General features: G+C 48.4%; 46 protein-coding genes and 1 tRNA gene (2 of these 47 cut by a window edge). 40 read left to right on the top strand and 7 right to left on the bottom strand.

The window, feature by feature from the left end; translation table 11 throughout:
* Positions 1-1,321 carry the 3' portion of an aminotransferase class III-fold pyridoxal phosphate-dependent enzyme gene (locus ELR70_RS22755; RefSeq protein ID WP_054014840.1) on the top strand. Its footprint begins 23 nt before the window's first position, so the window shows 1,321 of its 1,344 coding nt (coding positions 24-1,344); the start codon falls outside the window, past its left edge; it ends in the stop codon at positions 1,319-1,321.
* 94 nt (positions 1,322-1,415) lie between these two features.
* Here ELR70_RS22755 and ELR70_RS22750 read toward each other — a convergent pair whose 3' ends face one another.
* Entirely contained in the window at positions 1,416-2,126 is a 711-nt protein-coding gene (locus tag ELR70_RS22750; protein WP_054014839.1) for a hypothetical protein, read from the bottom strand.
* 273 nt (positions 2,127-2,399) lie between these two features.
* Here ELR70_RS22750 and ELR70_RS22745 point away from each other — a divergent pair, with 273 nt between their 5' ends.
* The 9 genes from ELR70_RS22745 (at position 2,400) to ELR70_RS22705 (ending at position 11,831) form a co-directional block, all read left to right on the top strand.
* Positions 2,400-3,164, top strand: coding sequence for an AfsA-related hotdog domain-containing protein (locus ELR70_RS22745; protein WP_054014838.1), 765 nt, complete (start codon positions 2,400-2,402; stop codon positions 3,162-3,164).
* A complete protein-coding gene (locus ELR70_RS22740; protein WP_054014837.1) occupies positions 3,151-3,876 on the top strand; it encodes an HAD-IB family hydrolase in 726 nt (241 codons plus the stop codon). Before ELR70_RS22745 ends, ELR70_RS22740 begins: the two co-directional genes overlap by 14 nt.
* A 136-nt stretch (positions 3,877-4,012) precedes the next feature.
* The gene (locus tag ELR70_RS22735) at positions 4,013-5,011 is read left to right on the top strand and encodes an aldo/keto reductase (protein ID WP_054014836.1); all 999 of its coding nucleotides are present in this window, start codon (positions 4,013-4,015) and stop codon (positions 5,009-5,011) included.
* 53 nt (positions 5,012-5,064) lie between these two features.
* Positions 5,065-6,528: an FAD-dependent monooxygenase gene (locus tag ELR70_RS22730; RefSeq protein WP_054014835.1), complete on the top strand. Its 1,464-nt coding sequence runs from the start codon at positions 5,065-5,067 to the stop codon at positions 6,526-6,528.
* A gap of 2 nt (positions 6,529-6,530) precedes the next feature.
* Positions 6,531-7,781, top strand: a complete 1,251-nt coding sequence (locus ELR70_RS22725) for a condensation domain-containing protein (protein WP_054014834.1) — start codon at positions 6,531-6,533, stop codon at positions 7,779-7,781.
* Entirely contained in the window at positions 7,768-8,109 is a 342-nt protein-coding gene (locus tag ELR70_RS22720) for an alpha/beta fold hydrolase (RefSeq protein ID WP_128064728.1), read from the top strand. The genes ELR70_RS22725 and ELR70_RS22720 overlap by 14 nt, the downstream gene beginning before the upstream one ends.
* A complete protein-coding gene (locus ELR70_RS22715) occupies positions 8,073-9,575 on the top strand; it encodes an alcohol dehydrogenase catalytic domain-containing protein (RefSeq protein ID WP_128064727.1) in 1,503 nt (500 codons plus the stop codon). The genes ELR70_RS22720 and ELR70_RS22715 overlap by 37 nt, the downstream gene beginning before the upstream one ends.
* Positions 9,576-9,621: 46 nt before the next feature.
* Complete coding sequence (locus ELR70_RS22710; protein WP_128064726.1) at positions 9,622-10,461, top strand: EamA family transporter; 840 nt, start codon at positions 9,622-9,624, stop codon at positions 10,459-10,461.
* Positions 10,462-10,526: 65 nt separating this feature from the next.
* Positions 10,527-11,831, top strand: coding sequence for a hypothetical protein (locus tag ELR70_RS22705; protein ID WP_054014831.1), 1,305 nt, complete (start codon positions 10,527-10,529; stop codon positions 11,829-11,831).
* A gap of 330 nt (positions 11,832-12,161) precedes the next feature.
* Here ELR70_RS22705 and ELR70_RS22700 read toward each other — a convergent pair whose 3' ends face one another.
* On the bottom strand, positions 12,162-12,896 hold the full coding sequence (locus tag ELR70_RS22700; RefSeq protein WP_054014830.1) for a LuxR family transcriptional regulator: 735 nt from the start codon (positions 12,894-12,896) through the stop codon (positions 12,162-12,164).
* A gap of 150 nt (positions 12,897-13,046) precedes the next feature.
* Positions 13,047-13,694, bottom strand: coding sequence for an acyl-homoserine-lactone synthase (locus ELR70_RS22695; protein WP_054014829.1), 648 nt, complete (start codon positions 13,692-13,694; stop codon positions 13,047-13,049).
* Positions 13,695-13,959: 265 nt separating this feature from the next.
* Here ELR70_RS22695 and ELR70_RS22690 point away from each other — a divergent pair, with 265 nt between their 5' ends.
* From ELR70_RS22690 to ELR70_RS22670, 5 genes are all read left to right on the top strand, one after another.
* Positions 13,960-14,646, top strand: a complete 687-nt coding sequence (locus ELR70_RS22690) for a thermostable hemolysin (RefSeq protein WP_054014828.1) — start codon at positions 13,960-13,962, stop codon at positions 14,644-14,646.
* A 125-nt stretch (positions 14,647-14,771) separates the two neighbouring features.
* The gene (locus ELR70_RS22685; protein WP_054014827.1) at positions 14,772-15,707 is read left to right on the top strand and encodes an NADP-dependent oxidoreductase; all 936 of its coding nucleotides are present in this window, start codon (positions 14,772-14,774) and stop codon (positions 15,705-15,707) included.
* Positions 15,708-15,810: 103 nt separating this feature from the next.
* Complete coding sequence (locus ELR70_RS22680; RefSeq protein ID WP_054014826.1) at positions 15,811-16,776, top strand: hypothetical protein; 966 nt, start codon at positions 15,811-15,813, stop codon at positions 16,774-16,776.
* A 13-nt stretch (positions 16,777-16,789) separates the two neighbouring features.
* Positions 16,790-18,184: an amidase gene (locus ELR70_RS22675; protein ID WP_054014825.1), complete on the top strand. Its 1,395-nt coding sequence runs from the start codon at positions 16,790-16,792 to the stop codon at positions 18,182-18,184.
* Positions 18,185-18,198: 14 nt separating this feature from the next.
* Entirely contained in the window at positions 18,199-19,101 is a 903-nt protein-coding gene (locus ELR70_RS22670) for a DMT family transporter (protein ID WP_054014824.1), read from the top strand.
* A 60-nt stretch (positions 19,102-19,161) separates the two neighbouring features.
* Here the strand turns inward: ELR70_RS22670 and ELR70_RS22665 are convergent, their stop codons facing one another.
* Positions 19,162-20,082: a manganese-dependent inorganic pyrophosphatase gene (locus ELR70_RS22665; protein ID WP_054014823.1), complete on the bottom strand. Its 921-nt coding sequence runs from the start codon at positions 20,080-20,082 to the stop codon at positions 19,162-19,164.
* Between the two features lie 383 nt (positions 20,083-20,465).
* Between ELR70_RS22665 and ELR70_RS22660 the strand changes: the two genes are divergently transcribed.
* Complete coding sequence (locus ELR70_RS22660) at positions 20,466-21,659, top strand: cation:proton antiporter (RefSeq protein WP_054014822.1); 1,194 nt, start codon at positions 20,466-20,468, stop codon at positions 21,657-21,659.
* A gap of 98 nt (positions 21,660-21,757) precedes the next feature.
* Complete coding sequence (locus tag ELR70_RS22655) at positions 21,758-23,473, top strand: alkaline phosphatase (protein WP_054014821.1); 1,716 nt, start codon at positions 21,758-21,760, stop codon at positions 23,471-23,473.
* Positions 23,474-23,627: 154 nt separating this feature from the next.
* Here ELR70_RS22655 and ELR70_RS22650 read toward each other — a convergent pair whose 3' ends face one another.
* Positions 23,628-26,621 (bottom strand): EAL domain-containing protein, encoded by a 2,994-nt coding sequence (locus tag ELR70_RS22650; RefSeq protein ID WP_082353155.1) that lies wholly within the window; start codon positions 26,619-26,621, stop codon positions 23,628-23,630.
* Between the two features lie 444 nt (positions 26,622-27,065).
* On the opposite strand from ELR70_RS22650, the gene mraZ reads away from it, so the two are divergent.
* The 16 genes from mraZ (at position 27,066) to lpxC (ending at position 44,754) form a co-directional block, all read left to right on the top strand.
* Complete coding sequence (gene mraZ / locus ELR70_RS22645; protein WP_046004813.1) at positions 27,066-27,524, top strand: division/cell wall cluster transcriptional repressor MraZ; 459 nt, start codon at positions 27,066-27,068, stop codon at positions 27,522-27,524.
* A 21-nt stretch (positions 27,525-27,545) separates the two neighbouring features.
* Entirely contained in the window at positions 27,546-28,481 is a 936-nt protein-coding gene (gene rsmH / locus ELR70_RS22640) for a 16S rRNA (cytosine(1402)-N(4))-methyltransferase RsmH (RefSeq protein WP_054014819.1), read from the top strand.
* Positions 28,481-28,801, top strand: a complete 321-nt coding sequence (ftsL, locus tag ELR70_RS22635; protein ID WP_054014818.1) for a cell division protein FtsL — start codon at positions 28,481-28,483, stop codon at positions 28,799-28,801. Before rsmH ends, ftsL begins: the two co-directional genes overlap by 1 nt.
* Positions 28,798-30,612, top strand: a complete 1,815-nt coding sequence (locus ELR70_RS22630) for a penicillin-binding transpeptidase domain-containing protein (protein ID WP_054014817.1) — start codon at positions 28,798-28,800, stop codon at positions 30,610-30,612. Before ftsL ends, ELR70_RS22630 begins: the two co-directional genes overlap by 4 nt.
* The gene (locus tag ELR70_RS22625; RefSeq protein WP_128064725.1) at positions 30,602-32,080 is read left to right on the top strand and encodes a UDP-N-acetylmuramoyl-L-alanyl-D-glutamate--2,6-diaminopimelate ligase; all 1,479 of its coding nucleotides are present in this window, start codon (positions 30,602-30,604) and stop codon (positions 32,078-32,080) included. Before ELR70_RS22630 ends, ELR70_RS22625 begins: the two co-directional genes overlap by 11 nt.
* A complete protein-coding gene (gene murF / locus ELR70_RS22620; protein WP_054014816.1) occupies positions 32,077-33,480 on the top strand; it encodes a UDP-N-acetylmuramoyl-tripeptide--D-alanyl-D-alanine ligase in 1,404 nt (467 codons plus the stop codon). The genes ELR70_RS22625 and murF overlap by 4 nt, the downstream gene beginning before the upstream one ends.
* Positions 33,474-34,556, top strand: coding sequence for a phospho-N-acetylmuramoyl-pentapeptide-transferase (gene mraY / locus ELR70_RS22615; RefSeq protein ID WP_054014815.1), 1,083 nt, complete (start codon positions 33,474-33,476; stop codon positions 34,554-34,556). The genes murF and mraY overlap by 7 nt, the downstream gene beginning before the upstream one ends.
* 22 nt (positions 34,557-34,578) lie before the next feature.
* Positions 34,579-35,904: a UDP-N-acetylmuramoyl-L-alanine--D-glutamate ligase gene (gene murD, locus ELR70_RS22610; protein ID WP_054014814.1), complete on the top strand. Its 1,326-nt coding sequence runs from the start codon at positions 34,579-34,581 to the stop codon at positions 35,902-35,904.
* Complete coding sequence (gene ftsW, locus ELR70_RS22605) at positions 35,898-37,073, top strand: cell division protein FtsW (RefSeq protein WP_054014813.1); 1,176 nt, start codon at positions 35,898-35,900, stop codon at positions 37,071-37,073. The genes murD and ftsW overlap by 7 nt, the downstream gene beginning before the upstream one ends.
* Complete coding sequence (gene murG, locus ELR70_RS22600) at positions 37,070-38,134, top strand: undecaprenyldiphospho-muramoylpentapeptide beta-N-acetylglucosaminyltransferase (protein WP_054014812.1); 1,065 nt, start codon at positions 37,070-37,072, stop codon at positions 38,132-38,134. The genes ftsW and murG overlap by 4 nt, the downstream gene beginning before the upstream one ends.
* Positions 38,113-39,582, top strand: coding sequence for a UDP-N-acetylmuramate--L-alanine ligase (murC, locus tag ELR70_RS22595; RefSeq protein WP_054014811.1), 1,470 nt, complete (start codon positions 38,113-38,115; stop codon positions 39,580-39,582). Before murG ends, murC begins: the two co-directional genes overlap by 22 nt.
* Positions 39,579-40,487 carry a D-alanine--D-alanine ligase gene (locus ELR70_RS22590; protein ID WP_054014810.1) on the top strand — a complete coding sequence of 303 codons (909 nt, stop codon included), beginning with the start codon at positions 39,579-39,581 and terminating at the stop codon, positions 40,485-40,487. The genes murC and ELR70_RS22590 overlap by 4 nt, the downstream gene beginning before the upstream one ends.
* A 1-nt stretch (position 40,488) precedes the next feature.
* Complete coding sequence (locus tag ELR70_RS22585) at positions 40,489-41,268, top strand: cell division protein FtsQ/DivIB (RefSeq protein ID WP_054014809.1); 780 nt, start codon at positions 40,489-40,491, stop codon at positions 41,266-41,268.
* A complete protein-coding gene (gene ftsA / locus ELR70_RS22580) occupies positions 41,265-42,500 on the top strand; it encodes a cell division protein FtsA (RefSeq protein WP_049863436.1) in 1,236 nt (411 codons plus the stop codon). Before ELR70_RS22585 ends, ftsA begins: the two co-directional genes overlap by 4 nt.
* Positions 42,501-42,520: 20 nt before the next feature.
* Positions 42,521-43,735: a cell division protein FtsZ gene (ftsZ, locus tag ELR70_RS22575; RefSeq protein WP_054014808.1), complete on the top strand. Its 1,215-nt coding sequence runs from the start codon at positions 42,521-42,523 to the stop codon at positions 43,733-43,735.
* A gap of 95 nt (positions 43,736-43,830) precedes the next feature.
* Positions 43,831-44,754, top strand: coding sequence for a UDP-3-O-acyl-N-acetylglucosamine deacetylase (gene lpxC / locus ELR70_RS22570; protein ID WP_054014807.1), 924 nt, complete (start codon positions 43,831-43,833; stop codon positions 44,752-44,754).
* A gap of 35 nt (positions 44,755-44,789) precedes the next feature.
* On the opposite strand, the gene ELR70_RS22565 is transcribed toward lpxC, so the two are convergent.
* Positions 44,790-45,275, bottom strand: coding sequence for a DUF721 domain-containing protein (locus ELR70_RS22565; protein ID WP_054014806.1), 486 nt, complete (start codon positions 45,273-45,275; stop codon positions 44,790-44,792).
* A gap of 418 nt (positions 45,276-45,693) precedes the next feature.
* Between ELR70_RS22565 and secA the strand changes: the two genes are divergently transcribed.
* The 5 genes from secA (at position 45,694) to ELR70_RS22540 (ending at position 55,316) form a co-directional block, all read left to right on the top strand.
* Positions 45,694-48,402, top strand: coding sequence for a preprotein translocase subunit SecA (gene secA, locus ELR70_RS22560; protein WP_054014804.1), 2,709 nt, complete (start codon positions 45,694-45,696; stop codon positions 48,400-48,402).
* 74 nt (positions 48,403-48,476) lie between these two features.
* A complete protein-coding gene (gene mutT / locus ELR70_RS22555) occupies positions 48,477-48,884 on the top strand; it encodes an 8-oxo-dGTP diphosphatase MutT (protein ID WP_054014987.1) in 408 nt (135 codons plus the stop codon).
* A gap of 40 nt (positions 48,885-48,924) precedes the next feature.
* Positions 48,925-50,994 (top strand): M13 family metallopeptidase, encoded by a 2,070-nt coding sequence (locus tag ELR70_RS22550; protein WP_054014803.1) that lies wholly within the window; start codon positions 48,925-48,927, stop codon positions 50,992-50,994.
* Positions 50,995-51,169: 175 nt separating this feature from the next.
* Positions 51,170-53,755 (top strand): family 20 glycosylhydrolase, encoded by a 2,586-nt coding sequence (locus ELR70_RS22545; protein WP_054014802.1) that lies wholly within the window; start codon positions 51,170-51,172, stop codon positions 53,753-53,755.
* A 259-nt stretch (positions 53,756-54,014) separates the two neighbouring features.
* The gene (locus ELR70_RS22540) at positions 54,015-55,316 is read left to right on the top strand and encodes a sugar MFS transporter (protein WP_054014801.1); all 1,302 of its coding nucleotides are present in this window, start codon (positions 54,015-54,017) and stop codon (positions 55,314-55,316) included.
* Positions 55,317-55,785: 469 nt separating this feature from the next.
* Here the strand turns inward: ELR70_RS22540 and ELR70_RS22535 are convergent.
* Positions 55,786-55,861, bottom strand: a tRNA-His gene (locus ELR70_RS22535).
* 185 nt (positions 55,862-56,046) lie between these two features.
* Between ELR70_RS22535 and ELR70_RS22530 the strand changes: the two genes are divergently transcribed.
* Positions 56,047-56,862, top strand: coding sequence for a mechanosensitive ion channel domain-containing protein (locus ELR70_RS22530; RefSeq protein WP_054014800.1), 816 nt, complete (start codon positions 56,047-56,049; stop codon positions 56,860-56,862).
* A gap of 22 nt (positions 56,863-56,884) precedes the next feature.
* A protein-coding gene (locus tag ELR70_RS22525) for a DUF481 domain-containing protein (RefSeq protein WP_054014799.1) crosses the window boundary here: on the top strand, positions 56,885-57,671 show its 5' portion. The gene runs 14 nt beyond the window's last position; the window shows 787 of its 801 coding nt (coding positions 1-787); its start codon is at positions 56,885-56,887; its stop codon lies off the right edge, out of view.

Genomic DNA, 57,671 nt, shown 5'->3' with positions numbered 1-57,671 from the left:
GACTTTAGATCAACACTGGAACCCGACAGCTGCAAGCCTGTACCGAGTGAGCCGTCGTACTATGGAACAAACCGCACACAATACAGTGATCCGCGATCATCTTGGTAATGAGTTCCTCGACTTTGCCTGTAGCTACGGTGTATTCATCGTCGGTCACACCCAGCCTGAAATCCAGGCTGCGGTGACGGCGCAACTGGAGCAAGTATCAATTGGTGCTGTTGGGGTTGAAGACCTGCAAACACAACGTTTGTCAGAGCGTCTGGCAGAGATGCTGCCGGGCGACCTGAATCGTAGCTATTATTGTAATTCAGGTGCTGAGGCCAGTGAATTGTCTATGCGTGCGGTGATCACGGCTCACCCGAGCAGCGACCGGATCGTGGTAGCCCGTAACAGTTACCATGGTAAAACTCTGGGGGCGCTGAATATTCTTGGTCAGCGTGGTCATCGATTGCCATTTGGTAAGCTGGCAGATAACGTCGTGTATGTGGATTTTGGTGACATTGCACAAATGCGTGAAGCCATTGCACAAGAGGCCGCAGCCGTTTTCATCGAGCCTATACTTGGCGGGCCTTACCTGCAGGTGCCTCAGCTGGGTTATCTGAAACAAGTGGAAAGCCTGTGTCGGGAGTATGGTACTTACCTGGTTGCGGATGAGATCCAGACTGCGTTTGGCCGTTGCGGCAAAATGTTTGGGATTGACTATGATCAGGTGGAGCCGGATATCGTGATCCTGTCTAAAGGTCTGACCGGTGGACATGCGGCGATTGCTGTTGCGGTTTTCTCCGAGCGCCTGGACAAGCGACTGCGCAATGACATCCAAGTGGATGAGGCTTTCTTCGCGACTGCCGGGGGTCACCCTTATAGCAGCAGCGCCGCTCTGGCAGCGCTGGATTTTATCGAGCAGAAGCAATTGGTGGCGCGTGCGCAAAAGCAAGGTGAGTATCTGCTTAGCGAAATGCGCCGGGTGGCGGCTAAATATCCAGAGCTGGTATTAGATGTGCCCGGAGTTGGCCTGATGACCGGGTTAAAGTGTGCCAGTCCGGCAGTTGAAACGGCGATTACTATGATGATGGGACGTCACAACATTCATCTGGGTCACTCCATGAATGAAAAGGCAACGCATCCGGTACTGCGATTTTATCCGCCACTGACAGTGTCTCATGATGAGATCACGCGTTGTATCACAGCGTTGGAAGGGGTGCTTGCGACCTTAGGTAAGCGTCCAAAACTATTCCTGAAGCTGATGAATGCGCTGATCAAACGTCAGTTCACTATGCCCAGAAAGTGGTTATATAAAATTACCGGTGTCAAAGCGGCGTAACCAAAAAATAAAAAGACTGGCGCGAGGCCAGTCTTTTGGGCTTGGGACCACATTGGAGATGGAAGTTCACCCGCGATGACGCGGACGCACCCAATTAGTTGATCGGATAGTTAGGGAATGGATTTTGGTAACTGATATCCGGGCGTTGCTCAGTGAAAATGGAACGCACTTTTAGTAAATCAATCTTCCACTCACCCGGCTTAGTGGCAATCACGCCTAAGGTGTTATTGCTGACGAACAGCTGCGGCCCTAGCAGAGGTTCAAACGGCAACTCAACATCCGTGGACTGTACAATTTCCTGATGAACCAGCACATTAAAGTTTAACTCCATTCTGCCAGTACCCGGGCGGTTACCCTCTTCATAATGGCTAATATAGAAAGAAGTGGGCGAAAAAGACGCATTTTGTCTCAGCTGTGCCAGACCTTCTGTTGCGATCTGTATGGTGGAATCAATCCCGGTGGACAGACTGCCATTGAGATCCAGCTCAATCGCCGGGCTGACAATGTCATTAAAGCAGGCTTTGACTTCATCAACCCGGACATAATCCTCCTTAAAGTTAGAGGCTTCCGGAATGCACAGGAAAAAACGTCGTACTATCTGGCTGCCCTCAAAATATGCATGTTGTTTATTAAGGCTGCGTAAAAAGGTTTTATTTCTGAGAATGCGCTTAATGTTAAATGGCGGCGCATCTTGTTCTTGCTGGTAAGCCATCTCATGGTCCTGCCAGTCATCATCCTGCGCCATTGCGTTGGTTGTACCAAAAGTCAGTGCGGTGGTTGCTACCAGAGTCAGAAATTTATTCATTGTCTTTGTTCCTTAGTGTGGAAGTTGAGTTCGTTATTGTTGGTTGTCAACGTGGTGTTGACTTGCTTACCAGTCTGACCCGGAACTTTATTTCAGACTATTTCAGGGTATTTCTTTGCTTATCGCTCCATTTCACGGTGTACCTGAAACAGCGTGTTGGGTTGTGAAATATATTTCATGGCGATTGTTGATTTTAATGGGAGACACCAAAGCGGCAGACAGCAACAACAATATTGCCGCGGGCTTAATAAACCAACATCAACGGAGATAATCATGAAAACAGTTAAGCAAACCCAAGTACTGGTCGGGAATAAGTTCACTAACTTTGCACAAAACCCGGGCGTTACCACTTATGAACAAGCACGCACTATGCTGGAAACAAATGATGAGCAACTCTCGACCACCCAGTTTGTATTAGGTCAGGGAATTTGTGCGGATGCTTACCAGGCGCTACTTAATTTGGCAGAGGAAAAAGGCATGGCAGCAGCGTTTGCAACTCCTTCCTTTAATAAGCTGAATAAACAGGAAACCCATAAGCATCAAAAACGCAACGGTATGTTAGGGGAACCGCAACAAATTGAAGACAATTTATACCGTCTGCCTATTTATATCGACGATGCCTGCGATGAAATGGGTGACCATGTCACCGGGCACCATATTCAGGGCATGGTGCTGACAGAGTCTGCACGTCAGGCGTTTTTGGCTATTACCGAACGCTATTTCCTGGCCGATGCTGAAAAAAGTTACTTCGTGATTAACTCGCTGGATAGTGAGTATCTGAGCTTTGCGTTTCCACTGCCTCTGGAGCTGGAATATCGCATTTTGAGCTTCACCGACAAAGGACGCGGCACTTTGTGCTTCGATGTAGAGATGACCTTATCGCAGAACGGCCAGGATTGTGCCCGTGTGAAGACCAAGTTCAGTACCTACCCGGAGAAATTCCTGTCTCGCAAAGAAGGCAGCATGGCCAAGCAGGCGGTGGAGCACCTGCAAACGGCATTGGCAGAGCAAGGAGCGGTCTGTGATGTGGCAGCCTAACGTCATCGCGCAGAGACCCTGCGCGTTCTTTGACGTCGATAACACGCTTATCGACCTGAAAAGTATGTTTTCATTCGCCGATTTTTTACAGGACAACGCGCTTTTGGTTCCGGCTGAACGTTTCGGAGCCTGGCGCGAGCGCTTGGAGCGCTTATTTGCAGCACAGCGTCCACGCAGTGAAATCAATCGCTTTTACTACACCTTATTTGAGGGGGTTGCAGTCAGTGCGTTTGCTGAGGCAGCACAACTGTGGTTTACCACGTTACCCAAGCCTGATGCCTACATTAAGCCGGCTCCGCTGGCTGCACTGAAGGCATTACAGCAAGCCGGGTATAACACCATTTTGGTCTCCGGATCCGGGTATCACCTGCTGGCACCTTTTGCGGCATTGTGGCAGGTCAGTGATGTGTTGTGTGCGCCTCAACAGCAAAAAGATGGACGCTATACAGGCGAGCTGGATGACCTGCCGAGCATAGGTCAGGGGAAGGCACATTTTATCGCGCAGTTTTTATGTCAGCACCAGATCTCTGCCGATGCTTGCCTGGCTTTTGGTGATGACCTCAGTGACTTCCCTATGTTAGGTGCTGTTAATAAAGGGTTTTTGGTGGATCCGCTGGCGCCAACTCTGATTGCAAATCAGGACGTCGGGTATGAAGTATTCACCACGATTTCTGATCAGAACTGTACGTTCAGGCAGTACGTCTGCCACTAATTTTAATCAACAATAAACGCAACTGGATAACCACAGCAGGATAACCAGAAAGAAGCACCGTACAGCGGGAGGCGCTTTCTGGCATCCAGGTAATGTAATTGAACACAATTTAACTTAACTAAAATGGAAGAGAATTATGTCTAAACGACTAGCAAACAAACTGGTATCTCCAATTGGCTTAGGCTGTATGGGAATGAGTGAGTTCTACGGTGAGCGTAATGATGCGCAATCTCTGGAAACGCTGCACGCTGCGCTGGATATGGGTTATAACCATTTCGATACTGCGGATATGTATGGTCAGGGTCACAACGAATCGTTGCTGGGCCAGTTTGTCAGTGACATTGGTAGTAAGCGTGATGATATCGTCTTTGCCTCAAAATTTGGTATTCGCCGCGATCCAAACGACAAATACAACCTGATCATTGATAACAGCAAAGAATATGTCAAAGCAGCGTGCGAGGCGTCTCTGAAGCGTATGAACCTCGAAGCGCTGGACATTTATTATATGCACCGCCGTGACCCGAATGTGCCTATCGAAGAGCCTATGGAAGCACTGGCTGAGCTGGTTAAAGAGGGCAAGATTAAGGCCATTGGTCTGTCTGAAGTCTCTGCCGATACACTGCGTCGTGCAAACCAGGTACACCAGGTTGAAGCACTGCAGAGTGAGTATTCACTGTGGAGCCGTGATATTGAAACTGAGATCCTGCCTGCCTGTATTGACTTGGGTGTGCAGTTTATCGCTTACAGCCCGCTGGGGCGTGGTTTCTTAACCGGGCAGATCAGTAAAGAACAAATCGAGCAGGCGGATGTGGCTTCAGATTTCCGCGCCAAACTCCCTCGCTTCCAGAAAGAAAATATCGACACTAACCTGGCGCTGGTTAATAAAGTGGAAGAGATCAGTCGCGAGCTGGGTTGCTCAACAGGCCAGGTTGCACTGGCGTGGCTACTGAGCCGTCATGAAAACGTCCATGTTATCCCAGGCACCAAACGCGTGAAATATCTGCGCGACAATTTCGCGGCACAGAACGTCACCCTGTCTGACTCGATCATTACGTCTCTGGATGAGTTGTTCTCTCGCGACAATGTTGCGGGTGAGCGCTACCCGGAAGCGATTCTGGCAGGCACTAACCTGTAATTCTAAGTTCCGGCACCCAGGTTTGGGTGCCCCTCAACAAAAGAGTATGTGTAATGGTTAAGCAAGTCTTAATTGTAGGGGCCGGACCAACAGGCATGGTGCTGGCGCTACAACTCAAACGTTTAGGCGTTGATGCAACCGTGATTGATTCACGTGTGGCTGCCGGGTCCGGTTCTAAAGCGCTGAGTGTGAACCCGGCTTCGTTAGATATTCTGGATGATTTGGGCGTGACGGAGCAGTTGCTTGCACGTGGCAAACAAAACCAGAGTGTAAACTTAATTTATGAAGGTCAGCGTTTGTTTAAGCTGGACTTTAAACAACTGAACAGTCGCTTTGCGTACTTTTTGATGCTGCCACAACCAGATACCGAAGCAGCATTGCAGGCGCGTATGGCCGAAATGGGCTGTGAGGTGGAACGTGGCACGGCGCTGGTCGATTTGCAGCAGCAGGGTGCTCAGGTACAGGTGACGCTGTCCCGAGATGGCCAAGTATATAAAGATACCTATGATTATGTGGTTGGCTGTGATGGCGCGCGCAGTCGTACCCGGGAGTTACTCAAATTACCCTTCAGTGGGTACGATTATGATATGCATTTTGTTCTGGCGGATGTGAAGGTGCGCTGGAACCGTGACACCAGTCAGAGCTATTACATGGTCAGCGAAGATGGGTTCTTTATTTTGCTGCCACTGACCGAGGGCTATCACCGAATTGTTATTAAGGTTTCCGGGGCGTTTGACCCTAAGCAGACCATCGACTTTGACCTGATCCAGGCCTATTTACGGCGCCTTGATCCTGATCTGGAGATTTTCGAACCCAGCTGGATTTCCTCAGCCCCCTTTTATAATCGTGAAACCAGCCAGTTCAGACGTGGCAATGTGTTTATCTGCGGCGACGCCTGTCACTTGTTCAGCCCGATCGGTGGTTTTGGTATGAATACAGGCATTGGAGATGCGTATAATCTGGCCTGGAAGTTGGCTCAGGTAGCTAAAGGCGAAGCGCCAGACGTGCTGTTAGATAGCTATGACACAGAGCGCCGCCAGAACGCCAAATCGTTACTGCGCCTGACTGATAAAAATACCTCGCTGATCGCGCGTCTTGACCGGCACTCGGCAGATGACGAAGCGCTATTTACGCCCAAACAGAAAAATCGTCCCTTTATTCGCCAATTTGTTCAGGCGGCGGCTGGTTATCAGCTTGATTATGCTGCAACTGAGTCAGTCAAAGGTGTAGGCCGTATTTATTTACCCCTTGATCTGCAAGGTTATCGGCACCAGGGCACTGGATACACCTTGTTTGCCAGTGATGCTGCATGCGCGGAGCGTTTGGCTCAACAAGTGGCGTATTCAGGTGAACAGGCTCGGATCCAGGTATGTCAACGAGACACAGTGGCACATCAATTTGATCCTGAGGCCGAGTGTGTACTGGTCCGGCCCGATAAGATCATTGCCTTCAGTGGCAATGAAATACAGTGCAGCCGTTTTTTAAATGACACACTGTTACTGGCTGAGAGTGCCTGATCATGAATGAAATAAGAGCACTTGGCACTTTAGAGCGAAAAATGGCAACTCTGCACGATGTGCAGGGGAATGCTCAGACAACGTCTTTACTGACACTTGGACAACAGCTCGACGAGACAAGGCTGGCTAAAGCGATGACACGCTGGTTACAGCTTAATCCGGCACTGATGTTGACACTGAATAATCAGCAGGATGCTTTTACAGAGGCGCCTGCAGTTGGGCAGCTGCACGAGCTAGATTTGGCGGAAGTTGCACATGACAAGGCTCTGGAGTCGTTGATCCAGGCGGTGTTGAACACGCCATTACAGCCGCAGCGGCAATTGTGCTCTGTTCTGCTTATCCAGCAGCAGGATACGGCGATAAGCCACATTGCCCTGACTTGTCACCATGCATTGGTAGATGGTCACAGTCTGGCCTACCTGCTTGACCAGTTGCTGCATTGTTATCACAACCTGACACATAGCGAGCGCAGTGAACTTGCACCGGCGATTGAATCTCAGCTGGAGCGGGCGCGAGGTACTGCTGCGACCCTGCCATCCCACATGGGGTGGCCCGTTGTCACCCAGGCAAAACCGGCCCAGCGACACACCCGGTTTTGCCGACAAACCATTGAACAAGACGCTTTGGTTGCACTGAAAGCCATTGCCAAACACAGTGACAGTGCGCTCAATACGGTCCTGACATACATTTTGACTCAGGCCATTAAACAGGTGCACAGCACAGGCAAGTTACGCCTGTTAATGGCTATCTCACTCAGGCAGCGTACCTCAGTAAAAAGCGCCTCTTCTGCACTTGGGTGTTTGATTGCCGTCAGTGCTTTGGATATGCCTGGCAGCACGAACTGGCCAACTTTTGCTCGTCAATTTGATCAGCAGTTAGCACAAACGATTGATGCTGAGCTTGGCTATGTGCCGCCAATGGATGAGCAATCTTTGCTCCGGTTACGCCAGAGTGCGGACAACCCGTCACGCTTTGGCTGTGATTTTGCCATGACCAACCATGGTGTGGTGCAGTTTGATACCGCCCGACACGGCGTGGTTGTTCGGGAGTATGCCAATTTTGCCAATCGCAATGCCGGAAACGTTGGGATTGCATGTCACCTGGCAACCTCAGGGCACAGGTTGAACTGTGTCTTCACTTACTGTGAGCCTCTGATGTCAACGGCGATGGCACAGCAAATTAATGCGCTGTTTAGTCGTCAGGTGAGCGCGTTTATCGAACAATATCAGGAGATTTATCATGAAGCGAGCTAGACTCACCACCTCCCAGGGCACCATCAGTTATCTGGAGTCGACCGGACGTGGCCCCACTTTGATATTTTTGCATGGGAACTCTTCGCAAGCGGCGGCGTTTGACGCCCAGATGAACTACTTCGGTGCGCATTTTCATTGTCTGGCTGTGGATTTTCTTGGCCATGGTGAGTCGTCTGCTGCACATCAGAGTGATGCTTACAGCTTTGCCGGATGTGTGACTCAATTACGTGATTTCATCGGTGCATTGCAGCTGGATGAATGTGTCATCATTGGCCACAGCCTGGGGGACACGTGGCACTGGATGCTTTGCCTCACTTACCTCAGGTGAAAGGCGTCGTACTGGTAGGCGCACCACCATTTTCAGCCGATACTGCTGCGCAAGCGTTTAAAGAAGAGCCATCTCAGGGGCGTATTTTTCGCTCTGAATTGAGCGATGAGGATGTTGAGCAGGTGTGTGGTCTGTTCGTCAATAAAGAGCAAGTTTCTTTGGCACAGTGGCTGAAAGTGTCGCACAGTGTTGAACTGACTCAGCCCGGTGTGCGCGAAGGGATCCTGGCAGGTCTGCAGAGCGGGCCAATATGCGATGAAGTTGCGTTGTTACAGCAAGCTCAGATCCCGTCACTGGCCATCACAGGTGAGGCAGATCCTTTCATTCACTGCGAGTATGTCACGGACCTGGAGCAGCAAATTGCACAGTTTCAGGCCCACACTTTTACGGGTTGTCATCATTGTCCCCATGTTGAGGATGCCCAGCAGTTTAACCGTGCACTGAGCGCTTTTTTGGAGCGAAGCCTGAATGATAAGGTCATGCGAATAAGCCGGTTAAACAGCGAGGATCAGACCTTGCATCAGCAGGTTGTAGCACGTCCTGTGGTGGCTGCCGGACAAGTGCTGGTGAAGGTGACCGGATGTGGTTTCTCGGAGCTGGACCAGCGCATTTTAGCGGGTGAATATCCCCAGCTGTTGTCGCAAAGTGCTCTGGTACCGCTGAGTCAGTTTATCGGCGAAGTGGTTCATGTGGCAGATAGTCAGAGTTCGCTAAAAATTGGCGAGCGAGTGTTTGGGTGTTTGCTGGCAGAAAGCCAGCGGCTGGGCGCGCTGGCGGACTTTGTGCTGGTGAGTGAACAGCATGTGATTAAAGCACCTGAGAAACTTGATGATAAGTTGCTGGGTAACCTTATTTACCCGTACAGCAAAGCCTGGCTGATACGGCAAAAACTCAAACATGTTCAGCAGGGACGGGTTTTGCTGGTGGGCCGCGATCGGTTGTCGACCACCCTGGTTGCAGATGCCTTGCTAGAAGCTGGCTATCAGGTGAGCTTGTTAGTAGATAATAAACTGCAAAAGCAGACGCTTATCCAGAGCCAGGTTGCTGGGATTGAGACTGTCACCACAGTGCAGCTGGAAGAAGATGCCTTACAGGGAGCCTTTACCACTGTGATAGAACTGGAGCCTGTGATTGATCCGCAGCTGCTGTTGCCACTGTGCTGCCATGATGGGGATTTCTTCACCTTCCATTATCACCGGGAGTTCCCGACCAGGGCACTTTATGGGCGAGGTTTGAGTTTACACAGTCTGGTACCAATTAACCTGCTGATGGAGCAGCTGCCGCGTTGTTCAGTACAGGAGCTGCTGGCGGACTGTCGTCGTGATATTACTCGGGTGGCCGCCATACTCAGTAATGAGGGCACGCTTCAGGTCGGGCCTCTGCGAGTGGGAAATGGTGACAGGCTGAGTGTGGCCAGTGGCCAGGATTTTGTACTATTTCAGCAAGTGAGTGCGCAGCCATGTTGAGGCGCACTAAAACCGCGCAGGCAAGTAATTTACTTGCCTACCTGTTGTGGGCGTCAGCAGCGATTTTTTTCATCAGCTGACACACATTGCCCTGTTTGATTTACTGAGCCTGAGAATTGTCCTGGCGACCGTGATGTGTCTGGTGTTAGTAACGCTGATGGGGCAGCAAAGCGCGTTGCTTGCGTTGCTGCGTGGCCGGTTTAAGTTAATCGCTCTCAGTGCCATGCTTATTGCCAGCAACTGGCTGCTGGTGATCAGCAGCATTAGCAGTGAGCAGCTCAACAGTGCCAGTCTGGGATACTACCTGGCACCGGTCCTGACTTTACTATTACTTAAGCTGGTTAATCGTGAAGGGCTTCAGCTCAAAGAATATGTGTGTCTGACCTTGTGCCTGTGTGGCGTGATGTTGTACATCAAGATGCAAGCTTATGCTGCGCTACCCTGGCAGGGGCTGGTTATCGCCTTAACGTTTGCACTGTATGTGGTGCTCAGACGCTACTTGCGCGAACCTGCGGTAGTGGTTCTGGCGGCGGAGCATGTGTGTGCTGCATTACCCGCTCTATTGTATTTGGCGTGGTCTCATTATACTGCGTCGGGTAGCGGTTTATCCCATCAGTTGCAGCAGGGCGACATAGTGAAACTGTGCATTCTGGGTGTGGTAACCACATTGCCTTTGTTACTTTATAACTTTTCTGTGAAACACCTCAGCAGCGCATTTGTGTCTCTGTCTCAGTACCTTAATCCGACACTGATGTTGTTGATTGCGGTGCTCCTGTTTAAAGAAGTCGTGATGGCAGGTCAGTGGCTGGGACTGGCATTTATCTGGGGTGGTATTGCGGTGTACTTTGTGTTGGCTCAGCGTGCGCAGGCACAGCACGCCGTCTAGTCAGCAGTTAACGATGTGGTTCTGTTTACCGTCGAGATTATGAGGGATTAAAAGGAGAGCAACAAATGGGAACCGTTCGAAAACACGTGGAAAATTGGAACAGACAGCTGTATCCCGCCACATTTCAGGGCTTTGTTGAGCGTGTGGAGCAGCCGGTTGCGGCTGAGCTGCTGGCTCTGAGTAAACAGGCAAATTTTGCGGACATCGTCTGGTCTGGGGCTGATGCCTGTATGGACGATGTCTGGAGCACGATGACAGTGGCACAGCTGCAACAGATGTTAGAGGAAGGCGGTGCTGACTTGCCTCGGTTATGTTATGTGCGTGTTGAGCCTGAATTACTGGCAAGCAAAGCGCGAGTCGCTGATCTGATCGATACACTGGAGTCGGCACTGACACATAAAGTGTTTCGCTTCAGGCTGGTATTGCAAGAGGCATATCGTATTGGCAGCCAGGAGCTCAAAAAGGCATTGCGAGTCTGCGACCTGATTGGCTGCGATCGGATCGCATTTGAAGATTGCCTGGGTGGGTTTCGCCCTGCCGGGGTTGAGAATTTTATGCTGTGGCTCGCACCCAAGGCGTTGGCCTATGAGCTGAGTACGGAATTTATCTTTTATTCTTCAAATATTGACGCTCATGATAATGCTCTGCGTGCAATAGAGCACGGTTGCAACTACTTGCAGGTGAGTGCTCACTTTTTTAATCGAGAGCGATGCGCTCTGGCAGTAGGCTCTGTGCTGGAAAGCTATGGTGACTATCAGCGATTTTTTGACCTAGCGTTGCTCGAAAAATATATCTGTCTACGCTTATTTGGTGGTGATGAAGCATTTGTCGAGCAAGAAGCGCTGCAAGTAACACCAGCTCCCATAGCTGGAACTGCGAAAGTGCAAGTGACGCCGACAATAAGAAACGATGCTCCTGTCTCACTGCGCTTTGAGGTCAGTGACAACGACTGGCATGTGCGTTTGCTGCTCAAGCGCGACTCGCAGAGCGTGGATCTGGGCGAGCGGGTACATCACTATATCTTGCTGTTATTGGTGCGTGAATATCATGAGCAAGCGATGAAAGCCTGGGAAGCGGGTGAAAAAGTCGATCCTTTGCTAACGGGGTGGGTTGAGCGTGAGCTATTGCATCGTATGATTGGCGACAATGAAACTCAGTTTAATGTCAAACTGTGCCGTGCTAAAAAGCAGTTAAATGATGCTGCAAAAGCTCTGGGTCTGGATGTCTTTGAGCCCTGTGCCTACAGGCAGGGCGCATTGCGTATTAATTTTAGCCATGTTGAAGTCCTCAAAGGGAATAGTTGTGAAATCGCTATTGAAAATTGGCAAATAGCGGAACCTGAACCTGATGAACAGGCAATGGCAGCTTAATAGCACGACTACAGGGTATTGTATTTCTGTATCTGTGTGAATAAATACAACAATACCACTCATAGGTTATTTCGTGAATCAAGTGTAAATAATGCACCATGATGGTTCATGATTAATTTCAATATTTGGTATATGATATTTTTATCGTCTTTGTTGTAACTGCTGAATGTCGAATTGTTGTTGTGAATGGTATTTTTCTATTATCTTCAATAAAAGCTAGTATTATTCTAACTATCATCTTGAAATAATATATCCACTTAAATAGGTTTGTTTATTTTGTGGATATATTATTTGTAACAGAATATGTTTTTTACTTTTTAAGGTACTGCCTTAGATAATCCCGAAACTCATACCTTTAGCTATCGCCTGAGAACGGTTCACCACGTTCAACTTAGTGAATATATTAGACAAATGAAACTTGACTGTACGCTCGGATATACTGAGGATGATAGCAATATCACCATTGTTCTTACCCTCTTTGGCCCATTGCAAGACTTCAAGTTCACGCTTGGATAGTTGCGGCATGCCAATTTTTCGTCGTGTGTTTTCACCATCGCGTGAAAACAGTTCGTGAAAGTGCGGCGCGATGTAAGACAAGATATGCGCGTCTGCTTTATTGGTTATGGCCTCGGTCGAAATAGACAGTAAGGTAGAGCCACTGTGGTTGTTGACAACAATAGATAAGCCGTGACTCCCCACATATTTCTGAGATAAAAACTGAAAATCACTGGAGTATTGCTCTTTCGCTGGAGAGAACTGAAACGCACTTTGCCAGTCAACCACCTGGTTGCTTTGAGAAAGCGCATTAAGAACAGGATCTTGTTGATAGAACTTACGTTGAAAGTAGATATCCTGCCACTCATTGCTCAAGTTGTAGGAAAATAGTTGAGAGGGACTTGTAAGTTGGAATTGATTTTGTACATCAATGGCCAAAATCGCGGATTTGATGGGAATGAGTTTGTCTAGTTTATTAAATAAGTTATTTACTGAAGTACTGTCATTTTCCGATTTTACACAGCTATCGACAAAATCCAGTGTTTGGATCAATTTATCCTTATCAATCATATTAAGCACACCATAGTTACGTTTTAATGAGAATTTTTATTCTATGGTGAGTGCATGGTTAGTCAAGTGTTAATTTGTGAAGTTTTTGTCCCGGGTACAGCTTGGTTACTGGAACGGATGGTAACCAAGCTCCGGCTTTTTAAATATATTTTATGCAGCTTGCAGATAAGATATATTTTCTGCAGGTTCTGGTGCGGTATTTGTCAGATAAAATTGGTTACAGGCAGAAATAAACTGGCGTACATCAATTTTGGCTGCAACGGTTCTCACTCCATCTGGCATAGTCACCGTTTTTCCCAGTATTTCACATGGCAGGCCTTTACGCTTTAGTAGTGACAAAATCTGTCTTGAAACAACGATATACCAGTATTGAATATTATTTTGCTGTGCATGTGCCAGTAATCCTTTTATCAGCAGGTCACACACTGTAAAGGTGTCTTTTACCTTGGCATCTCTGGAAATGATGTCTACAGCAAGACGTGTTACTTCTGCACTGTTTTTCTCAAACTGATAGTTTTTATCTTCAATCAGAAAGCTAAATGTATCATTCAGCAGCCAGGGCGAATGCTCAGGAGTGATACGCATGTAACCTTTCACAGTATCTTCCTGATAGGCCATGACATGAGTGCTGGCAAAGTCGTACTTATCGATTTCCATTTTACTTTGTTCTGTTTTTACCCAGCGCAGTTCTTCAGAGAAAACACTGTGTCTGAGTTTAAAGCAGTCGATAAGTTTGTTTGATGCACGTGTTACCAGTACCTGCCAGTTGTTTTCGATGATTGAGATTGCCTTAGTCATGGTTCAGTTCCTTTTTAATTAAGCCGTTTCGCATTACTACGTTTTTTGTTAAGCCGTGTTGCTTCAATACGACCCATTATAGGGAGCGCTGAAAATCGCATAACCGATCCAATGGGCAGCTGTACTGTTGGACAGTGAAAGGCTCTGAAATATACAAGCGTTAATTGTAATTGTATGAAATGAAACGAAATATTGCGTTGTGTCTGTAATGGGGATAGGGCAGTACAGTGGACAGGTAATCAAAAACTAGCACAAAGGAAATATCATGACTGCAATTGAAAACTGTACAAAAACACTGTCCACGATTAATACCATAAACCCTGACTCATCCTGTTTTTCTATTCTTAAACAGCTGGTCGCGAGTCACTATGAACTGGTTCACGAGGCCATTATTGAGCCTAAGGTTGACGAGTTCGTCTCACTGAAAAAGAGCGCCAATGGCTGTGAAGAGTATTTGGCGGCCTATGGGATTACCTATGCAGCAAACAAAGCCTTATTCTCGGAGCAATATATAGAAGGAGATAACATTGAAACCCATGTGCTCGATACATTAGGCATAGAGCTGTCTCGTCAGGAAATTTGTGAGATTGGTGCATTCTCGTCTTTTAAGGGACGAGGTGGTGCGCTCAAACTACTGGAGTCCTTACCTTATATTATGTGGTCAAAAGGTCAGAAATATACCTTAGTGACTGTTACCCCCATCGTTGAAAAAATGATTGGCCGGCTGGGGTTTTATTTTCATGAAGTAGCGCGGGCCAGCGTCGAGATGTTACCACCACAGCAGCAATCGACCTGGGGGCGCTACTATGAACATAATCCCAAAGTATTGTTAGTTGACCTGGCTGCCAGTTTGCAAAGTACCTTGCCTTTATTATTTGGCAAATACCAGGTCGCTGAGTTGAGATTGAATGAGCATGGTAAAGTGCTGAATCATTTGGAAGTGGCTGCCTGAAAGGTGCAGCCTGAACGCCACCAAGTGGCCTATCTGAGCAAACCTGACTGCCTGGACAGGTGCGCAAAAACAGCGTCGTATTAGCATATGACTGGTTGATTCATTACATTTAATCAGGAGCAAATATGACGAACATCACGACTATGAAGGCCCTCAGAATTCACGAATACGGTGGGCAGAGTAAACTGCTTGAAGAGCAGGTCGCACTGCCCAACGTTGCTGAGGACGACGTACTGATAGAAGTGGCATATACCAGTGTTAATCCGGTTGACTGGAAAGTCCGCGAAGGCTGGTTGGCAGAAGAAGAGCTTCATCAGTTGCCTTTGATTCTGGGTTGGGACGTTGCCGGGACTATTGCTAAAGTCGGCGAGAACGTGACGGATTTTCAGGTTGGCGAGCCGGTGTATGCATTCGGCGATCTGACCAAAGACGGTGCTTATGCACAGTTTATCAGTGTGAATGCTGCTTTGCTTGCAAAAAAACCACAGAAGTTGGATTTTGCACAAGCAGCATCTGTCCCGCTTACCTCTTTGACCGCCTGGCAGGCGATCAATCAATTGGCTGATATCGATTCTGAGACATCGATCCTTATTCATGGTGCCAGCGGCGGTGTTGGCAGCTTCGCTGTGCAGTTTGCAAAGCGTCTGGGTGCCACCGTTACGGCGGTTGCATCAGCAAAGAATCATGATTACTTGCGTACCTTAGGCGCAGATCAAGTGGTTGACTACAATACACCGGACTATCTGCAAGATCTGGGTCAGTTTGATGTGGTCTTTGATATTGTCGACAACGATGTTGCGGGTATTTACGACACAGTAAAAGCAACTGGCAAATATATTTCAACACTTAAAACACACGAGTTACCAGCCCGATATGACTTCGCACACGAGCGCGTATTGGTAATGCCAAACGGCGGTCAGCTTAGTGAAATTGGGGCATTAATTGATAACGGGGAAATCAAGCTTCCGGAAATTGTTGAAATGCCTTTTACAAGCATTGGCGAAGCCCATGCCTTATCAGAAACCGAGCATGTGCGCGGCAAGATTGTCATTAGCATCTAATTTTTCAGTTCAATATTGCGGCTCACGCTCGTCCTGGCAAGCGCCAGTAGATTTTGGAGCCGCAGATACGCTGTTAGCCCAATAGGATAAAAGGAACAAAACCATGAACAAACTGATCATCGGACTGCTGTGTGCCACCGGATTGTATGTTGCACCTCAAACACAAGCCCAGCAGAGTGAACACGATAAACAAATTATTGCCAAACGCACCGTAAAAGGTCATTTAACCACGGGGGTAAATAACTACTGTGGACGTAAATTATTCGAATTCCCGGCGGCTTACGATAGCCTCAACGACTTGTCTTTTCAGTTTGTTGGCGAATACGATCCAACGCCGGGTGCGCTGGACGCCAAACCATTGAGTGCCGAGAACTGCGAGTCAGATACCATTCTTGCTTCAACGACGGATCCTATCAATGTAGCCTGGTTACAGAGTTTTCTTGATATGCCAGACGCCGATCCCAGACTTAAAAATCGCCCCATTATGGATAAGCCAACCTATGTCGACCTGATCGGTAATCATGGCTACATCGAGCGTCGTTTACCAGAGCACTCGAACCCTGTGCCATTTTTTGACGGGCCGAAAGAAGAGATCACCTTAGGCTCATGGTCTAAAGCGCGTGGTCGTTACAAGTTCCAGTGTTATAACGATAATTCGGCAAAAACTGTAGCCAGGTTCAAACACTTGTTCCCCAACTCAATGTACTCGATGCTGGCGGTCTGGGATCGGGCAGGCGAGTTAGTGGTACAGCCTTTCGGTGGGCTGCCGAATGTATTTATCACCGACAAGCGTGGTAATGCGCGTTATGAAAAAGAAATTAACGGCTGTCCGCTACTGCCTACTGAGGATGGTAGCTCACTGCTGTATCTGATCATCAGTTATCACCCGAATGCGTCTATCACAGGTGCCTCTTCCTTCATTACCGCAGCACCTGCAACGGTTATTGACAAAGATGGCAGTGTGTTCGAAAGCACGCAACCACCCGGCATTGTGATCCACGACCAAATCATGTTCCCTATTAATGGTCTGGAGAAGATCCAGTATGACCAGCCACTAATTGCCAAGTAAGCCGGAGGTCTGAGTGGATATTGCAACTTTATCATTGCGCACTCAGGCTGACTTGATAGCGTCTGGTGCGCTATCAAGTGAAGCGCTGGTGCGTCATTATCTGGATATGATTTCAAAACATAATGGCGAAGTGAATGCCATTGTTCAGGTGGCCCGGGTTGAAGACCTGATTGCACAGGCGCAAGCCGCGGACGAAAAGGTACGTAGTGGCGCACCATTGGGCCGCCTGCATGGTGTGCCCATGACAGTCAAAGACATGTGTAAGGTCGCCGGTTTCCCCTGCACCATGGGGACGGAGGGGCTGACAGGGTTTGTGGCCGAAGAAGATGCCACTATAGTTGCGCGGGTCAAAGCGCAAGGAGCCATTATTCTGGGCATTACCAATGTGCCTGAATTACTGATGGCGTTCGAGACCGATAACCTGGTCTATGGCCGAACCAATCATCCACTTGACTCGCAACTATCACCCGGTGGCAGCAGTGGGGGTGAAGCGGCTGCTATTGCATCGGGATGTTCGCCAGCCGGACTCGGTTCAGATTCTATGGGCAGTGTTCGTGTACCAGCCAGCATGGTGGGCATTGCCGGGCTAAAAGTCACACAAGGTCGTTTACCACAAACCGGACGGGTGCCCATGGAAGGGGCCAGTCTGCACGTAAGATCAGCATCTTATGGCCCTATGGGTCGCTATATTGATGACGTGGCTTTACTGTTGGAGATCATTGCCGGGCCAGATGGCATTGATCCGAACACCATGCCTGTGCCCGTACAGGATTACCAGCGCTGTGATATCTCGACGCTGGATGTGGCCTGGTATGAAAACAATGGCTGGTGCGAAGTTCAGCCGGAGATCGCGCAGGCATTGCGACGTGCCGTCGATACACTGGCTCCGTTTGTGGGCTCAGTGACCAATGAGGCGCCGGCATGTCTGAATAAAGTTAAGTCGCTGGCTCTGGAGATGATTGCGTTTGGCGCTGATGGCGGGCAAAGCTGGTATCAGGGGGCGAAATTATTGGGTAGCAAAGCATTGTCTCCCTTGTTTGAGGCCTTTTTGGAGTCTGCATCGTCTTGTCAGCTGACGGTCACTGAATTACGCGGCCGGCTGCGTGAGTGGGATCAATACAATTTTGCCATGCAGGCCTTTAGCCAGCGTTATCCAATCACTTTGTGCCCGGTCAGTGCCACAACGGCGCAAGCCCACGGACACTCAGTAAACCAGATTGACAATTACACCTTTACCATGGCTTACAGCTTAAGTGGCCAACCTGTTGCAACTGTTTGTATTGGAAAAGATAATAACGGTTTGCCAATTGGAGTACAGGTGGTTGGGCAGTTGTGGTGTGAGCATCAGGTGCTGGCGGTTGCATCGGTACTGGAGCGTGCCTTTTCTCAATCAGGTGCAGCCAATTAAAAAAGGAGTGTTTAATGAAATATATAGTTATGTTGGTGGCGTGTGGTTTTCTGTGGGGGTCTCAGTATATTTTTAACGCCATTGCCCTTGAGAGCATGCCTGCTTTGTGGATCGCAGCATTGCGCTCTACCATTGGCGCACTGGTGCTGATTGTTGCTTGTTACTTTCTGGGCTTGAAGCGTGAGCCAGGTCACTGGCGATTACTGTTTGTGATTGGATTGCTGGAAGCCACCTTACCCTTTTTGCTGGTTGCCTGGGGTCAGCAAACGACGGCGGCGTCTCACGCTGCTGTCATCACAGGCATGAACCCGTTACTGACGATTTTGCTGGCGCCTTTGTTACTCAAGGACAGCGATTTTAGCGTCAAAGGCATCCTGTGCGGATTAATAGGCTTTGCCGGTTTGCTTTATCTGTTTTTACCTCAGCTTCAGGCGCAATCAGCATCCCAGTTTGTCGGTGCCGCGGCCATCTTTATTGCAGCACTGAGTTTTGCGCTGAGCTTAATTCTGGTGAAAAAGCTTGAGCATTTGCATCCGGTTGTAGTTGCCCGTGACGTTATCGCGCTCTCCGCATTGCAATTGCTACCGTTAGCGATGTTGTTTGCGGATCTTAATGTCACACAGATAAGTGTTGATGCGATGCTTGCCAGCGGTTATCTCGGCGTGTTCTGTGGTGGTGTGGTCTATATTCTGTTTATGCAATTGATCATGAGTAAAGGACCTGCATTTGCTTCGTTCAGCAATTACCTGGTACCAACAGTTGGGGTATTACTGTCTTATCTGGTGACGGATCAGGCATTTGACTCTCGGATCCTGGTGAGTCTGGTGATTATCATGTTTGCGATTTTTGTTTATCAGTATCAGGGCAAACGCGGCAGTGCGTCACAAGAGGCGCCGTCAGTGGTACATAACAGCTAAACCACAAAAAAGCCCTGATATTATCAGGGCTTAATTTAGGGTTACCGACAGTAATGCGGATTATGCAAACGCATCCTGTAGTGGCGGAACGACCTGCTTTTTACGGCTCAGTACGCCATCCAGCCATACCCGGCTATTTTCAGGGGTGACCTGGTAGGCTTTTTCTACAATGCTTTCGTCATCAGATGCGATCAGCATTTGTGAGCCTTCTTTCATGATATCGGTCAGCAGCAGTAATACTGAGTGACGGCCGCCTTCTTCTTTCAGCTTAGCAATGTCAGCTTCCAGGTCGGCTTTGATGTCATCAAATACAGACAGGTCAATCACTTCCAGCTGGCCAATACCAACCAGGTTGCCATTCATGTTGAAGTCTTTAAAGTCACGCATAACCAGATCGCGTGCTGGTGTACCTTCAACCGCTGATTTTACTTTGAACATGTCCATGCCCAGTGCTTTAAAGTCTTCTACGCCTGCAATTTCAGCCAGCGCTTCAACACATTTAATGTCTGCTGTCGTACAAGTCGGTGACTTAAAGATCACAGTATCGCTTAGGATTGCACACATCATCAGACCTGCGATCCCTTGTGGGATTTCAACGCCGTAGAAGTCATACATCATTTTGATGATGGTGTTACTACAGCCAACCGGACGGATCCAGCATTCAAGCGGCGTTGAGGTAGTCAGGTCGCCCAGTTTATGGTGATCTACTACACCTACAACGGTTGCTTCATCGATGTCATCCGGTGCTTGAGTCTTTTCGGTATGGTCAACGATATAGACTTCTTCACCCGCATAGCTTAGTTTTAACTCCGGCGCTTCAAAGCCAAAGCGGTCCAGAATAAACTGAGTCTCAGGAGAGATATCGCCCAAACGTGTTGGGATTGCTTCTTCACCGATCTGGTTCTTCAGGTAAGCCAGTGCAATTGCACCACAAATTGAATCTGAGTCAGGGATCTTATGTCCCACTACATACATTGCCATTGACGGTTCTCCAAAAAAATTTGTCGCCATTCTAGCAAAAATTAACCACAAGAAAACAGCATAAGCGGGGCTAATCGCAGCTTTTTCATGTCGTGTCATCTTATGAAACGCATCATGACAATGGCGTTTGGATAAGAAAAGGAGCAGGCAATGTTGAAGAGCATTTTCTTTTCGATGAGTTTGGTTTGCCTGTTTTGAGTGCAACTAAACGGGATGGTAAGTTAGCTGAACTGTGGTACCGCCGCGCTAAATGAGCGTAAGCTGCTTTGTGTGTTTACTCATTTCGGGTGAACACACATGACCCAGATAATTGATTATCCTAAGTTTCATCGCTACATTACTGAATACATATGTTGGTTCTGGTAGTGCCAAGGAGGCGTTAAATGGAAAAAGCTTATCTGGTGCTGGCCTGGCTGGGGCTGGCTATTTTCTTGTATTCCATTGCTATTCGCCAGCTGAAGCGGGCGGAGTTTACCGGGCCGATGTGGTTTGTGCTGTTTGGCTGTGCGTTGGGATGGTACTTCCAGGGATCACTGTCTCTGCGTCTGGAGAACTTGCGTGAGTTTTTGCCGCTGGTGGAGCTGATCCTGGCCATTTTTCTTTTCTCTGACGCAGCAAAAACACGGCTCAGAGTATTGTTGCACTCTTATCAACTTCCCCTGTTATTACTGCTGGCATTGCCTCTGACTATGGGTCTGGCCGCGCTTGGGGCACATTGGATACTCTCATTGCCCTGGTTACCGGGACTGATTTTGGCCATCATGTTGACACCGACTGATGCTGCGCTGTGTCAGAGCTTTATTCAGGATAAACAAGTACCAGCGAACCTTCGTGAGGCCATCAATGTCGAAAGTGGTCTGAATGATGGCTTGTGTGTACCTGTTTTTCTGTTTTTATTAAGCAGCGGCCTTCATACTCAAAAGCCTTCAGGAGACTCACTTTTGATGCTGTTTTTGCAGGAGGTTGGGATTGCACTTGCTGTTGCATTAGTGTTAACTGTTGTCGCCATATGGCTGATAAAATTGACCTACCACCATCACTTTTTTGCCGCTAAAAGCAGCCCGTTTTTATTTATCGGCATTGCTATTGCCATCTTTTCGCTTACTCAGCTATTGGGGGGGAGCGGCTTTATTGCGGTGTTTATCAGCGGCTTGTTGTTTGACTATGGATTTCGTGATGCCTTTAAAGACAAATTAATAGAGGAAAGTGAACAAATAGCAGAGTTAGCCGCCTATGTCCTGTGGGTCATTTTTGGGATCAGCGCCAGTGTGTTGTTGTTTACTGCTTTTGAATGGCAGGTATGGCTTTATGCTTTGCTGGCTGTCGTCGTGTTTCGTTTTATTCCTGTCATGCTGCTGTTAATGCCGACTCGTTTGGACTGGCGAGCACAGGTGACGCTGGCCTGGTTTGGGCCCAAGGGGCTTGCCTCTGTAGTGCTGAGTCTGATGCTGTTGGGTTCCAGCCTAACGTATAGTTTATTATTGACGAAAATTACCGCTGCGACGGTACTGCTAAGTATTTTTATCTTTGGTGTAAGTGGCCATCTTGCAGGCTCTTTTTTGATGAAAAAACAATAGTGCATTTACACAAAGTGTCACCCATCTGAAATAAAAAAGTCATCAAGTGTCCCTAAACTGTGCCGCGGCTCAGATGATTACGTTTTAGGAACACTACAATGAATAAAAAGCTATTAGCAGTGGCGGTATCTGCCGTCTTATTGACCGCATGTAACGATGACGACACCAGAACGGTTGAAGTCGTAAAGGAAGTCGAAGTTGCAAAAGAAGTCGAAGTTGAAAAAGAAGTAGTAAAAAAAGTTGAAGTCGTAAAAGAGGTGGAAGTGCCTCCGACTCCCGTGACTCAGGTTAAGAATGTAATCCTGATGATTGGCGACGGTATGGGTGCCCAGCAGGTTGGTTTACTGGAAGAGTATGCTCGCCGTGCACCTAACTCAACATATAATACTAAAAACAACCAAACTGCGCTGTCTAAGCTAGCTGCTGGTGGTCATTTGGGTCTGTCTCTGAACGCACCTCATGGTGCAAATGGCAGCCTGGTTGTAGACTCGGCGTGTTCAGCAACTCAGCTGGCGACTGGTAAAGCATCGGGCTCAGAGATGATTGGCCTGGATGACCAGGGCTACATCATTGAAACGATTCTTGAAAAAGCGAAAAAAGCCGGTAAAGCGACAGGTCTGGTTTCTGATACTCGCCTAACACATGCAACGCCAGCGGCCTTTGCAGCGCACCAACCACATCGTTCCTTAGAACCTGAAATCGCCGTTGAAATGGTTGAAAGTGGCATGGTTGATGTCATGCTCTCTGGTGGTGCACGCGTATTTATCCCATCTGATATTAAAGAAGATGCTGCTGACCAACAGGTACTTGCAGGTCTGGGTATGCCTGCCAGTGTCTATAAAAAATCTAAGCGCAGTGATGACCGTAATGTTGTTGTTGAAGCAAAAGAAAAGCATGGCTATGCATTGGCGTTTGATAAGGCGCAGTTAGCAAAAACGGATACTGACAAACTGCTTGGTTTGTTTGCCAACTCGGGTATGGCAGATGGCATTGCTTACAGAGACTGTAAAGCAGATGACAGCTGTACGCAGCCGTCTCTAAAAGAGATGACGGTTAAGGCACTGGATATCCTGTCTAAAGATGAAGACGGTTTCTTCCTGATGATCGAAGGCGGTCAGATTGACTGGGCAGGCCATGCGAATGATGCCGGCTGGATGTTGAACGAACTGCTGAAGTTTGATGAAGCTGTTGAAGCCGTTCATGAGTGGGCTAAAGCGCGTACAGATACGTTGGTATTGGTCACCGCTGACCATGAAACCGGCAGCTTTGGTTTTAGTTACTCAAGCCACAACAAGCCAGAAGGCGTATTGTTACCAGGTGATGGTATGAATGGCGCCGAGTATAAGCCTAAGTTTAACTTTGGTGGGCTGGGCATTTTGGATACCTTATATGGACAAGTGGGCACCTTCTACGACGTGCTGGGTGAAGTGAATGGTGATTACAACTACACCGATGCGACAGATCAGCAATGGAAAGAGGCTATTGAGAAATACACGCCATACACAGTGACATTAGAAGAAGCTGCAAAAGTGAATGCCTCAGACGCTCTGAATAGCAGCAACTACCCATTGCCTAAATTTGAAGATTTCTCCGATTTCTATGTATATGACACAGAAGACTTTACTGCAAAAATCGGTCGTGTAGTGGCGAAGCAACAAAACGTAGTTTGGGGCACAGGTACGCACACTGCGGCTCCAGTACCTGTCTATGCCTTTGGTCCGGCGGGCGTGACTGAGCAGTTCTCTACGCTGCAACACCATGTCGACATCGGTACTAAGATGATCAAAGCGCTGGGTTTACAAGACGCAGAGTAAGTACTAACTTTTAAGGATAATCCATAATAACAAACATGTAAGATCTGGAGATCTTGTTAGGCCACTGCAGTGCAGTGGCCTTTTTTGTTTTACCGAAAACAAGGCCCTCTCGGATGCGCTTTAAAATGGGTTACAGTAGCGCAACTTATTTCAGCTACTGTGATTTATCTAACAACAAAGCCTCCAAATCTGCCTGGCTCATAGGCTTGGCGTAAAAGTATCCCTGGCCATAGTCACAGCCTGCTTGCTTGAGTAGTTCATGTTGCGTGGCGGTTTCTATGCCTTCGGCAATGACCTTAAGACCTAGCTGATGCGCCATCATGATCATGGTTTCACACAGCACCAGGTCGTCTTCGTTGTGTTCTATGCCGTCAACAAAGCGTTTGTCTATTTTGATAAAGTCGGTGTCCATTTGCTTAAGATACGCCAGCGATGAATAGCCGGTGCCAAAGTCATCCAGCGCGACCGAAAAGCCTTGCTGGATAAGCTGACCAAGCCGTGCCTGACTGCGGCCTTCTCCTTGCATCATCAGGCCTTCAGTGATTTCAATGACCACGTCTTCGGGTTGCAAATTGGCGTTGTGGAGCTGTTCTTGCCACTTCAGCAGGCTGGTGTGCTTGGCGTTGAACTGCACCGGCGATACGTTCAGACTGATCTGGAACGCACCATGACGTTGTTGCAGGCGGCTGAGTGTTTGCAGAGTTTGTTGGAAGGCAAACTCTCCCAGTTGATGGATCAGCTGAGTTTCTTCCGCGAGTGGGATAAAGTGGCCGGGGCTGATCATGCCTTTATCGGGATGCTGCCAGCGGATCAGGGCTTCGGCTTTATGGATCTGTTGATCTTGCATGGTTACAATGGGCTGGTAGTACATCACAAACTGTTCGTCAGATAGCGCCTGGCGCATATCTCTGAGCATCAACAGGCGCTGCTCGCTCTGCTGACGTAAAGTCGAGTCGAAACACGCGTATCCGTTACGGCCCTGATCTTTGGCTCTATACATGGCCTGATCGGCTGCTTTTAGCAATGACTCACTACTGTCACCATCACGGGGGCTCAGTGCAATGCCAATGCTGGCACCCACATGGCAGGACTCTCCATCCAAAACAAAGTCCTGTTTAAATACTTGCTGAACCCGCTCTGCCAGGGCGATGGCTTTTGCCTCACTATTGCAGTGCTCACAAATGATGACAAATTCATCACCGCCGATCCGCGAAAGAGTGACGCCGGTTTGCTCAAGTGATTGCAATGCTCTGGCTACCAGGGTGAGTAGTTGATCGCCGTAGTAGTGCCCCAGGGTGTCGTTGATATCCTTAAAATGGTCAATGTCCATTAACAGTATGGCTAGTTGCTTTCCTGGCTCAGCCAGCAGATTATTGAGGTGCTTTTTAAGACTGGTCCGGTTGGGCAGATCGGTTAATGAGTCATAGTGACTTTGTCGCCAAAGTTGCTCATCTTTGAGTTTATTGTCGGTTATATCGGTGAAAATCGCGACTCTGCGATAGGCTTCCTGTTGTTCATCATAGACGGTATCTATAGTCAGCCATTCAGTATACAGTTCTCCATTTTTTCTCTGGTTAATAATTTCGCCCTGCCAGCGTCCGGTATCACTTAATGCGTGCCACATTTGGCGGTAAAAGGCACGATCGTGTTTGCCTGAATTCAGGATTGCGGTGGTTTTGCCTATTGCCTCGTGTGCAGAGAACCCTGTTACCTCAGTAAAGGCGCGATTCACATCGAGGATATAACCATGGGCATCCGTGATCACCATGCCTTCACTTGAGTTGTTATAAACCAGTGCTGCCAGATTCAGTGCTTCTTCCTGTTGCTTGCGATGGCTGATATCTCGGATAACAATGACGGCCTCTTCAGCATGGCTCATGCCCTGAACTCTGACTTCATAGCCCTGCTGGTTTTCGCCCTGTGTGTATTCAAGTAACAGGTGGGACTGCTCTTTGAGTAGTGTCAGTGCAACACGGATCCGTTTATGAATATGATGGGGAAATAGCTCACTCAGTGTATTGCCCTGCTGCACTAGTACGCCATGCTTGGCAAGCACCTGGCCCTGAGCATCAACGCGTAAGTAACTATCGGGTAGTGCCGACAGCAAGGTTTGTAGTTCAGTATGTTTATGCGTTAATTGCTGCTCGGTTTGCAGGCGTACGTTGGCCATGTTTTCAAAATGCTCGCCCAGTACGGCCAGCTCCTGAGGCATAGTATGGCTGGTGAGATCCAGTGTGCGCCCCTGCGCGAGCGCGGCAATGGCCTGTCGGAACTGTGTCAGTGGTTGTAACAGAGTTTTGTGCAGGCGGTAGCGGGCCAGCCAGATAAGCAGGCACAACAAGATAAAAAAGCTACTTAAAACCAAGGCGAAGTGGCGCTGTGTTTGTTGCCAGGCATCTTCAAAGGGGAAAGCGAAATAAATAGCCAGCTCACCTCGTGCTGCAAGCAAAGGCAGACGAATGTAAACATGGTGATGACCGTTAGCATCATTGAGCAGCACCGCCTGTTCATTCAGGTCTTCGGGCCAGTCTTCGCTAACGGCTCTGCCTAAAGGCGCGTTGCTGTAAGGGTATTCTGCGACAATCGCGCGGGTATGATCGGCCACCATCACACGTGTACCCTGCGGCAGCGTCAGCCTGGATAGCGAGCGGCTCCAGTGCGACAGGCGTTTGACGGCAATGATCACCATGGCAAGCTGTCCGTCCTGATAGACGGGGTGAGCAAAATTGAGTGTTGCACTGTTAATACTTCTGTCATGCTGGTACTCACCAATGCTGAATGTGCCTTCATCGATCGCTTGCTGAAAGTAGGGGCGATCGGCAATCGAAATCGGACCTGATATTCGAGATAGCGAGCAGGTGACATTACCATCCGGCGTAGCCAGGCCAAAATTAGCAAAGCTGGGTGACAGATGCTGTGCACTCGATAGCAGCTGTGGACATACGCCTGGCTGGTGTTGCAACTCTCTTGGCTGATAGGCTAATTGCTGCAGCAATCGTTGTGTTGAGGCAATTTCAGCATGTTGCAGTGTGGCAACTTGGTTGGCATACATTAACGCTTGTTGTTCCTGCATCTGTAGCATATTGCTTCGCTGTGCAAATAGCAGAGCCAGGATCAATAAAAACCCAGGCAGACTGAGCACTAGCATCAATCGGTAAAATCGCTGTTTTATTGATATTTCTTTAATAATACAAACTCGCCTGGTTATGAGGTGGCGGCATGATACAAGCGCAGCGCGCTTTAACCAACCCGTTTAACCTAAATACTAGTCGAGAGTTATTAAATTTTCGGCCTTTTGGTAACACCATCTGGCGTAAAAATCTCATGAATGAAATATTCTACAGTAGTCAAATTAGGTACGTTTTTTGGTCAAAAGATCTCGAATTATTAGTCTGCCCACATTTTCCCACCGATTTCATGGAGTTCCGTAAAACCCGCGATTTTTCTGGCCTGTAGGCCAGTCAAGGTGAGTGATCCAACTTGACAAAAAGGCTTGTCAAGCCCTAGACTGTCATCCTGTGGGAAAATGTGGGTTAGAGTGGATCAAATTGGATCAAAGATTCGTTTATCGTAGCAGGCCAAGCGGGTAAGTATGTTCCGCGGCGCAAGCTCATTGAGCCTCGATGACAAAGGGCGCTTTTCGATACCAACTCGGTATCGCCAGCCACTGCTGTCTGAAGAACAGGGCGCTGTGATTTGCACTATTGCGATCAACGAACCATGCCTGTGGCTGTATCCACTTTCTGAGTGGCGCGAAATTGAATCCAGATTACAACGGCTATCCAACACCAACCCCAGAGTCCGACGCTGGCAGCGCATGCTTTTAGGGCATGCGGAAGAATACCAGCTGGACAAAAATGGTCGCATTTTACTGGCGCCCACGCTTCGTGCTCATGCTGGCCTTGGCAAAAAGCTAATGCTGGTCGGACTGCTCAATAAGTTTGAGATTTGGGACGAAGCGCGCTGGTATGAACAAATGCAGGCCGATACTGAGATTGAGCGCAGTGGTGACGTGGAAGCGTGCCCTGAGCTTGACGACTTTTCTTTATAACTGGGGTGAAAACCAAATTTTATGGCGACAGAATGGCAACATATTTCAGTGCTGATGGCTGAAACGCTGGATGCATTGAATATCCAACCTGATGGCACTTATATCGATGGCACATTCGGCCGCGGTGGTCACTCGGGTGAAATACTCAAGCGACTGAGCGCACAAGGCAAATTGCAGGCCATTGATCAGGACCCGCATGCGATTGCCGCAGCGCAGAAATTTGCTGATGATCCGCGTTTTAGTATTGCCCACAATCGCTTCTCTCACATTGAGAGCGTTGCCCGTGATGCCGGTCTGCTGGGGCAGGTTGATGGCATTTTGCTGGATATCGGCGTTTCTTCACCGCAGCTTGATGATGCCGAGCGTGGCTTTAGCTTTATGAAAGATGGTCCGCTGGATATGCGCATGAACCCCACAGCAGGGCGCAGCGCCGCACAGTGGTTAGCGGAAGCCGAGCTGGAAGACATGGTGTTTGTGATCAAAAAATATGGCGAGGAAAAATTTGCCCGTCGTATTGCCACCAAAATCATAGAAACCCGAGCCCACACTGAGATCACGTCAACCAAGCAACTGGCGGATCTGATTGATGAAGCTGTGCCGGTAAAAGACAAGCATAAGCACCCTGCTACCCGCACCTTTCAGGCGATTCGTATTTATATAAACAGTGAGCTGGAAGAGATCCAGACAGCATTGCAGGCTGCATTGACGGTATTAAAACCGGGTGGGCGCCTGGTGGTGATCTCGTTTCATTCGCTGGAAGATCGCATCGTTAAGCAATTTATTAAAAAACAAAGTAAAGGTGAGGCTGTGCCACGCGGTTTACCCCTCACTGATGCACAGCTTAAACAAAATCTGACGTTGAAGGCTGTAGGCAAAGCCATCAAGCCGAGTCAGGCAGAAATTGATGCAAATCCACGAGCGCGTAGCTCAGTGCTGAGAATTGCTGAGAAACTGTAATGAAAAAGCATCAGCGTCAGCCCAAATTATTTTTAGAAATGTGCCAGTTGTTACTGGCCAACAAGCTGACGTTTTTGTTGCTGGCATTGACCTTAGGATCGGCACTTGCGGTGGTGCAGGTGACCCACCTAACCCGCCAGCAACTGATTGAACAGGATAAATTATTACAAAAACGAGATGAACTGGATCTGGAATGGCGCTACTTGTTAGTTGAAGAGGAGTTTTACTCGCAACATGCACGAATTGAAGAAGTGGCCAGAACCCAGTTGCAGATGAAGCGACCAACCAGTAAAGAAGAACAGGTGATCGTACTACCATGAGCCCGGCGAAAAAGACCACAGTCAATTTAATCAGCTGGCGTTTTGCGTTGGTTAGCGTGATGCTGGTGTTGGTATTTGCCGCACTGATCGCGCGTGCCGCCTATTTGCAGGTGATTGAGCCTGATAAAGCACGTTCTGAAAATGCCAAGCGCACCGTACGGGTTGAGACTGTGCGGGTACAACGTGGGATGATCTTCGATCGCAATGGCAAGGAACTGGCGGTCAGTGTGCCTGTGGTCAGTGTTTATGCAGATCCTAAGGCGCTGGATAAGGCATTATCGAAAAAGGTGCTGAGAAAAGCCCGCCGTAATGGTGAAGATACTCAGGCACTAGCCGACAACGCAGCAGAGTTGAGTGCTCGTAAACACGCTTTTTATCGGGACGAAGTGCGTTGGCGGGAACTGGCAGATGTACTGCAAATCAAACAAGAAAAGATAGATAAACGCCTGCGCGACAATCCTAAGCGTCGCTTTGTGTATTTAAAGCGTCAGGTCACGCCTGCGGTGGCCAACTATATTCGTCAGATGCGCCTTCCCGGGATCCACTTACTCGACGAGTCGAAACGTTATTACCCCAATGGGGAAGTCACAGCCCATGTATTGGGCGTCACTAATATTGATGGCATTGGCATCGAAGGCATTGAAAAGCTTTACGATAAGGCTATGACTGGTACTGAAGGCCGTCGCACTATACGTAAGGATGCACAGGGGCGCGAGGTTCAGGTTTTGGCCGAAGAGGAACGCGTAGAGCCAGAAGATGTACACCTGAGTATTGACTTACGGATCCAGGCTATTGCTTATCAGGCCCTGAAGTCGGCAGTACTGACTTATCAGGCAACGTCTGGCTCGGCGATGGTAGTCGATGTACACACCGGCGAAATTTTGGCCATGGTTAATAGTCCAAGCTTCAACCCCAATGATATGAGTGATGCGGCGCCGTATAAACGCCGCAACCGCGCCATAACCGATCTGTTTGAGCCGGGTTCAACGCTTAAGCCACTGGCTGTATTGGCCGGGTTAGACCATGGCGTGATCCAGGCGGATGACACCATAGATACCTATCCGGGCTGGATGCGTCTTAATGGCGGTCTGGTCAAAGACGAGCGTAATCATGGGGAAATGACACTGCGCGAAATCCTTAAGATTTCCAGCAATATGGGGGTGGCTAAAATCAGCCAGATGCTGCCTAAAGAATATTTTGTTGGCCTGTATCAGCAGGTTGGGTTTGGCGAAGATACGGGTACTATGATGATTGGTGAAAGTTCGGGCCTGTTTTACCCTAACCGTCGCTGGTCTGACTTCGAAATTGCGACTTTGTCTTATGGCTATGCAGTCTCAGTCAGTACTGCACAGGTCGCCAGACTGTACGCCACCTTTGGTGCCGGCGGGATTTCCCGACCACTGACCATAATGAAGCAGGATGGACCTGTACCCGGGGAGCGCCTGTTCCGTGAAGAAGATGCACTGGCTGTGGTCGAGATGATGGAGTCGGTGTTTGAAAAAGGCGGGACGGCCTCGAATGTCATAGTCGATGGATATCGGGCTGCTGCTAAAACCGGTACTTCGGAAAAGGCTATTGCTGGCGGGTATGGCGACGAATATGTCGGTTATTTTGCTGGTGTTGCGCCTGTCAGTAATCCCCGTCTTGCGGTGGTTGTGATGATCAATGAACCCGGCGGTGATGTGTATTATGGGGGTCATACGGCGGGGCCGGTATTTGCCGAAATCGTTTCCAATGCATTGAGAATTTTAAATGTGGCACCGGACAAAGACCGTGTCGCTTATCTGTCGAGGCCTGATAATGATACATGACTTGAGCCTTGCACTGGCTAATATTGGGGTGTCATCCCCTGCTATATCAGTTAACAATTTACGCCTGGACAGCCGAGATGTGTGTCCGGGCGATTGCTTTATTGCACTTAGGGGTCATCAGCAAGATGGTGGCCGATATGTCGGTGCAGCGCTAAAGCGTGGCGCAGCTGTGGTATTGGCCGATACAAGCTGTGCCCTCGACGTAGAAGATGAACGAGTATTACGGATTAATGCACTGGCAGACAAAGTAGCTCTGCTAGCGGCGACATTTTATGGTGAGCCCAGTCGTATCCTGAAGCTCGTAGGTGTTACTGGGACTAATGGTAAGTCAACCACGACAGCAATGATTGCACACCTGGCTAGTGCGTGTGGCTTACCTGGTGCGGTGATTGGCACGCTGGGTTATGGTGCTCCAGATGCGCTGACGCCATTGAACAATACCACTCCGTCTCATGTTGATTTGCAACGCATTTTGAACGAGCTGCGTCACAGCTACCAACTGGCTGCCATGGAAGTATCGTCTCATGGGTTGGTACAAGGGCGGGTTGCACAGTGTCAGTTTGATGTGGCGGTATTTACCAATCTGAGCCGCGACCATCTTGATTATCATGGCACAATGGAAAGCTATGCCGAGGCTAAGCTACAGCTATTTACTGACTGCCAGCCAAACTACGGGGTAGTGAATATTGACGATCCCTGGGCACAAGATTGGCTAAGCGCAGGTAAAATTGCTCATCCAATAGGCTTTGGTCGCAAGCCTGCTGATGTCACGCTGAGCGAGACTGTGCAGCAGTTTGTTTATTTTAGTGATGCACGGTTTGACAGTCAGGGCATACATGTCAGATTGCACACCAGCTGGGGCGATGCCGAGGTTAGCACGCCTTTGTTCGGAGAGTTTAACCTGTACAACCTGAGTGCAGCGTTTGCTGTATTGTTGGTTCAGGGTATACCACTGACTCAGCTGGTTAAAGGGGCTGCGCAATTACAACCCGTAACCGGCCGAATGCAGGCAATTGAAGTGGTCGGGCAGCCAACTTGTGTGGTCGACTATGCCCATACACCCGATGCGCTGGCGCTGGCGCTTCAGGCGCTGCAGCAGCATGTACCAGGCAAAGTAACTTGTGTATTTGGCTGTGGTGGTGAGCGCGACAAAGGCAAGCGTGCGTTAATGGCGCAGGCGGCTGAACAATATGCAGATACCGTGGTGATCACCAGTGACAATCCGCGTGGTGAGGATCCATTAGCAATAATTGAAGACATTAAGGCTGGGCTCAGTAAGCCCGAGTATGCTCTTTGTCAGCCTGATAGGGCGAGTGCCATACGTGACGCAATTCGGAGCGCCGATCAACACAGTGTGATTCTGATCGCCGGTAAAGGGCATGAGGACTATCAGATTATAGGTAACCAACGTCTGGCTTTTAGTGATATTGGCTGGGCTCAGAAAATATTATCAGGGGAAAGTGCATGATCAAGATGGATCTCTCTTGGCTTGCGGATGTACTGAAGGCCCCTTTTGACGGGCAAAACCGCAGTGTTTTAAATATAAATACAGATACACGCACAATTAGCGAAAACGAAGTGTTTCTGGCATTAAAAGGGCCGAATTTTGACGGCCACAAATTTGTTGCCCAGGCGCAGCAAAAAGGCGCGATTGCCGCCATTGTTGACCATCCGGTAGACGTTGATATTGTGCAGTTTGTGGTGAAAGATACACGGCAGGCATTGGGGCAACTCGGTCAGGCTGTGATTCGGCAGGTCGCGCCAAAAACATTAGCCATTACAGGGAGTGTCGGCAAGACCACTGTGAAAGAAATGTCTGCGGCCATTTTGTCGCAGTTGGGCAAAGTGTTAGCCACCGCTGGTAACTTCAATAACGACATTGGTGTACCGCTGACGTTATTACGCCTCAGCGAAGACGACGAGTTCGCCGTGATAGAGCTGGGCGCAAATCATATCGGTGAAATTGCTTATACCAGTGCTCTGGTAAATCCAGATGTTGCGGTCGTTTGTAATGTGGCACCAGCACACATTGAGGGTTTTGGCTCGATTGAAGGGGTTGGGCAGGCCAAAGGGGAAATATTCTCCGGTCTGAAAGAAAACGGCGTTGCTGTGTTGAACTGTGACTGTCGCTTTGCACCGATGTGGGAGCAAAGCCTGACAACACAACGTACCAGCCGATTCTCCATGACACAACAACTTGATCTGTGGGTAGAAGATATCACTCTGGATACACTGGGCCGTGCCACTTTTACACTGTGTCAGGGTACACAACGCGTCACCATCACACTCCCTTTACCTGGTGAGCACAACGTTATGAATGCCCTGATAGCAGCCTCTTGTACCGTGCAGCTGGGTGCGACGTTGGAAGATGTCAAACTGGCGCTGGAAGCCATGGCAGAGGTAAAGGGGCGTGTTAATCTGATCGAGGTATCAGATACGCTGCGGGTCATTGATGATAGCTATAACGCGAATGTTCGTTCAGTCAAAGCGGCTATTGATTTGTTAGCCAGCATGCCGGGTTATCGTGTATTTGCGTTAGGTGATATGGGCGAGCTGGGAGAAGAGGCGCGTCGGTATCACGAAGAAGTGGGTGAATATGCCAAAGAAAAAGGCATTGATGCGCTGTTTTCATTAGGTGTGCTGAGCCGTTATGCCAGCGATGTATTTGAAACTGCCAATCGGCATTTCTCACAAAGAGAGCATATGCTGCAGGCAATTGTACAATTACTGGCACAACGCGATGAGGTTTGTACCGTGGTCGTAAAAGGGTCACGCAGTGCCCGTATGGAGCTACTGGTTGCAGATCTGGTTGCAGTCGAGCAAGCATCCAATAATAGCTCTGACAGTGAAGAGGGGCGCCCATGTTAGCCTGGTTAGCGGAATATCTTACGCAATATTACAGTGGCTTTAACGTTTTCTCCTATTTGACGCTGCGTGCGATCCTGGGGATCCTGACCGCGTTAATGATCTCTTTATATTTCGGGCCAAAGCTTATCCGCGCGTTACAGCGGATGCAGATTGGCCAGACAGTTCGGGATGATGGTCCTGAGTCACACTTATCTAAGTCAGGCACCCCAACCATGGGTGGGTTGTTGATCTTGGGCGCTATTTTTGCCAGCACCTTACTCTGGGGTGATCTTGGCAATAAGTATGTCTGGATTACTTTGTTTGTGATTGGATCGCTGGGCGTTGTCGGTTTTGTCGATGACTACCGTAAAGTAATACGCAAAGACAGCAAAGGCTTGATAGCCAGATGGAAATATTTTTGGCAGTCAGTGATTGCTATTTCGGTCGCGGCCTTTATTTACTTCACTTCTTCTGATCCGTCGGAAACTGTGCTCGTCGTGCCATTTTTCAAAGACGTATTGCCTCAACTGGGCTTGTTTTATCTGGTGATGAGCTATTTTGTGCTGGTAGGCACGTCGAATGCCGTGAACCTGACGGATGGACTGGATGGCCTGGCCATAGTACCGACCATTTTAGTGGCGTCGGCACTGGCAATTATCGCTTACGTAACAGGAAATGCCGTATTTGCAAATTACCTCCATATTCCTCATATAGCCTCTGCGAGTGAGTTAGTGGTGGTTTGCACGGCAATTGTTGGCGCCGGCCTTGGCTTTTTGTGGTTTAACACTTATCCGGCTCAAGTTTTCATGGGTGATGTTGGTTCGCTTGCGCTCGGTGGGGCGCTCGGGATCATTGCCATTTTAGTGCGTCAGGAGCTGGTATTGCTAATTATGGGTGGGGTATTTGTCATGGAAGCTTTATCTGTGATCTTACAGGTTGGCTCGTATAAGCTGCGTGGTCAGCGGATTTTCCGTATGGCACCCATTCATCATCACTATGAGTTAAAAGGTTGGCCGGAGCCCAGGGTAATTGTGCGATTCTGGATTATTTCCATCATATTAGTGCTGGCGGGACTGGCAACTTTAAAGATCCGCTAAAGCCGTACACTAAGGTCATGATATGGGTTATTTAGACACCTTAAAAAATAAACATATTACTGTGCTCGGACTGGGTGTTACTGGTCTGGGCATAGTTCGTTTTTTAGTACGCCATGGGATTACCCCTAAGGTAGTTGACTCACGACCTGTGCCTCCCGGGGCCGACTGGATGAATCATAATTTGCCAGAGTGCGAAGCTGTGTTTGGCCCCCTAGCAGAGGCGGCACTGAGTGCCACTGATCTGGTCGTGATAAGCCCGGGTGTACCTTTATATGAGACCTGTGTTGCTCAGGCCATCGCTGCCGGCGTTGAAGTTATTGGTGACGTGGAGTTATTTGCACGTCTGAATGAAAAGCCAGTGGTTGCTGTGACAGGCTCGAACGGTAAATCAACTGTTGTAAGCCTGGCTGCTGAGGTATGTCAGCAAGCAGGTCTTAAGGTTGGTTTAGGAGGGAACATTGGTACCTCTGTGTTGGATCTTCTGGAGCAAGACTTTGATGTATTTGTGCTGGAGCTGTCGAGTTTTCAGCTCGAAACCACCCACAGTTTGCATTGTATGAGTGCGATGATCCTTAACATCACTGAAGATCACATGGACAGATATCCGGATTTTGCCGCCTACTGCGAAGCAAAATTACGCATTTATCAGCAAGTCGACTGTCTTGTATACAACGCCGAAGATGCACGCACCTATCTGCCCCACGACAATGCATTAAGTGTGGCGCTTGAGGGGGCTGCATGCTGTTTAATAGAAGAGGATGGACTGAGCTATTTTTCGCTTAATGGCAAAAAACTGTGCTCGGTTGATGAGCTTGCCATGCCTGGTAAACATAATCAGTTTAATGCCCTGGCTGTGATGGCGCTCTTGTCTCCTTTGTCTTTGCCAGAGAGTGCTTTCATCAGGGCATTTAGAGCATTCAAAGGGTTACCGCATCGCTGTCAGTTGGTTGCCGATGTAAAAGGGGTTCGTTATTTTAATGACTCCAAGGCAACCAATGTTGGTGCGACAGTAGCAGCGTTGGAAAGTCTGGCCGGTGAGCAGGGGCAGATCCTGTTGATCGTTGGTGGTGATGCCAAAGGCGCAGACCTGTCTCCACTCAAGCTGCCTTTACAACACTACTGCAAAACCATCTTTTGCTTTGGTAAAGATGGCGCGGATTTCATGCCTTTGCATCCTAAAAGTCAGATGGTCAACAATCTGAGTGAAGCGGTAGCGCTGGCAGCTCAACAGGCCACGCCTGGGGACCTGGTGTTACTGGCGCCTGCGTGTGCGAGCATTGACATGTATGCCAATTATATGGCCCGAGGCGAAGAATTCTGCCGACTGGTTGAGGGGCAAGCATGCTGAGTATGACCGCTCTGCGGCGCTCTTTTACCCCGACCCCTTCGGATTCGTTGTTCGACGTTCCGCTGCTGTATGCCATGTTATGTCTGGTCGGAATTGGCTTTGTGATGGTGACCAGTGCTTCTATGCCTGTAGCAGAACGCTTGTACGATAACCCGTATCACATAGTGACGCGCCATGGCATGTTCCTGGTAATGGCATTGGTGTTGTTCTGGCTCAGTACCACAGTGCCGATGACCTGGTGGAAGCGCTTCAATCCCTACCTGCTGTTGCTGGGGCTGGTGTTACTGGCTGTTGTACTGGTTGTCGGGCGTGAAGTAAATGGTTCAAAACGCTGGTTGCCCGTTGGGCCGATAGGTTTCCAGGTGGCTGAAGCTGCGAAACTCTTCTTCTTTAGCTACATTGCCGGTTATCTGGTGCGCAAGCGCGACGAAGTGCAGGAAAACCTTAAAGGGTTTGCAAAACCTATTATTGTATTTGCGGTCTACGCATTTTTAATTCTGATGCAGCCGGACCTAGGTACCGTGGTGGTGATGTTTGTTACAACGGTCGGTTTGCTATTTTTGGCAGGAGCAAAACTCTGGCAGTTTTTTGCTCTGATGCTGACCGGGGTTTTGCTGGTTGTGATGTTGATTATTTTTGAGCCTTATCGAATGGCTCGGGTAGTTGGTTTTCTGGAGCCCTGGGAAGATCCTTTCGGTAAAGGATATCAGTTGGTCCAGTCGCTGATGGCATATGGTCAGGGGGGCTGGCTCGGCCAGGGACTGGGTAATAGTGTACAAAAGTTACAGTATTTACCTGAGGCCCATAATGACTTTATCTTCGCGGTTGTAGCTGAAGAACTTGGTTTTATTGGTGTGATTTGTGTATTGATGACGCTTGCAACATTGGTGTTCAGAGCGTTGCTTATCGGACAAAAAGCGTTGAAAGCGGGCAAAGAATACGAAGGTTATCTGGCGCTGGGCATAGGTATCTGGTTTGCCTTTCAAACTGTAGTGAATGTTGGGGCGAGTGCAGGAATGCTACCCACCAAAGGATTAACGTTACCTTTCATATCCTATGGCGGTTCTAGCTTATTGATTATGACGATCGCCGCAGGTTTATTGCAGCGCATTGATTTTGAAACCAAACTGTCGACGCGACAGGCCACTTCCCGTGGAGGTAAAAAATGACCAAACGGTTACTTGTCGTCGCCGGTGGAACGGGCGGTCATATCTTTCCGGGTATTGCAGTGGCTAAAGCGTTAGCAGCTCAGGGTTGGCTGATATCATGGGTGGGCACTGCTGACAGAATGGAAGCGCAAGTTGTGCCTGCGCATGACATTGAAATCGATTTTATAGAAGTAAAAGGGGTGCGTGGCAATGGATTTAAGCGATTGCTGGCGGCACCCTGGATGGTGATAAAAGCCATCTTTGCTGCCAAAGCTATCATTCGTAACCGACGCCCGGATGTGGTCCTCGCCATGGGAGGATATGTTACAGGTCCGGTAGGGCTGGCAGCAAAATTAGCTGGAGTGCCGCTGGTAATTCATGAACAAAATGCCGTGGCTGGATTGAGTAATAAACTACTTGCTCGGATTGCTAACAGAGTATTAGCGGCATTCCCGCAGGCTTTTGCCGAGTGTGACCATGATGTTGTCGGTAACCCGGTGCGTGCAAGTGTGGCACAGCTCAAGCCGAAACAGCCGGGTACCTCGATCAATGTGCTGGTTGTTGGTGGTTCGCTGGGGGCGAAAGTGCTCAATGACACTGTGCCTGAAGCCATGGCACTCCTGCGCAAGGCGACTTCCGGTGATATCCGGATTTGGCATCAAAGTGGTAAAGGTAACCATGTCGGCCTTGAGGCAGACTATCAGCGCTACGATTTACAGGCCAATGTGGCGGAATTTATCGATGATATGGATAAGGCCTACGACTGGGCTGATGTGGTGATTTGTCGTGCAGGGGCGCTGACTGTAAGTGAGATTGCCGCGGCAGGTAAGATGGCCATCTTTGTGCCTTTACCTCATGCGGTAGACGACCATCAGACTGCTAATGCGCGATTTTTAGTGGATGAGTCGGCGGCGCTGTTGGTTCCCCAGTCGGACTTATCTGCGCAGCATTTGTGTGACACTTTACTCCCGTACTGTCGCGATCAGGCATTAATCTGGGACAAAGCAAATAAAGCTAAAGCCTGTGCGCAGCTGTCAGCAACTCAGTCAGTGGCAGTCATATGCGAAGAAGTAACGAATTAAAAGAGAAAACAGTGAAAGAAATAAATAGACGCAGAGCCATGAGACGCATAAATACCATCCACTTCATTGGCATAGGTGGTGCTGGTATGGGCGGTATTGCAGAGGTGCTGGCTTTTGAAGGGTACCGAATTACTGGCTCTGACATTGCTCAGAATGCGATGACGGAACGTCTTATCCGCGCAGGGGCTGAGGTGTTCATTGGCCATGATGAAAATAATATTAAAGATGCCGATGTAGTCGTGGTTTCCAGTGCCATTGATACCAGCAATCCAGAGATTGTGGCAGCGAAACGTGCTCGGGTACCTGTCGTCAGACGCGCCGAGATGTTGGCTGAACTAATGCGTTTTCGTCATGGTATCGCAGTGGCCGGAACTCATGGTAAAACCACGACAACCAGCTTGATCGCCAGTATTTTTGCCGAGGCGAGATTAGACCCAACTTTTATTATTGGTGGTTTGCTAAACAGTGCGGGCAGTAATGCCAAGGTGGGGAGTAGCGATTATCTGATTGCAGAAGCAGACGAAAGTGATGCTTCATTTTTACATTTGCAGCCGATGGTCTCGGTGATAACAAATATTGAAGCCGATCATATGGACACCTATGACGGCGACTTTGAAAAGATGAAAGACACTTATGTTGAGTTTATCCATAACCTGCCTTTCTATGGTTTAGCTGTGGTGTGTACCGACTCTGATGTGGCAAAAGAACTGATACCTCGCTTTGCTCGCCCTGCTATCACGTACGGGGAAAACCCTGAAGCGGATTACCGCATGGTAGATTTTGAACAAACGCAGAGCCAGAGCCGATTTAAAGTGGTGCATAAATCTGGCGAACAGCTAGAAGTAACACTCAGCATGCCTGGCAAGCACAACGCACTCAATGCGACCGCGGCTATAGCCGTGGCGAAAGACCATGACATAGGTAACGACGCTATTTTAGCGGCGCTGGAAAAATTTGCAGGAATTGGGCGTCGCTTTCAGCACTATGGTTGTTTCCAAAATGAGCGTGGTGAAGTCATGTTGGTTGATGATTATGGCCATCATCCTTCGGAAGTGGCTGTAACTATCCGTGCGGCGCGAGCCGGGTGGCCTGATAAACGTTTGGTTATGCTTTACCAGCCACATCGCTATACCCGTACCCGTGATCTCTATGAGGACTTTGTGAAAGTCCTCAGTGAAGTCGATCAATTGTTGTTATTAGATGTATATAGTGCGGGTGAAAACCCTATCGTCGGAGCTGACAGCAAGAGCCTTTGCCGCAGCCTGCGTCAGCGTGGTGTTGAACCAATTCATGTCGCAGATGGTCAGGATTTGCAGGCCGTACTGGCGGATGTATTGCGTGACAATGATCTGGTGATCACTCAGGGAGCCGGCAACATTGGGCAAATCGTCAAGCAACTGGCAGCGACAGAGTTGTCGGTCGAAAAATTAAAACAAGGTGCATTATGAGTGAGTTTGGCAAAGTTGCTGTACTGCTGGGGGGGCACTCAGCCGAGCGCGAAGTATCGCTGAAGTCTGGTCAGGCAATTATCAATGCGCTTGAAGAGGCTGGGGTAGAAGTCGTGCCATTTGACCCTGCTGAGCGCAACCTGTGGGAGTTGAAAAGTCTCAAGGTTGACAGGGTATTTATCGCTTTGCATGGCCGAGGTGGTGAAGATGGTACAGTGCAAGGTGCACTTGAATTTATGGGGTTACCTTACACTGGTAGTGGTGTGCTTGGTAGTGCCCTGGCGATGGATAAGATCCGTTGCAAACAATTGTTTGAATCTGCCAAGTTGAGTACGGCGCGCTACTGTGTGGTCAAAGCATCTCAGGATATCGATACCTGCGTACTCATGGCTGAATTTGGCAAAGTTATGGTTAAGCCAAGTCACGAGGGCTCCAGTATTGGTATGACTCAGGCGACGTCGGCGCAGGAGCTGCAGGATGCACTTAATGAAGCATTTAAATATGATGATGAAGTGCTTGTTGAGCAGTGGATTGAAGGCAGAGAGTTTACCGTTGCTATGCTTGCAGAAGAGGCACTCCCTGTAATTGAAATGCGCACACCTCGGGGATTTTATGATTATCAGGCAAAGTATCAGGCCAATAGCACAGAATACTATTGTCCGGCAGATATCAGTGCGGCGCATACCGAGCAGTTGCAGGTGATGGCCAAACATGCATTTGAGCTGGTTGGCGCAACAGGCTGGGGTCGGGTAGATGCCATGCAAGATGGCAATGGTCAGTTTTATCTGCTGGAAGTGAATACGGTACCGGGAATGACGGAAAAATCTTTGGTCCCTATGGCTGCAAAGCAAAATGGGTTGTCATTTAAGCAATTAGTTATTCGCATTTTGGAGCAAACCCTTTAATATGCGTGCTCTTTTGGGAAAAATCGCTGCTCTAAAACACAGTGTCAACTGGTCATTGGTTTTTGGTGTGGGTTTTTTCCTGATTGTGCTAATTGGTCTGGTGCAAACTGGCTTGTGGGCTCGTGACTGGTTGACTCAACACAGAGATACCCAAATCAAGACCCTGACGGTACTTGGGCAGCCCTATTACACGGCGGAAAGAGACATTGTGGCAGCGATCCGAAAAGCGGATCTATCGAGTTTCTTTGAACTCGATGTAAAGGCAGTACACGATCAGGTACAAGCTTTGCCTTGGGTGGCGACCGTCTCGGTCAGGAAGCAATGGCCAGATGCCTTGCAGGTATATGTGGTTGAACATAAACCGGTTGCTTATTGGAATAGTGACCTGTTGTTAAATAGTGCTGGCGGTGTGTTTCAGGCCAACAGCACTCGACTGCCAGAGACGCTACCAGAGCTATACGGCCCCGAAGGCAGTGAAGTAGAAGCCTGGCAGACGTTTGTACAATTAAAAGAAATGCTGGCTGTAAATCGGTTTAATCTGGTCAGTCTGGCACTTTCAGAGCGATTTGCCTGGCAGTTATGGCTGGACAACGGCATTCGACTTAATCTGGGCCGTGAAGATAAAGCACAGCGTGTTCAGAGGTTTATAGATGTTTACCCAAGGCTGGAAAAGCCTGAGGGCGCTCAGGTAGATGCGATTGACCTGAGGTATGATACGGGACTGGCGGTTAGCTGGAAGTTCAGCCAGAACGAAGACAATAAAGATAAGAGTAAAGCATGACCAAGTCAGCAGAGAGAAACTTAGTGATTGGACTGGATGTGGGCACTTCTAAAGTGGTTGCAACGGTTGGGGAGATCACCGCAGACAACCAGCTGAGCATCGTGGGGGTCGGAAATCAGGTTGCCCATGGTATGGATAAAGGAGGTGTCAACGACCTCAATCTGGTGTCTGATTCTATCAAGCGTGCTGTTGACGAAGCTGAGCTGATGGCGGATTGCCGGATCAGCTCCGTGTATCTCGGTATTTCTGGTAAGCACATTCAGTGTCAGAATGAAAGCGGCGTTGTTGCGATTAATAATAATGCAGAGATCACAGATGATGACATTGCCAATGTGATCCATATCGCACGCTCGGTACCAATGTCAGCAGAGCGTAAAATGCTGCATTCGCTGCCCCAGGAATATAGCGTGGATATGCAAGAAGGCATTAAGAATCCACTGGGAATGAGCGGTGTGCGAATGGAAGCCAAGGCGCATATCATTACCTGTTCAAACGACATGGCGAAAAACATCGAAAAGTGTGTTGAGCGTTGTGGGTTACAGGTCGATCAGTTGACCTTTACGGCTCTGGCCTCTTGTTATTCAGTGTTGACTGAAGACGAAAAAGAGCTGGGCGTGGCGGTTGTTGATATTGGTGGTGGTACCATGGACATTGCCATCTACGTCAATGGTGCATTGCGCCATACCGCCGTTATTCCGGTTGCTGGCAATCAGGTAACTGGGGATATTGCAAAAATTTTCCGCACCCCTATTTCTCACGCTGAATCGCTAAAGGTACAATATGCCTATGCGAGCAGCCAGATGGCCAGCAACGAAGAAACGATTGAAGTACCCAGCGTAGGAGGAAGACCTGCGCGGATTATGTCTCGACACACCTTATCTGAGGTTGTTGAGCCCAGATTTAGAGAACTGTTTGAGCTCGTACTTGAAGAGATACGTCGGTCTGGATTTGAAGATCAAATTGCCGCGGGGATTGTACTTACCGGCGGCAGTGCGAAAATGAAAGGTGCACTGGAAGTGGCGGAAGACATTTTTCAGATGCCCGTTCGTGTTGGTAAGCCTGTAGGGATAACAGGGTTAACCGATTATGTTGATGATCCGGCATACGCAACAGCGGTAGGTTTGTTACAATACGGCCGAACGCTGCAAGTCAAAAATGCACACAGGACGAAAGCGGATGCCGAAGATGGTTGGTGGAACCGGATCACTAAATGGTTCCAAGGTGAGTTTTAAGCTCAAGTCGGAGAGTGAAGATGTTTGATATTATGGAACAACACGGTGAAGAAGCCGTTATTAAAGTCATCGGCGTCGGTGGCGGCGGTGGTAACGCTGTAGAGCATATGGTAAAGCAGGAAATTGAAGGCGTTCGCTTCATCGTAGCGAACACCGATGCGCAGGCATTGCGCAAGTCCTCAGCCGATGTCACTGTACAGCTGGGTACGCAGATCACTCAAGGGTTAGGCGCCGGTGCAAACCCGGAAGTTGGTCGTAGCGCAGCAGAAGAAGATGTCGATGCCATCAAAGCTAGCCTTGAAGGGGCAGACATGGTGTTTATCGCTGCCGGTATGGGTGGTGGAACAGGCACAGGTGCGGCGCCAGTTGTTGCGCGTGTAGCCAAAGAGTTAGGCATCCTGACTGTAGCAGTGGTGACGCGTCCTTTCGATTTGGAAGGCAAAAAGCGTATGGCAGCAGCCGATCAGGGAATTGGCGAGTTGTCAGAAATTGTAGATTCTCTTATCACAATTCCTAACAACAAGTTACTTAAAGTTTTAGGTAAAGGTACTACATTATTAGATGCCTTCGCTAAAGCAAACGACGTATTGTACGGCGCGGTACAGGGTATTGCCGAATTGATCACGCGTTCTGGTTTGATCAATGTAGACTTTGCGGATGTGCGCACTGTTATGTCGGCGATGGGTACGGCAATGATGGGCACAGCGGCGGCCAGTGGTCCAGATCGGGCACAGGAAGCGGCAGAAGCTGCGATTTCCAGCCCATTGCTTGAAGATGTTGATTTAACTGGTGCTAAAGGTATTTTGGTTAACATTACGGCTGGCATGGACATCACAATTGAAGAGTTTGAGATTGTGGGGAACCATGTGAAAGCATTGGCGTCTGAAAATGCAACTGTGGTGGTTGGTGCTGTTATCGACCCAGAGATGAGTGAAGAGCTGCGTGTGACTGTGGTCGCAACTGGCCTTGGTGGCGAGCGTAGACCTCAATTTGGCATTGTTGACAATGGCCTCAAAAGGGCGGTCGGTTCTGACAGCGAAGGTGGTAAAGGGCAGAATATGTTTGTCCCTAGCTTTACGCAAACCACAGGTGAAAGTAGTGAACCTGAGCAAAACAGCGTCACAACGTCAGAGCCTAAGCCGGCGAGTACACCTGCGTCGTCGAATAGCTCAAGTGGTAAGGAAAAAGGGGATTACTTTGATATCCCTGCGTTTTTGCGCAAACAATCTGATTAACGTCAGGTTAAAAAACAAACGATTGGCAGCGCCTTCTATCTATGGTAGAATTCGCGGTCTAATTAGTCATTAACCAGTCAGAAGCGGACGAACCTATGATAAAACAACGAACGATTGCTGAAGTCGTTAAAGCCACAGGTGTAGGATTACACAAAGGTGAAAAGGTCACGATCACTCTCCGACCTGCGAGCGTAAATACGGGGATCGTATTTCGTCGCGTAGATCTCGACCCGGTTGTCGATTTTGAAACAACCCCCGAAGCTGTGGGCGACACGCAATTGTGTACTTGTTTGACCAATAAAGATGGTGTTCGTCTGTCAACAACGGAGCATTTAATTGCGGCCGTTGCGGCACTGGGTATTGATAACCTAATCGTTGAGCTGGATAGTGCAGAAGTACCGATTATGGACGGTAGTGCATTACCTTTCATCTACTTGCTGCAAAAAGGCGGTATTGCAGAGCAGAATCAGGCAAAGCGCTTTATTCGCATCAAAGAAAAAGTGCGTGTGGAAGACGGCGACAAATGGGCTGAAATTGAGCCTTATGACGGTTTCCACATCGACTTTGAGATTGCGTTCAACCATCCGGCAATTAACGCCAGTCGTCAGCGTATTGGCCTGGACATTACCGCACAGAGCTTTACAGAAGAGATCAGCCGCGCGCGTACATTCGGTTTCATGAAAGACATCGAGTATATGCATGCAAACAATCTTGCTCTGGGTGGCAGTATGGATAATGCTGTTGTTTTGGACGAGTTCAAGGTTTTGAACCCGAACGGGTTGCGCTATAAAGATGAGTTTGTGAAGCATAAGATCCTGGATTGTGTGGGTGACATGTTTATGGCAGGGCACAATATTCTGGGTAAGATCACGTGTTTCAAATCAGGTCATGGCCTTAACAATAAGCTACTGCGTGAGATCATGGCGTCAGAATCTGCTTGGGAATGGGCAACATTCGATGAGCCAGTGACTATGCCAGCACCAGGCATGGACGTAGATACGTCTTTAGTCACTGCCTGAATAAAAGTATTAGATGAAAAATGACGCTGAGTGCGTCATTTTTTTTGCCTGCCATGTTTTGCCAGTCGCAGTAGTTTTTCTTTGAGCCCGGCTGGAGCATGTTCTGCGAGTGCCATTAAATCACCTGCAGTTTGTTCGCTCATTTGACGCCCTGAATAGCTCGAATTTGGTGTCTTAATCTGATTCTGAGGTTTGGTGAGCCGCTGTTGTGCTTCGGGGTTAGTACCAATTTTAACCTGGCAACAGTCATGGTAGCCTGCCGCGCGGAAGCTACTGAGGATTTCCATTTTCAGGTAATTTAACCGAGTTGCTAATGTCGCCGAAGCGGCCTCAACATATAAAGTCCCTTCCTGATAGTTGGCAACACGACACTTTTTACTAAGAACAGGGCCCAATGCGTTTTGCAGAGGCTGCTGCAGCTCAGTGATCCCCTGCGCTTTTTGCATGTAGCCACTTAGTTTATCTGACCAGCCACCGGCCAGCTCGCCAAGCGGCTTGGGGTCAAACCGATTTTTACTCATAATACCCACCCACAACGCCTACCTTACTGGTGTTTCGCTCTTTCATGTACAAGTATAACGTGTGCATACCGTGACAGATAGTAGACACGTGTACACGAAACAGATTATGCTTGAAATACGCATCTATTGCCTCAATATATAGGAGCAGTACGTCAAAAACCTTACCTACTTTCTGTATTTGGAAGTCGATATCACCAGCTGCCATTAAGTGGTTCGGGTGTGTTTCCCTGCCTTGTATGATTAAATAGGAACAGATTACTTTTTGATGGTTTGCAGACGCGCATAGTCTGGTATGATAGGGCACAAATTTAACCCGGCACACAGCAAGGTCCGACTTTGTCGCCAACAGGACGAGCGAGCGTGACAACCGCGTTACCCATATAGGTGCTCGCAAATAGATGAGTGAAATGGTTTAAACATGATAACGAAAATTTTTACCAAGATTTTTGGTAGCCGCAACGACCGAATGATTAAAAATCTGAGAAAATCGGTCGCCCTGATCAATGCCCTAGAAGAACAATATAAGGCGCTATCAGACGAAGAACTGCAAGCTAAAACCGCGGAATTCAGACAAAGATTTGAGCAAGGTACCAGCCTGGATGACATGCTGCCGGAAGCTTTTGCCACAGTGCGTGAAGCATCGACACGGGTGTTTGGAATGCGTCACTTTGACGTACAAATGATCGGTGGTATTGTCCTGCATCAGGGCCGTATTTCTGAAATGCGTACCGGTGAAGGTAAAACTCTGACCGCGACACTTCCGGCTTACTTAAATGGTTTGACAGGCAAAGGTGTGCACGTGATCACCGTGAACGACTACCTTGCGAAGCGTGATGCCGAAAATAACCGCCCACTGTTTGAGTTTTTGGGCCTCACCGTTGGTTGTAACGTGCCGGGCATGATGCCTGCTCAGAAAAAAGAAGCTTACGCAGCCGATATCACTTATGGTACCAACAACGAATTCGGATTTGACTATTTGCGCGACAATATGGCGTTCAGTATTGAAGAACGTGTTCAGCGTCCATTGCATTATGCTGTCGTGGATGAAGTCGACTCCATTCTGATTGATGAAGCCCGTACACCTCTTATTATTTCTGGTCCGGCAGAAGACAGCTCCGAGCTATACACTAAGATCAATACTATAGTACCTGAGCTGATCCTGCAGGAGAAAGAAGACGAAGAAGGGGTTGAAGGCGATGGCGACTTCACGCTCGACGAAAAGAGCAAGCAAGTGCACCTGACCGAGCGTGGTCAGGTTAAAGTTGAAGAGTTGTTAGTTAAAAATGGCCTGATTGAAGAAGGCGATTCACTTTATTCAGCGGGTAACATTACCCTGCTGAGCCACGTTTATGCAGCACTGCGTGCACACAAGCTATATCAGAAAGATGTCGACTATGTTGTCAAAGACAATGAAGTCATCATTGTTGATGAGCACACGGGTCGTACGATGGAAGGGCGTCGCTGGTCAGAAGGCCTGCACCAGGCGGTGGAAGCCAAAGAAAATGTCCGCATTCAGAATGAAAACCAGACGCTGGCCTCCATCACCTTCCAGAACTATTTCCGTTTGTACGACAAACTGGCGGGGATGACAGGTACTGCCGATACCGAGGCGTTTGAATTTCAGTCAATCTACGGACTGGATACCGTGGTTATTCCGACCAACAAACCGATGATCCGTGATGATCGTGCCGATCTGGTTTATCTGACCCAGGACGAAAAATTTGAAGCCATTCTGGCCGATATCCGCGACTGTCAAAAACGCGGTCAGCCAGTACTGGTGGGTACCATTTCAATCGAAAGCTCAGAGTATTTGTCACACTTCCTGCGCAAAGAAAAAATTGAGCACAATGTACTGAATGCGAAATTCCACGCTCAGGAAGCGGATATCATTGCAGATGCAGGCTTACCGGGTAAAGTGACGATTGCCACTAACATGGCAGGTCGTGGTACGGACATTATGCTGGGTGGTAACTGGCAGAATGACGTGTCTAAGCTGGACAACCCAAGCGATGCGCAGATTGATGAAATTAAAGCGCAGTGGCAGAAACGCCATGATGATGTACTAGAAGCGGGTGGTCTGCATATTATCGGTACTGAACGTCATGAATCTCGTCGTATCGATAATCAGCTACGCGGTCGTTCAGGTCGTCAGGGGGATGCGGGTTCAAGCCGTTTCTACTTGTCAATGGACGATGCGCTAATGCGTATTTTCGCTGGTGAACGCATGACCAATATGATGCGTAAACTCGGTATGCAACGCGGCGAAGCGATTGAGCACCCTTGGGTTAACCGTGCCATTGAAAATGCGCAGCGTAAAGTAGAAGCACGTAACTTTGATATTCGTAAGCAGTTACTTGAATACGATGATGTGGCTAACGACCAGCGCCGCGTCGTGTATGAGCAGCGTAACGAGCTATTGGAAGAGGGCGACATTTCAGAAACTATTTCTGCTATCCGTGGCGATGTGATCAATGCTGCCATTGATCAATACATTCCACCGCAGAGTCTGGCAGAAATGTGGGATATCCCTGGCCTCGAAGAACGTCTGAAGAACGACTTTATGGTTGAATTACCGATTGCCAAATGGCTTGAGGAAGATAATAAACTATACGAAGAGCGTTTGCGTGAGCGTATCGGCGAGGAGATTGAGACGGCTTACAAGCAAAAAGAAGAGATGGTGGGTGCTCAGGTACTGCGTCAGTTCGAAAAGGCGGTTATGCTGCAAAGTCTGGATCAGCATTGGAAAGATCACCTTGCTGCAATGGACCACTTACGCCAGGGGATTCACCTGCGTGGTTATGCACAGAAAAACCCGAAACAGGAATACAAGCGAGAGTCGTTTGAGCTGTTCTCGGAAATGCTTGAAAACCTTAAAGTGGACGTGGTTGGTGTACTGAGTAAAGTGCAGGTACGTGCTGAAGAAGATGTTGAAAAAGTAGAAGAGCAACATCGTCGCAGCGAGCAGGCTCCGCGCCAGTATCAGCATGAAGAATCTGCACCGGTTGGTGGAGAAGCGCCTCAAGGTGCTGCGGTAGCGGCGCGCACTGAGCCTAAAGTTGGCCGTAATGAGCCATGCCCGTGTAAGTCAGGCAAAAAATATAAGCAGTGTTGCGGTAAACTATCCTAAGTTGAGCAACATGAAGAAAAAGCGACCTTGTGTCGCTTTTTTTATCTCAGAAAAACAGATTATTTGAGTTAGATATGACGAAAAAAGTGGTGAATGTAGCTGTGGGTGTCATTATTCGGGATGCACAGTTTTTTGTATGTAAGCGGGCTAAGGAGCAACATCAGGGCGGCTTATGGGAGTTTCCCGGTGGCAAAATTGAAGCGCAGGAAAGCGTGACTCAGGCATTGGCCAGAGAGTTGAAAGAAGAAATTGGTATTGATGTCCATGGTTCTGAACATTTACTGACAATTGAACATGACTATGGCGACAAACAGGTTAAACTGGAAGTGCATAAGGTCGAAGATTTTTCGGGACAAGCAACAGGGTTAGAGGGGCAACCCAGCCAGTGGGTTAGCTGGAGTGGATTAAAGCAGCTGGCTTTTCCCGCAGCCAATGTGGCTATTCTTGACGCACTGGCGCAACAATATGATGTGCAGCAGTAACAGCGATCGTTGAGCAAATTTACTAGTAAGGATTATAAAAATGAAAAAAATAGCAGTCATTGCCGCAGCGGTTGCGGTTGCGCTGGGTCTGACAGGGTGCAGCGACCAGGTGAATACAGACTCGCAAGCCGAAGTGATGCAAGCAAAGAGTACTCTGAACTCTGGGGTAGCACTGGACAATATCGATAGTGCCGTACGGGCACAGGATGATTTCTATTACCATGTGAACGGTAAGTGGTTAGCACGCACTGAAATACCGGCGGACAAGTCAAATTATGGTTCGTTTACTGAGCTGTACGACGCATCACAAAAAGCGTTGCGTAAAACCCTGGAGCAGGCAGCCAGTAACGATCAAGCCAAGCCTGGTTCAGACGAGGCCAAACTGGGTGATTTCTATCGCAGCTACACCGATGAATTGGCACGTGAAGAATTAGGCACTACACCACTGCAATCTTACCTCGCCCCTTTTCAGGCATTACAAAGTAAATCTGAGCTGCCTGCGTTATTTGCTCGTGCCTTATTCCAGGGCGGTACAACCCCATTGAGCTGGTATGCGAATAATGATGCCAAAAACTCCACCATGAATACGCTTTATTTATGGCAATCGGGTTTAGGGCTGCCGGACCGGGATTTTTACCTTCAGGATACGGAAAAGTTCACACGAATTCGTGCTGAATATAGTCAATATATTGAGCGTCTGATGCAGGTGATGGGCTATGATCAACCTCGTGCAGAGCAGGCGGCGAAGCATATCATGGCACTTGAAACTGCGATGGCTGAAATACAGTGGTCACGGGTTGAAAGTCGCGATGCGGATAAAACCTACAATAAATTTCAGGTTGATACGCTCAATGCACAGTTGCCACATTTCGACATGGCGGCTTATCTGAAAGCGTTTGGCCTGACTACGAATGAGCTAGTCGTGACTCAGCCTAGCTACCTGCAAGGGTTATCAGACCTAATTGGTAAAACAGATGTGGCTGCCTGGCGCGATTATCTGACCTTTCACTTTGCCAGTGATTATGCACAGCTGCTGCACAAAACGGCGGTAGATCTGAAGTTTAACTTCTACGGCAAGACATTGCGCGGGCTGGAAGAGCAGGCACCGGTATGGAAAAAGGCCGTGAACGCCAGTAATGATGTGCTGGGCGAGCTGTTGGGTAAGATCTATGTTAAAGAGTATTTTCCGCCAGAAGCCAAAGCTCGCATGGGTGAGCTGGTAGATAACTTGATCAAAGGGTTTGAGCAGTCAATCAATGAATTGGAGTGGATGAGCGCAGAAACCAAGCAGGCTGCTAAGGTTAAACTCAGCAAGTTCACACCTAAGATTGGTTATCCGGACAAGTGGCGAGACTATTCAGGGTTAGAGATCAGTGCCGATGATCTGGTTGGCAACTATGTTCGCTACAATGAGTGGGCCTATCAGGACATGGTCGGCAAAGTTGACAAGCCAGTTGACCGCAGCGAATGGTTTATGACGCCACAGACAGTCAATGCTTACTACAACCCAGTCAATAACGAAATTGTTTTCCCTGCAGCTATCCTCCAGCCGCCTTTCTTTAACCTGGAAGCCGATGATGCCGTTAACTATGGTGCTATTGGTGCCGTCATAGGTCATGAACTGGGCCATGGATTTGACGATCAGGGTGCTAAGTATGATGGCGATGGCAACTTACGCAACTGGTGGAGTGAGCAAGATCTGGCTCAGTTTCAGGCGCGCAGCCAAAAGCTGGTTGAGCAATATAACCAGTATCAGCCTTTTGAAGATGCCAATGTAAACGGTGAGCTAACATTAGGCGAAAACATTGGTGACCTTGGCGGTTTAAGTGTGGCGCTTAAGGCGTATCAGCTGTCTCTGCAAGGCAAACCGGCCCCGGTAATCGATGGTTATACTGGTGAGCAACGCTTCTTCATGGGATGGGCGCAGATCTGGCGCCGAAACTACCGTGATGAAGAGCTGCGTAATCGTTTGATGACAGATTCGCACTCACCGAGTCACTATCGTGTTATTGGTGTACTGCCCAATATGCCAGCGTTTTACGATGCGTTTGATGTCAAAGAAGGCGACAAAATGTATCTTAAACCGCAAGAGCGGGTCAAAATCTGGTAAGTGTTTACTGCTATCATGGCCGCCAGTCACTGGCGGCTTTTTTGTATTAACTATCTGATAAAAAAGACGATAGAGATCTTGTAAGGAAAAATTGATAGCGCTGTCATTTTTTCTTCTATATGATGGTATTTACAACAATTTGAAGTTTGCGCTCAGCGCAGGTTAAGGAGCCGGAATGAAAATACAGAAAAAACTGCTCACCCGGGCCATCGCGGCCACGCTTTTAGTCCCGATGATGGCAAAAGCTGCCTGGGATAGTTCGCAACTGCAAACCTTTACTGACAACACCACCTTTACATTTGCGGTAGAAAGCAATCATCACAATGGCAGCAGCAGCTTTCTGGCTTCTATCACCTTACAAAATAACTCAAAGATAGCGCTACCAGCTGGCGAAAGCGACTGGCAGATCTACTTTCATTCAATCCGAAAAGTGGCCACTGAGCAGGCAAGTGGATTGAAGTTTGAGCATGTGAATGGCGACTTACACCGTTTGGTGCCAACTAAGGATTTTGCCGGGTTAAAGCCTGGCGAAACGTTGACCATTCCTTATGAGGCCGCCGCATGGATAGCCGCTTATACAGATTTTATGCCTCGGGCATTTATGGTCAGTGGTAATACCAAACCGGCCGTGTTCGCCAATACAGACAGCGAAAACATGCTGGACTTTGTCGCACCGATTGTGCGTGATAACCAACTGGATCGTCACGCCGAACCAAAAGACTTATCTCCTCGCGCGACCGCGGCATGGCGTTATGAGCAAAACCAGCAGACCGGTAAGCTGTCTCGCGAAGACGCGCTGAAACGTATTATCCCGAAGCCGATGGATGTTGATTTCAACCGAGGCTATGCAAACTTGTCCAGTCAGTGGCAGATCCGTTATGCGGGCAGATTAAAAAGTGAAGCCGCCGTATTTCAGGAAGATTTGGCCGATTATGGTCTGACATTGGAAGCACAACCGGATCATATCAGTGCCGGCAAAACCAGAACAATCTATCTGCAAGTAGCGGACCTGACCGACCTCGGCAGTGAGGGCTATCAGCTGGAAGTAGACGACGATAAAATTGTGATCACCGGCCATGACAATGCCGGGGTGTTTTACGGTATTCAGAGTTTGCTCGCGCTATTTCCGGCCGATCAACAAGGCCAGATACAGGTGCCTAATGTAGAGATTAAAGATGCCCCGCGTTTTGGCTGGCGTGGCATGCACTATGACAACGGCCGTAACTATCATGGCAAAGAGGCGCTGTTCAAATTGGTCGAGCAGATGGGCCGTTACAAACTGAACAAGTTTCACTGGCACTTTTCTGAAGATGAAGGCTGGCGACTTGAGATCCCTGGCTTACCAGAGCTGACGGATATTGGCGGCTATCGCTGCTTTGACTTACAGGAGCGAGAGTGTTTACTGACTCAGCTTGGTACTGGCCCGCATAAATCGGGATCGGGCAATGGGTATCTGACCCGGGATGAATTTGTTGAACTACTCAAGTTTGCCAAGGCGCGTCATGTTCAGATCATTCCTGAGATCGAAGGTCCGGGCCATGCCCGTGCATCTATCAAGGCAATGGAAGCGCGCTATCATACTCTGATGGAAGCGGGCAAACCGGAACAGGCAAAAGCTTATCTGCTCAGCGATCCTCAAGACACCTCAAAGTACATCACAGTACAGAATTATACCGATAACTCTATGAACGTCTGTCAGGACTCGACTTATGCATTTATTGAAAAGGTCACCTATGAGTTGCAAGGTATGTATCGTGAAGCCGGCACGCGCCTTACAAATCTGCATTTTGGTGGTGACGAAGTTGGGGCTGGCTCCTGGGTAGACTCGCCCGTGTGTCAGGCATTATTTGCCGATCCTAACAATGGCATTGCTGGTCCGACCGACCTCAAACCCTATTTTACCCAGCGAGTTGCAACTTTACTGGCAAAACGAGGAATTGCACCGGGCGCGTGGGAAGATGGCCTGATGTATGACAAGGTCAACCCGTTTAACCGCGATGCATTTCCCAATGAGGTCTTTACCGCCAATGTCTGGGATAATATCTGGGAGTGGGGCGTCGCTGACAGGGCGCATCGACTTGCCAATGATGGCTACCAGGTAGTGCTGTCTCATGGTACGCACTTGTACTTTGACCACCCTTATGAGCCACACCCGGCTGAACGCGGTTACTATTGGGCAGCCCGCTACACGGACAGCAAGAAGACTTTCAGTTACATGCCTGATGATGTCTACGCCAACGCTGATTTTACCCGCAGTGGAGAGGTCATTGAAAACTTAGAAGCCCTGGTTGGGCGTCCGCTACCCGAGCTTGAAAAGCCGGAAAATATTCTCGGTATTCAGGGGCAGGTCTGGAGTGAAACGATTCGCACTGAAGACCAGATGCAGGCGATGGTCTTTCCACGCTTACTTGCCATGGCTGAGCGTGCCTGGCATAAAGCGGGTTGGGAAGGGGAGCGCCTTGATAAGAAACGCTTCGCTCAGGACTGGTATGGTTTTTCCGGAGCACTGGCATTAAAAGAACTGACTAAGCTGGACAAGGCCGGTGTTAATATGAATCTCCCGGTGCCGGGCGCTAAAATCATTGATGGTCAGCTTTATGCAAACAGTGCATTCCCGTACTCAACTATTGAAGTGAGCCTTGATAATGGCAATAACTGGCAAACTTACACAGCTCCGATGAGTGTTAGCCAGCCCGGTAGCATATTATTACGTACCCGTTTAGGCGATAAAAAGTTTAGCCGCACCACTGAGTTAGACTAGTCACCTGGCGACGTCATCTCGGGGAAGGCCAAGTGCTTTCCCCAGATTGAAGACATTTGATTACAAAACTAACTAGAAAAAGGCCAAATTTTAACGTAAAGTTAAATGTCAGCGCTGTCATTTTGATTTTAGATAGTTGAACCACCGGTTTGAGGATGCGTTCATAAAGGCAGATAGCACAGAATATAATAATCCGGATTACTTTTAATTCGTTTTAATCCGACCTGTATTAATCTTAATTAGCAACAAGAAGAGTTTTATGGAAGCGACAGTGGAAAAAGATGACCTCGAAAAGCAAAGTGTCTGGTTACCGATGACACTTGCCGGCTCAATGTTCTTTATATTGGGTTGTATCACCTGGTTGAATGGCGCAATCACGCCGTTTCTTCAGCAAATGCTGGAACTGAGCCCGCTACAGGCCTCTTTCATTATTTCCTCATTTTACATCGCAGTAACGGTTGCTGGTATCCCCTCAGCCATGCTGATAAAACGAGTTGGATACAAAAATGGCATGGCGATAGGGTGTGCTGTCATGGCGCTTTCTGCGTTGATGTATATCCCGGCTGCTAAAATGCAAATGATTGAAATCTTTTTGTTTGCACAGTTAATGATAGGAGTTGGACAGACTGTCCTTCAGACTGCTGTCAATCCGTACGTTGTTAAAATGGGGTCTGAGCGTTCGGCTGCGGTCCGTGTTTGTATCATGGGCTTGCTGAACAAATCTGCTGGCGTAATAGTCCCCATTGTATTTGCTGCTGTGGTTGTTAGTGGAGTGGTGAATGAAGGAGAATCTCTTAGCCAGGCCCAAAAAGATATGATGGCTAATAGCTTGATCGCACCTTACCTGGCTATTGCGGGTTTGATATTCCTGTTTGCGGCATTTGCCAAGTTTTCTCCATTGCCTGATTTGGTCTTTGAAGAAGAAGGGCAAACCAGTAAGGGTGAAGTTAAGGAAGCTTTGAGTCATCCTCACCTGGCATTAGGGGTGATTGGTATAGCACTGTATGTTGCTGTAGAAGTGATTGCAGCTGATACCATTGGTTCTTATGCTTTACAGTTAGGAATTGCCGATTACTCGGTCATGACTTCTTACACAATGGGTTGTATGCTGATTGGTTATGCAATTGGTATTGCATTAATTCCACGTTTTATGTCGCAACAAAATGCACTCGTCATGTCTGCAATTGCTGGTATTGTTACCGTTTTTGCTGTAGTTTTAGGGGACAATGAATCGACAGCCCTGGCAAATATTTTGCTTGTACCCTTTGGCGGTCCTCAGTTGCCAGATCCACTCCTGTGTATTGCTCTGCTAGGGTTTGCTAATGCCATGGTTTGGCCTGCTATTTGGCCTCTGGCGCTCGATGGTTTAGGGCGTTTAACGGGCACAGCATCTGGCCTGTTAATCATGGGTATTGCAGGTGGCGCGCTAGGGCCTCTGTTGATTGGTGTTGGAAACGTTGCTGGGCTTGGTGCTCAGGGCGCTTACAGTTTAATGCTACCCAGCTATCTGTTTATTCTTTTCTATGCCTTAAAAGGCCACAAGATGAGAAGCTGGAAATAGCAAACAGAATTTCTATCTGTAAAGTAGAAATAATCCCGTGTGTAATGCCACCGAAAGGTGGCATTTTTTATGTCACTCCTTTATCAGTAACACCATTCATTTGTGTTGTAGGCGCACTTAGAGGTCAGCTTACATATACAGAAAACTCCTTAATATCCTGGTTGTAACCAAAGCGGCATCTTGTGAGCTGTACAGTGTGGTATAGTTGATAAAGTGTAACTTTATGAAGTTTATAGATAAAAACGCTTAAGGGTATTTTAGTAAATTGACTATTGGATACGAAAGGGCTGCTGAAGTGGCTGGCGCTGTACTTACCGAAAACAGTATTAAACGTTATCTTGCGGTCGTAGTTTCATCAGTATGAATACTCTGGCCAAGAAGCTCTGTATCGGCATATTCTGAATAAGTAACACAATTAATGTAAGTAAATTAACTAATGGTATACAATTGTTGAGTTTATAAGAGAAAGTGGGGCGACTGACGAGGCTTGAACTCGCGACAACCGGAATCACAATCCGGGGCTCTACCAACTGAGCTACAGCCGCCATAATAGGTAAGAACACCTTTGCTGGTGTGGCGCGCATAATACATAAAAACGTGGGCTTTGCAAAGGGTTAAATTAAAAAATCTTAAAGAAGTACGTTGAGAACCCCCGACTTGTACAGCTAATATTCATACTGGCTGGGTAAAATCGCCCCGCTATCTCACTCAAGTGCTTACAGGAGTCACTATGGAAACGATTGTTCATTGGGTCGATGATAACTCATCTCTTATCATACACCACCTTTTTCAGGGGCTGCTGGCCCTGGTCATATTCTTTATTGGTATGAAGCTGGCAAAGCTTGCAGCAAACCTGACAGAAAAAGCGTTTAGCAAACGCAAAGTGGATAAGGCGGTTGGTGCGTTTGTTGGTAATATTGCTTACAGCATAGTGTTTGCTGCGACGCTATTGATGGCACTGTCTCAGGTTGGCATAGAAACAACCTCCTTTGTGGCTATCCTGGGTGCCGCTGGTCTGGCAATAGGGCTGGCCTTACAAGGCTCCTTATCGAATTTCGCCTCAGGGGTGCTGATCATTATTCTGCGTCCCTTTAAGTCTGGCGACTATATCGAGGCCGGAGGAAAAGCGGGCAGTGTACAACGCATCGAAATCTTTTCGACTGAATTGAGAACACCAGATAACAAAGTCATTATTATGCCTAACTCGGCGATTATGTCGGGCGCCATCGTTAACTATTCTCGTGAAAAAACACGCCGTATCGATTTAGTGATTGGTGTGAGCTATGAAGCAGATCTCCGTGAGGCAAAAAATGTGTTAAAATCCGTGCTGGACAAAGAACCGCGGATCCTGAAAGAGCCAGCATATACGGTTGCTGTATTAGAAATGGCAGACTCAAGTGTCAATTTTGTTGTTCGCCCTTGGGTTGCAACATCAGACTACTGGCCCACTTACTTTGACCTTGTTGAGAATATAAAATTAGCATTAGACGATGCTAATATCGAAATTCCATTCCCGCAGATGGATGTTCACCTTCACAAAGACTAAATTAATGACAGGTTTATAGGCAATGAAATTACAATTTTTATCTCTGTGCGTATTGGCAGCTGTAAGCTCGAATGTAGCTGCAGAAGAAGCTTCTGATAAGAAGCCAAAAGAGCAAAAAACCTGGGATATCACCAGTGAAGTTGGGGCCATTGTTACCAGTGGTAATACCGAAACCACAACACTCAAAGGCGCACTGAAGGCCAAGCATAACCTTAAAAACTGGCGCAATGAGTACAAGCTGGATGGGATTTACAAAGAAGATGAAATTGAAAACGACGATGGTGAGCGAGTAAGCGAGCGTACCAACGAAAAATACTCTGTTTCTATGCAGGGGAATTATAAGTTAAATGAAGATCACAGCCATTTGTTTATCTATGGTGCTTATGATTCAGACTACTTCGGTGCATATCGCAGCGAAACGGTTTTATCCGTTGGTTACGGTTTACGCTTGTTGAATCTCGACAATATGTATTTGGATGCTGAAATTGGTCCGGGTATGAAGCGTTTTGAATATCAGGAAGACAGCACTGAATTAGACAAAAATGGTAACCCATTGGCGGGAACGACTGAGAGCGAAGTGATTGGTGTCGCGAAAGTCGATTTCGAGTGGCAGGTATCTGATAATGCGCGCTTCACGCAGGTTGTAGGGGTGGAATATGGCGATACCAACACCAAAACTACCTCGGAATCCGCATTGTTAACCAAAATCAATGGCTCTTTGCAAATGAAGGTGGCGTACAATATTACCCATAACTCAACAGTTGATGAAGGTAAAGAAAACACGGATACAGAGACTTCTTTGACCTTGG

The organism is Pseudoalteromonas sp. R3 (assembly GCF_004014715.1).
GTDB lineage: Bacteria > Pseudomonadota > Gammaproteobacteria > Enterobacterales > Alteromonadaceae > Pseudoalteromonas.
Note: the sequence above shows the minus strand (reverse complement) of the source record. Positions and strands in the feature narration are given on the sequence as shown.

What these genes read in the sequence shown, in the direction of transcription:
- ELR70_RS22665 (WP_054014823.1), bottom strand. Translation starts at nt 20,082, where the DNA reads ATGGCAATGTATGTAGTGGGACATAAGATCCCTGACTCAGATTCAATT.
- ELR70_RS22690 (WP_054014828.1), top strand. Translation starts at nt 13,960, where the DNA reads ATGACTGCAATTGAAAACTGTACAAAAACACTGTCCACGATTAATACC.
- ELR70_RS22550 (WP_054014803.1), top strand. Translation starts at nt 48,925, where the DNA reads ATGAAAAAAATAGCAGTCATTGCCGCAGCGGTTGCGGTTGCGCTGGGT.
- ELR70_RS22685 (WP_054014827.1), top strand. Translation starts at nt 14,772, where the DNA reads ATGACGAACATCACGACTATGAAGGCCCTCAGAATTCACGAATACGGT.
- mraY (WP_054014815.1), top strand. Translation starts at nt 33,474, where the DNA reads ATGTTAGCCTGGTTAGCGGAATATCTTACGCAATATTACAGTGGCTTT.
- ELR70_RS22725 (WP_054014834.1), top strand. Translation starts at nt 6,531, where the DNA reads ATGAATGAAATAAGAGCACTTGGCACTTTAGAGCGAAAAATGGCAACT.
- ELR70_RS22625 (WP_128064725.1), top strand. Translation starts at nt 30,602, where the DNA reads ATGATACATGACTTGAGCCTTGCACTGGCTAATATTGGGGTGTCATCC.
- mutT (WP_054014987.1), top strand. Translation starts at nt 48,477, where the DNA reads ATGACGAAAAAAGTGGTGAATGTAGCTGTGGGTGTCATTATTCGGGAT.
- ELR70_RS22590 (WP_054014810.1), top strand. Translation starts at nt 39,579, where the DNA reads ATGAGTGAGTTTGGCAAAGTTGCTGTACTGCTGGGGGGGCACTCAGCC.
- ELR70_RS22700 (WP_054014830.1), bottom strand. Translation starts at nt 12,896, where the DNA reads ATGATTGATAAGGATAAATTGATCCAAACACTGGATTTTGTCGATAGC.
- ELR70_RS22585 (WP_054014809.1), top strand. Translation starts at nt 40,489, where the DNA reads ATGCGTGCTCTTTTGGGAAAAATCGCTGCTCTAAAACACAGTGTCAAC.
- ELR70_RS22530 (WP_054014800.1), top strand. Translation starts at nt 56,047, where the DNA reads ATGGAAACGATTGTTCATTGGGTCGATGATAACTCATCTCTTATCATA.
- secA (WP_054014804.1), top strand. Translation starts at nt 45,694, where the DNA reads ATGATAACGAAAATTTTTACCAAGATTTTTGGTAGCCGCAACGACCGA.
- ELR70_RS22750 (WP_054014839.1), bottom strand. Translation starts at nt 2,126, where the DNA reads ATGAATAAATTTCTGACTCTGGTAGCAACCACCGCACTGACTTTTGGT.
- murG (WP_054014812.1), top strand. Translation starts at nt 37,070, where the DNA reads ATGACCAAACGGTTACTTGTCGTCGCCGGTGGAACGGGCGGTCATATC.
- ELR70_RS22745 (WP_054014838.1), top strand. Translation starts at nt 2,400, where the DNA reads ATGAAAACAGTTAAGCAAACCCAAGTACTGGTCGGGAATAAGTTCACT.
- ELR70_RS22705 (WP_054014831.1), top strand. Translation starts at nt 10,527, where the DNA reads ATGGGAACCGTTCGAAAACACGTGGAAAATTGGAACAGACAGCTGTAT.
- ELR70_RS22540 (WP_054014801.1), top strand. Translation starts at nt 54,015, where the DNA reads ATGGAAGCGACAGTGGAAAAAGATGACCTCGAAAAGCAAAGTGTCTGG.
- mraZ (WP_046004813.1), top strand. Translation starts at nt 27,066, where the DNA reads ATGTTCCGCGGCGCAAGCTCATTGAGCCTCGATGACAAAGGGCGCTTT.
- murC (WP_054014811.1), top strand. Translation starts at nt 38,113, where the DNA reads ATGCGAAGAAGTAACGAATTAAAAGAGAAAACAGTGAAAGAAATAAAT.
- ELR70_RS22680 (WP_054014826.1), top strand. Translation starts at nt 15,811, where the DNA reads ATGAACAAACTGATCATCGGACTGCTGTGTGCCACCGGATTGTATGTT.
- ELR70_RS22670 (WP_054014824.1), top strand. Translation starts at nt 18,199, where the DNA reads ATGAAATATATAGTTATGTTGGTGGCGTGTGGTTTTCTGTGGGGGTCT.
- ELR70_RS22655 (WP_054014821.1), top strand. Translation starts at nt 21,758, where the DNA reads ATGAATAAAAAGCTATTAGCAGTGGCGGTATCTGCCGTCTTATTGACC.
- ELR70_RS22740 (WP_054014837.1), top strand. Translation starts at nt 3,151, where the DNA reads ATGTGGCAGCCTAACGTCATCGCGCAGAGACCCTGCGCGTTCTTTGAC.
- murD (WP_054014814.1), top strand. Translation starts at nt 34,579, where the DNA reads ATGGGTTATTTAGACACCTTAAAAAATAAACATATTACTGTGCTCGGA.
- ELR70_RS22660 (WP_054014822.1), top strand. Translation starts at nt 20,466, where the DNA reads ATGGAAAAAGCTTATCTGGTGCTGGCCTGGCTGGGGCTGGCTATTTTC.
- lpxC (WP_054014807.1), top strand. Translation starts at nt 43,831, where the DNA reads ATGATAAAACAACGAACGATTGCTGAAGTCGTTAAAGCCACAGGTGTA.
- ELR70_RS22695 (WP_054014829.1), bottom strand. Translation starts at nt 13,694, where the DNA reads ATGACTAAGGCAATCTCAATCATCGAAAACAACTGGCAGGTACTGGTA.
- ELR70_RS22650 (WP_082353155.1), bottom strand. Translation starts at nt 26,621, where the DNA reads ATGCTAGTGCTCAGTCTGCCTGGGTTTTTATTGATCCTGGCTCTGCTA.
- ftsA (WP_049863436.1), top strand. Translation starts at nt 41,265, where the DNA reads ATGACCAAGTCAGCAGAGAGAAACTTAGTGATTGGACTGGATGTGGGC.
- murF (WP_054014816.1), top strand. Translation starts at nt 32,077, where the DNA reads ATGATCAAGATGGATCTCTCTTGGCTTGCGGATGTACTGAAGGCCCCT.
- ELR70_RS22730 (WP_054014835.1), top strand. Translation starts at nt 5,065, where the DNA reads ATGGTTAAGCAAGTCTTAATTGTAGGGGCCGGACCAACAGGCATGGTG.
- ELR70_RS22565 (WP_054014806.1), bottom strand. Translation starts at nt 45,275, where the DNA reads ATGAGTAAAAATCGGTTTGACCCCAAGCCGCTTGGCGAGCTGGCCGGT.
- ELR70_RS22545 (WP_054014802.1), top strand. Translation starts at nt 51,170, where the DNA reads ATGAAAATACAGAAAAAACTGCTCACCCGGGCCATCGCGGCCACGCTT.
- ftsL (WP_054014818.1), top strand. Translation starts at nt 28,481, where the DNA reads ATGAAAAAGCATCAGCGTCAGCCCAAATTATTTTTAGAAATGTGCCAG.
- rsmH (WP_054014819.1), top strand. Translation starts at nt 27,546, where the DNA reads ATGGCGACAGAATGGCAACATATTTCAGTGCTGATGGCTGAAACGCTG.
- ELR70_RS22720 (WP_128064728.1), top strand. Translation starts at nt 7,768, where the DNA reads ATGAAGCGAGCTAGACTCACCACCTCCCAGGGCACCATCAGTTATCTG.
- ftsW (WP_054014813.1), top strand. Translation starts at nt 35,898, where the DNA reads ATGCTGAGTATGACCGCTCTGCGGCGCTCTTTTACCCCGACCCCTTCG.
- ELR70_RS22630 (WP_054014817.1), top strand. Translation starts at nt 28,798, where the DNA reads ATGAGCCCGGCGAAAAAGACCACAGTCAATTTAATCAGCTGGCGTTTT.
- ELR70_RS22735 (WP_054014836.1), top strand. Translation starts at nt 4,013, where the DNA reads ATGTCTAAACGACTAGCAAACAAACTGGTATCTCCAATTGGCTTAGGC.
- ftsZ (WP_054014808.1), top strand. Translation starts at nt 42,521, where the DNA reads ATGTTTGATATTATGGAACAACACGGTGAAGAAGCCGTTATTAAAGTC.